The following is a 46561-nucleotide window of genomic DNA, read 5'->3' as shown; positions in this document are numbered from 1 at the left end:
CCCCCCCCCCCCCCCCCCCCCCCCCCCCCCCCCCCCCCCCCCCCCCCCCCCCCCCCGGCCCACCCACCCACCCACCCCTTCAGCTCGCCTGAATCCCCGCCCCCCGGATCAGCCCCTGCCAAATGGTGCTGTCCGCCGCCAGCTGCGCCGCGAACTCCGCCTCGCTCGTCGGCCGCGGCGTCAGCCCGCGCTGCGCGAACGCCGCCACCACCTCCGGCTCCGCCAGCACCGCCCGGATCGCATCGCCCAGCACCGTGCGGATCGGCGCCGGCGTCGCCTTCGGCACCACGATCCCGTCCCAGTTCAGCACCTCGTACCCGTCCAGCCCCGTCTCGATCATCGTCGGCACGCTCGGCAGCCCCTCGGCGCGCGCCGTCGTGGTCACCGCCAGCGCCCGCAGCGTCCCCGCCGCGACATGCGTCGCCACGTTGCCCAGCGGCGAGAAGGAGAAATCCTGCTCCCCCGCCAGCAGCCCCAGCATCTGCGGCCCGCCGCCGCGGTACGGCACCGCGACCGTCCGGATGCCCGCCAGGTCGTCCAGCCGGATGCCGCACAGATGCCCCGGGGACCCGACGCCGCCGGTGCCATAGACCAGCGTCTCCGGCCGCGCCTTCGCCGCCGCCACGATATCCGCCACGCTCCGGTACGGCCGCGCCGCCTGCACCACCAGCACGTTGGTCGCGTTGAACACCAGCGACAGCGGCGCCAGGTCGTCGATCGGATGGAACGGCATCTGCCGCACCAGCGCCGGGTTCACCGCTAGCGTGCCGATATTGGCCGAGACCATCGTGCTGCCATCAGGCGCCGACCGCGCCGCCGCCTCCACCGCGATGTTGCCGCCCGCCCCCGCCCGGTTCTCCACCACCACCGGCTGCCCGAGCCGTGCCGCGAGCCGCGGCTGGATGATGCGAACCGCGGCATCCGAGGCACCACCCGGCGGAAATCCGAGCAGCAGCCGCACCGGCCGATCCGGCGCCCATCCCTGCGCCCGCGCGAGGCGGGGCGCGGCCAGCGGCGCGGCGGCAAGGGCGGCAAGCAGGTGGCGGCGGTTCATGGCGGCGGCTCCCGTCGATGGATGCCGCCCGCGCAAGCAACATCCGGACCACCCCTTGCCATCCACCCGCCCCGCCGCTTCAACCCGCGCCCCTCCCCCCTCCGGTGCCCCCTCCCATGCGCCCCACCATCGGAATCGACTTCGGCACCACCAACAGCGTGGTCGCCTCCCTGCAGCCGGATGGCCAGGTCCGCGTCCTGCGCCACGCGACCGACGACGTCTTCCGCAGTGTCCTGTGCTTCTGGAATGGCGCCGAGGGCCGCGTCCGCCACGCCGCCGGACCCGCCGCCATCGAGGCCTATCTCGACGACCCGCTCGACGCCCGCCTCATCATGTCGATGAAAAGCTACCTGGCACAGCGCAGCTTCGCCGAGACCCGTATCCTCGGCCAATCCTATGCGCTGGAGCCGCTGGTGGCGCTGTTCCTCCGCGCCCTGCTCGCCCCTTTCGCCGACGACCTCGCCGGCGCCCACGTCGTCGTCGGCCGCCCGGTGCGCTTCGTCGGCGGCAGCGCCGACGAGGCCCTCGGCGAGCGCCGCCTGCGCGCCGGCTTCGCCCTCGCCGGCCACGCGGAGGTGCAGGTGGCGCTGGAGCCCGCCGCCGCCGGCCACCGCTTCGCGGCCACGCTGGACCGCCCGGCGGTGGTGCTGGTGGCCGATTTCGGCGGCGGCACCAGCGACTTCTCCCTGCTCCGCTTCGACCCTGGCCCGCCGCGCCGCGTCACCGCCCTCGGCCAGGCCGGCGTCGGCGTCGCCGGCGACGCCTTCGACTACCGCATCATCGACCGCGTGATCTCCCCCCTGCTCGGCAAGGGCGGCAGCTACCGCGTCACCGGCACCGAGCTTCCCATCCCGCCCGCCTGGTATTCCAGTTTTGCGCGGTGGCACCTGCTGTCCCTGATGCGCGCGCCCAAGACGCTTCGCGACATCGAGGCCGTTTCCCGCACCGCCGACCACCCGGAACAGCTCCGCGCCCTGGTCGCCCTGGTGAAGGACGAGGCCGGCTACGCCCTGTACCGCGCCGTCTCCACCGCCAAGGCCGCCCTGTCCGCCGCCGAGACCACGGTGCTGGATTTCCGCCACGGCGATTTCGAGGTCGCGGCCGAGATCGCCCGCGCCGATTTCGAATTCTGGATCGCCCCCGAACTCGCCCAGATCCGCACCGCCGTCGACGCCGCCCTGGCCGACGCCGCACTGGCACCCGCCCAGGTGGACCGCGTCTTCCTCACCGGCGGGTCCTCGCTGGTCCCGGCGGTGCGGCGGATTTTCGCGGAGCGATTCGGGGAGGATCGGGTCGTGGCGGGCGGGGAGTTCGTGTCAGTGGCGGAGGGACTGGCGCTGATAGGTCGTGAGGCCGAAGCCAACGTGGCTCAGGGCGCGGAATAGGGCGCCGTTCGACGCAAGGCACCGCGGCGGAGAGTGGCTGCATTGAAGGCTTTCAAACTTCCAGGACCTGCATCGAGCTCCGTCCACTCAGCTGAGGACACCTTTGGGCGGGAAGCGCCCGGTCTCGCGCCCGGAGGGCGGCGCGGCACCTGCGCTTGCCGTCTGCGGACTACGCCGCGAACGAGGCCCCCCGCGGCAGGAACACGATGCTGGCGCGCAGACCGTCCCGGGCGAAATCGAGCGTCACCCGGGACTCGGCGCCCAGATCATGCGCCAGCGCGCGTTCCAGCAACCGTGTGCCGAAACCGCGGCGCACAGGCAGGCCGGCCAGCGGCGGCCCGCCCTGTTCGCGCCATTCCACGGCGGCAACGCCGTCCGCTGGCACCCGGCAGCCGACCTCGACACGCCCGCTGGGCACCGAAAGGGCGCCGTGCTTGGTGGCGTTGGTCGCCAATTCGTGCAGCGCCATGACCAGGGCCTGCACCTGTCCCGGCGCCAGAAGCGGCAGGTCGCTTCGGCACCCCACCCTGATGCGAGCCGCCTCTCCCTCCTCCGTCCCGTCGAGCCACGGGGCGAGGCCGGCCCGCACCACCTCCTCCAGCGCTGCCCCCTCCCAGGAGAAGGTGGTCAGCAGGTCGTGCGCCCGCGCCAGCGTCTGGAGCCGGCCGACGAAGGCGGCCGTGAACTCCTCCGCGCCGGCGCCAGCGGGACCCCGTGCGGTCTGCAGCGCCAGCGACTGCACGGTCGCAAGGGCATTCTTCGCGCGGTGGTTCAACTCCGCGACGACCAGCCTGAGGCGTCGCTCGCTCTCCTGCAAGGCGAGGTTGGCCTCCTGCGCGGCGCCGGCCCGCTCGGCGAGGGAGTGCTGCGCCGCCTCGATGGATGTCCGGAGCGCCTCGATCTCCTGGATGCCCGAGCGCGGCACGGCGGCGGCGCTGCCGCCCGTCGCTCCGTTCGCCGTCACCGCCTCCGCGTGCCGCGCGAGGGCGGCGAGCGGGCGCGTGACCCGCCGCGCCAGGACCAGGGTCAGCGCGGTGCCAAGCAGCAGCGCCGCGCCGCCGCCCAGCGCGAGGCGCCAGAGCGGCGCCTGCCAGCTGGCCCGGTAGGCGGCTGCAGGGGCGGCAACCACGACGGTCCAGTTCGGCGCGGCGCGGAGGCGGTGGAAGCCAAAGACAGCGTCCTCGCCGGCGATGGACGGTCCAGCGACGAGGCCGCTGTTCCGGCCGGCAGTCTCTGCGACGAACCAGGGAGGCGTCTGCAGCCCGACCTAGGCTGCATGGTCTTGCGAGCGGGCGACGACCACGTTGGCGCTGTCCACCAGCGTGACGAACTCTTCCGCCCCTACGCCCTGCGCCCGCAACAGGTCGGCGAGGCGTTCGGGTTCGATGCGCGCAGCCAGCACGAAGCGGACGTCCCCGTCGCGCTCGACCGGAACCGCGACGCCAACCACGGGCCGGCCCGCGACAGCCCCGATGACGACGTCGCTGACGAAGGGCGCCCGCGTGACTGCCGCGGTGCGGAAATCTGCTGCCGTGGTGCCCGTGGTGGGCGTGCCCGGCGGCAGGGCGGTATTGACGCGCTGCTGCATGCTGGCGGGATCCAGCAGGATCACATTGCTGTCGAGTCGGGCCGCGATGCGGCGCGCGAAGGCTTCGAAGGAGGGTAGGTCGGGGACGGGTCCGTCGAGACTCGCTGAGGCGGCGAGCGTCTCGATCGTTGCGACGTGCTTCTCGATCGTCGCATCCAGCGCGAGCGCGAGGGCGCGCGCCGTATCCTGCAGGCGCTTCTCGGACACCAAGCGAAAGCTCTGCACCGCCTGCAGCGCGACCGCAGTCGCGAGTCCCAAGGTGGGCAGCAGGAGGATGAGGGCGAGGGTAACGAGATAGGCAGGAAGTCGAAACGGCCGCCGTGCCGCCACAGGGGCGTTCTGAGCCATCTTACACTCCCGATCCGACTGGACAGGAAGCCGTACGACGGCCCATGTCACTCCGGTTTTATTCTAAACATTCTTTCGACCGCCGCGAAAGCCCAGGAGGAAAGACGGTCAGTGGAACGGCTACTTTACGACAGCTCACGGTGATTGCGGCTGCTCCGCGCCGTCAGGACTGGACTGGAAAGGACCGCTCCGGGTCGAAGCCGGCGCTCGCCAGCCGCGACCTCCCCCTCAATACAACCCCGCCGCCAGCCGCCCCGGCGCCGCCGCGTCATACGCCTCCGCGTCGAACGCCCCCTGCATCGCCGAGGCCAGGAACTGCCCCGCCGTCGGAACCCCCGCCGGCCGCGCCGTCTCGCCCCAGATGCGCGACCGCATCAGCGCCCGCGCGCATTGGAAGAACACCTCCTCCACCGCCACAAGCAGCACCGTCGCCGGCGCCCGTCCCTGCTGCGCCATCGCCGCGCACAGCGCCGGGTCGGCGCTGATCGTGGCCCGGCCACTCACCCGCAGCGTCTCCCCCACGCCGGGGATCAGGAACAGCAGCGCCACCTGCGGATCGCCGAGGATATCCCGCAGCGCGTCCAGCCGGTTGTTCCCCCGCCGGTCCGGCAGCGCCACCTCCGTGCCCGACAGCACGGAAACGAACCCCGGCGCATCCCCCCGTGGCGTTCCGTTCACCCGCCCATCCGCCCCGCGCGTCGACAGCACGCAGAACGGGCTGCGCGCGATGAAGTCGCGGCTCGGCACATCCAGGTCCCGACGCACCTTCTGCAGGGAAGCCGGCACCGCCGCCCCATACAGCGCCTCCAGCTGCGCCAGGCTCGTCACCGCATGCGCGTCCCGCATCCCGAAATCTCCTATCGCCGCAGCGACGGCGCCGGCTGCCCGTCCAGCACCACATTCACCACGGCCGGCTTGCCGCTGTCGAAGGCGCGTTGCAGCGCCGGCGCGAGCTCCCGCGCCGCCGTGACATTCTCGCCATGCCCGCCGAGCGCCGCCGCCACCAGGTCATACCGCGTTCCCGGTGCCAGCTCGCAGCCATGCGCGCGGTTGGCGCCGTAGTCCCGCACCTGGATCTGGAACTCGGCGTTCCAGCGGCTGTCATTGCCCACCACTGCCACGAAGGGCAGCCCGTGCCGCGCCGCGGTGTCCAGCTCCGCCATGTGGAAGCCGAAGCTGCCATCGCCCATCAGCGCGAGCGTCGGCGCAGCCCGCGCCGCCCGCGCCCCGATGGCGAAGGGGATGCCCACGCCGATCGCCCCCGCCACGCCGTTCACGATGCGCGTCCCCGCCCGCACCATCGCCATGCCCCACTGCCCGATCTCGCCGCCATCACAGACGAAGGTCGCATCCCGCGCCGCCACCGCCTCGTTCACCGCATGCCCGAGCGTCGCCGACCGGATCGGCCCCTCCGGCGCACCCGCCAGCGCCGCCCACTCCGCCGGCCGCCAGGCCACCGCCTCCCGCACCCGATCCGCCCAGCCGGCCTGCGCCGCGACCGGCCGCATCACGCTGGCCAGCGCCGCCACCGCTTCCGTCGCATCCGCCACCGCCGCCAGCACCAGCCGGTCGCCGACCAGCCTTTGCGCCCGCGCCACCACCGCGCCCTCCGGCTCCAGCACGATCCAGCGGCACCCCGCCGCCACCGCCGGAGCGCGCCCGAACTTCAGCGTGAAGTCCAGCGGCTTGCCGACCAGCACGATCAGGTCGGCCTCCGCCAGCACCTCCGGAAACGCCCCGAGCGACGGGTCGGCCAGCCCGCGCGGCGACTGCATCGGCACCACCGGCAGCCCGCTCGCCGCCTCCAGCGCCGCCATCCCCAGCATGCCGGCGGGTGTACACAGCGCCGGCGGCGCCACCAGCAACGGCCGCGCCGCCGCCGCCACCGCCTGCGCCACCACCAGCGCGCTCGGCGCCCCCAGCCGCATCGGCCGCCGCATGAACGCAGCAGCTTCCGGCGCCGGCGCCTCCTCCACCTCCGCCTCCAGCACATCCGTCGGCAGGCTGAGATGCACCGGCCCCGGCCGCCCGCCGAGCGCGATGGCAAAGGCCCGCGCCACATCCGCGGCCAGCCCCTGCGGAGTCTGCGCCGCCCAGGCCGCCTTGCTCACCGGCGCCGCCATCGCCGCCTGCGGCAGTTCCTGGAACGCGCCATTGCCGAGATCCGCCAGCGGCGCATGCCCCGACAGCAGCAGCACCGGCACTTCCCCGGCGAGTGCGGAGCACAGCGCCGCCGTGGCGTTCGCATGCCCCTGCCCGCCGGTCACCATGGTGACGCCCACCTGGCCGGTCAGCCGCGCCCAGGCATCCGCCATGTGCACCGCCGCCGCCTCGTGCCGCGTGTGCACCAGCTCGATGCCGGAGCCCACCAGCGCGTCGAACACCTCCATGATGTGGTTGCCCGACAGGGTGAAGATGCGTGTCACCCCCGCCGCCCGCAGCCCCTGCACCAGAACATCCGCGCCGCGCCGTGCCATGCCTCGTCCACTCCCGTTTGCTTGGCCCGGACAGGACCATGCAGCCGGCGTCGAGACAAGACACGGACGCCGGCATGGGGGGCTTCCCCGGAACTGCCCGCCGGGCTTCCCTGGCCGGCATGATCCCCCCGGAATACGTCGTCCTGCTGGCCGGCTGCTTCGTCGCCGCCTTTGCCTCCGGCATGGCCGGCTTCGCCTTCAACCTGATCGCGGCCGGCATCCTGTTCCACTGGCTGCCGCCGCAGCAGACGGCGCCGGTGCTGGTGGTCGGTTCGCTGCTGATCCAGCTCGGCACACTCGGCGCGGTGTGGCCGGCGATGCGTTGGCAGGTGCTGCGCCCCTACATCCTGGGCGGCCTGCTTGGCATCCCGGTCGGCGTCGTGGTGCTGGCCTGGTCGGAGCCCGGCGCCATCTCCGCCGGCGTCGGCCTGCTGCTGGTGGCCTATGCCAGCTGGTCGCTCACCGCCATGGCCCTGAGGCGCAGCCTGCCCGCGCTGCGCGCCGGCCCCGGCGCCGATGCCGGCATCGGCTTCGCCAGCGGCATCCTCGGTGGCATCGGTGGCTTTCCCGGCGCGCTGCCCACCATCTGGGCAGACCTCAAGGGCCTCCGCCCGGACGAGGCCCGCGCCATCTTCCAGCCCTTCATCGTGGTGATGCAGGCCGCCGCCGCCCTCGGCCTGCTGGCCGGTGGCTTCTTCGACCGCGACAGCGCGCGGATGCTGCTGGTCTCCCTGCCCGCGCTGCTGCTCGGCGCCTGGCTCGGCGTGAAGGCCTATCGCCGCATCTCCGCCAGGGGCTTCCGGCTGGTCCTGCTCACCCTGCTGCTGCTATCCGGCATTTCCCTGCTGTTCTGAGGCATCGCCATGCACCTCCTCCTGCTCCTCCTGCTCCTCGCCGCCCCCGCCGCGGCGCAACCCGCCCCACCACCCCCGGCGGAGGACTGCGGCTGCGGCGTCCCCACCTCCCCCCGCGGCCCACGCTGAGCTTGCAATTCCGCGCCGCGCCGCCACCTCGCCAGTCGCGGGCCTGCACCCGCCGTGGTACGCCGCCCCGGGCACCGCGCCTGATCGGACCACCAGGCACATGCCCTCCCCCTTCGTGCTCACCCCGCAGCAGCTCTCCCGCCTGATCGGCCTGCCCGACGGCCCCGTGCTGGTCGATGTCCGGGACCCTGGCGACCGGGCCGAGGACCCGCGCCTGCTGCCCGCCAGCCAGGTGCTGGACCACCAGGATGTCGCTGCCTGGGCGCCCGCCTTCCGCGACCGCGACGTCATCGTCATCTGCCAGAAGGGCCTGAAGCTGTCGGAGGGCGTAGCCGCCTGGCTGCGCCACGAAGGCTCCGTGGCGCAGGTGCTGGAAGGCGGCTTCGCCGCCTGGCGCGCCGCCCGCATGCCGCTGCTGGAACCCGCCGCCATCCCGCCGCGGGACCCCCAGGGCCGCACCGTCTGGGTCACCCGCGCCCGCCCCAAGGTGGACCGCATCGCCTGCCCCTGGCTGATCCGCCGCTTCGTCGACCCCTCCGCCATGTTCCTGTTCGTCGCCGCCTCCCAGGTCGAACTCGTCGCCGAACGCTTCAACGCCACCCCCTTCGACATCGAGGGCGTGTTCTGGACCCATCGCGGCGATGGCTGCACCTTCGACACGATGCTGGAGGAATTCGGCCTCCGCACGCCCACGCTCGAACGCCTGGCGATGATCATCCGCGGCGCCGAGACCTCCCGCGCCGACCTCGCCCCGCAATCCGCCGGCCTGCTCGCCGCCTCGCTTGGCCTGTCCCGCCTGCACCGCGACGACCTCGCCCAGCTCGAAGCCGGCCTCGCGCTGTACGACGCCTTCCACCTCTGGTGCCGCGACGCGACCGAGGAAGTCCACGACTGGCCCAACCAGGGCTACGCCTGAGCCAGGGGGTTTCCCCTCCCGCTCCCCGATGCCATCAAGGACCTTGAACAGGGCCGGCAGGATTCGGGAACCAGCATGGACGACCGGCCAACCACCCCCTTCCCCACACCCTTCCCCCCCCTGGGCGAGGCGTTCCGCGTCTGGCTCCGCATCGGCCTGCTGTCCTTCGGCGGCCCCGCAGCCCAGATCGCGCTGATGCACCGGGAGGTGGTCGAACAGCACCGCTGGGTCTCCGACGCCCGTTTCCTGCACGCGCTGAACTTCTGTATGCTGCTGCCGGGGCCGGAGGCGCAGCAGCTGGCCACCTATCTCGGCTGGCTGATGCATGGCGTGCGCGGCGGGCTGATGGCCGGCCTGCTGTTCATCCTGCCCGGCGCCGCCGTGATGCTGGCGCTGTCCATGCTCTACGTCACGCTCGGCACCGTGCCGCTGGTCGCCGCGCTGTTCTTCGGCCTGAAATGCGCCGTGCTGGTGGTGGTGGTGGAAGCCCTGCTGCGCGTCGCCAAGCGCGCCCTGCACGGCGCCGTGTCCTGGGCGCTGGCCGCGGCCGCCTTCCTCGCCCTGTATGCCTTCGACCTGCGCTTCCCCGTCGTCGTGCTCACCGCCGCCCTCATCGGCTACGCCCTGCCGCAGCACTTCACCGGCGGCGGCCATGGCGCCGCGAAGGACGGCCCGCCCGCGCTTCTGGACGCGCTGATCGCGCAGGACCCGGAGCGCATTCCCCGCATGGCCCGCATGGCCCGCCGCGCCGGCCTCGTCGCGCTGGTGCTCTGGGCCTGGCCGGTGGCGCTGCTCGCCGGCACCGTGCCCTGGGGCGACATCGCCTGGTTCTTCTCCGTCATGGCCGTCGTCACCTTCGGCGGCGCCTATGCCGTGCTCGCCTATGTCGCGCAGCAGGCGGTCGAGACCTATGGCTGGCTGACGGCGGCCGACATGCTGGCCGGCCTCGGCCTCGCCGAGACCACCCCGGGTCCGCTGATCCTGGTGCTGCAATTCGTGGGCTTCCTCGCCGGCTCCGCCCAGGGGCTCTGGGCCGGGGTGCTGGCCTCCCTGCTGGCGCTCTGGGTCACCTTCGCCCCCTGCTTCGCCTGGATCTTCCTCGGCGCCCCCTTCGTGGAGCGTCTGCACGCCGAACCCCGGCTCAAGGCGGCCCTGGCCGGCGTCACCGCCGCCGTGGTCGGCGTCATCGCCAACCTCGCCTTGTGGTTCGCCCTGCGCGTCCTGTTCGCCCGCGTCGAGACCACCAACCTCGGCCCGCTCCGCCTCGACCTGCCGGTGGCCGAGACCCTGCAACCGGACGCCATGCTGCTCAGCATGCTCGCCGCCGCCTGCCTGTTCGCGGCGAAACTCGGCCTGCTCCGCACCCTCGCCGTCACGGCCCTCGCCGGCTTCCTGATGCGCGCGCTGCTGGGATAGAGCGTGATCGCCGCAGGCTGGAACGGCCGGAGGCGTGAACCACGCGAACAGACAAAGGGCTGGCGTCCGGCTTAAACACTATGACAATCAGTCCACACTAGGCTGCGGCCCTCAACCTCCGAGGGTCGAGACCATGCCACTGCCTACGCCCCGCCTCCTGCCGGGGCTGAAGCCGCGCCTGATCCTGCTGGCCCTCATGCCGGCCGTTCTCGCGGTGACCCTGGTCGCCGGCAGCGGCATCATGGATGCCCTGCAGCGGGAAGCGGCGCGCGCGGAACAGGCGCTGGATCGCGCCGAGCGACAGGCGGCGCTGCGCCTCGCCGGCCAGGAAAACCGCATGCTCGGCCATGCCAGCACCATCGCCCAACGCAGCGACCTGGCCGCCGCGGTGCGCACCGGCGACGCCGCGGCCTTGCAGGCCCTGCTGGTGCCGTCGCTGGCCGCGCTGCGCGCGGTGGACCCGGTCGTGGACGTGCTGGAAGTCACCGATCAGCAGGGCCGCATCCTGATGCGCGGCCACAATCCCGGGCAGGCGGGCGATGACAAATCCGGGCTCGCCGACGTCGCGCGCGCCCTCCAGGGCTCGGCCTTGTCCGGCCTCACCCTCTCGCCCGGCAGCGGCCACCTGGCGATGGGCGCCGTGGTCCCGCTCCGCCAGGGCGGCCCCGACACAGCCGTGGTCGGCACCCTGCGCGTCGCCAGCCGCATCGGCCCCCCGGCCGCCACCGAACTCGCCCAGGTCGCGAACACGGATGTGCTGCTGTTCAGCGGCGACCGGCTGACCGGCGCCACCCTGCCGAACCTCGCCGCCGGCGATCTCGCGCCGCTGCTGGCACCGACCCCACCAAGCCTCGCGACCCTCGGCCCCCATGGCCGGTTCAACCTGCGCACCATCCCGCTGACAGGTCTGGACCGGCAGCCGGCCGGCCGCGTGGTGGTGGCGGACAACACCGCGGCGGCGGCGGCGGCGCAGCGGGCGCAACTGCTCCGGGATCTCGGCATCGGCGCCCTGGTGCTGCTGCTGACCGTGCCGCTCGTTCTCTTCGCCGCCCGCTCCCTCGCCGTGCCGCTGGCCGGCCTGGCGGAGGCGATGCGGCGGATGTCGGGCGGCGACCTGCTCGTGGCGGTACCCGGCCAGGGCCGCACCGACGAGATCGGCGCCATGGCCGCGGCGCTCGAGGTGTTCCGTGCCCATGCCGAACAGACGCGGCAACTGGAAAGCGCCGCCGCCGCCGAACGGACGCGGCGCGAACATCAGGCGAAGGAGATGGAACGCCAGACCCGCGATTTCGGCGGCGCGCTGTCCGGCGTCATGCGCGGCCTGTCCGCGGCAGCGAACCGCATGGGCGTCGCCTCCCGCGACATGGCCGCGACCGCGGAACAGACCGAACAGCGGGCGCGGCAGACCGCGGCGCATGCCGATTCCTCGGTCACCGACCTCGGCTCGGTCGCCGCGGCGGTGGAGGAACTCACCGCCAGCGTCGGCGAGATCGCGCGCCAGGCCGGCGGCGCCGCCAGCGCCGCGCACAGCCTGGCCGGCCGGGCGGAACGCGCCGACGCCACCATGGTGAAGCTGGCCGAGGCCGCCGCCACCATCAGCGACGTCGCCCGCCTGATCGGCGACATCGCCGGCCAGACCAACCTCCTGGCGCTCAACGCGACCATCGAGGCCGCCCGCGCCGGCGAAGCCGGCAAGGGCTTCGCCGTGGTGGCGAACGAGGTGAAGGCCCTGGCGGCGCAGACCGCCAAGGCCACCGGCGAGATCAGCGGCCAGATCCAGGCGATCCAGGCCGCCGCCGGCGAGGCGGTGGACACGGTGCGCGGCATGGCGAACGAGGTGCAGGACATGGGCGCCACAGCCGCCGCCATCGCCGCCGCCGTCGAACAGCAGGGCGCCGCGACGCGCGACATCGCCGGCAACGTCAGCACGGTGCTCGACACCTCCCGCCGCACCGTCGCCGCGATGGAGGAAGCCGCCGCCGCGGCCCGCCAGGCGCGGGAGTCCAGCACCTCGGTCCAGGACGCCGCCAACGAGGTCAGCGCCGAAACCGCGACGCTGGACGCGGAGGTCGACGCTTTCATGGCGGCGCTGCGCGACACCACCGGCGACCGCCGCCAGTACGAACGGGTGCCGGGCGACGGCCGCCGCCTGCGCCTGCACCCGCCCGGCGGCCAGCCCTTCGCCGGCCAGTTGCGCGACGTCTCGCTCGGTGGCGTCGCCCTGGAAGCCGAGGGATCCATGCCGCCGGGCCTGCGGAGCGGCCTCGGCCTGCAACTGGAACTGCAGGCGGGCGTCATCGTCGAGGCTCGCATCGCGCGGTTGGACTGGCCGACCCTCGGCCTGGTGGTGCGGCAGGAGGCGGCGAATACCCGCCACCTGCAGCACCTGCTGGACCAGCTCGCCACCCGCAAGGCCGCCGCGTGACCCCACCCGCCCGCCGCGTCAGCCGGCGGGGCCCAGCGCCTCGGCCGCCAGGATACCGAGCAGCCGCCCGGCCCGCGCGCCGGGCGCGAACACCGCCAGCGCGCCCTCCGGGTATTCGGCCTGCGCCAGCCCGCGCCCGAGCACCATCCCCATCGGCACGATGTGCCCCACCAGCACATCCGTGCGCCCCGGCGCGGAGGGCCGGCCGCTGCGTTCCCGCAGCCAGGCGATGTTGGCCGCCAGCATCGCGGGGTCCGGCGTGTAGTCATCCGCCGTCAACCGCGGCTCCACCACCGCCCGCGCGCCGAAGGCCAGCTCCGCCGTATCCCGCGCCCGGAACACCGGGCTGGCCAGCACCTCCCCCAGCGGCACGCCCAGCGCCGCCATCGCCCGGCCAAGCGCCCGCGCCTGCGCCCGTCCCGCATCGCTCAGGTTGCGCTGCGCCGCCCGGTCCGACAGGTCGCCCCGGTCCACCTGCCTCCGATCCGTGATGGCATGCCGCAACACCACCACCACGCCACCCTCCCGCAGCGCCCGGATCAGCGCCGCCGCCTCCGCGCCCTGTGCCGTCGCCGCCTCGGCCTGCCCAGCCCCGAGCCCCGCCAGCGCCAGGCCGGCCAGCCCGCGCCGCGTCCACCCCACGCTCAACCGCCGCCCACAACCGCGACCGCGCTGTAGGGATTGATCCGGGTCGTGCCGCGAACCAGCCGCACCTCCCGACGCAGCCAGATTCCCGTCGCCAGATCCCACCACAGCGTCTCCACCCGGTAATGCCGGTTCGTGAACATGCCATCGACGGCCCGGCTGAACACCAGCGCCGCATGCGGCCGCCCGGCCACCGGCACCGCCTCCTCCCGCAGCAGGCGCCAGCTTTCCTGCCACATCCCGTCGCTGGCCGCGACGGTCAGCCGCGCCTCCCGCCCCGTCGCCGCCGGCCAGAACGGCGCCAGCGCCTCCCGGAAGGCTGCCTCATGCGGCGAAGGCAGGGTCAGGAAGTTCAGCAGCCGCCGCTCCACGCCACCGCGCACCCCGACCAGGCAGACCAGGGGGTCCGCCGGATCGGCGCCCCGGAACCCCAGCGCCGTGCCATCGTCGTAGCGCACCTGCGCGCCCGCCGAAGGGCAGCGAAAGCCCCTTGGCGACGACGGCCCGACTGGCCCCGGCACCGCCGGCCGCACCACCCCCGCCATCCCGGCAGGTGCCTCGGCCGGCGCCTCGGCGGGCGGCGGCGCCTGGACCAGCGGCCGCCCCGGCGCCGCGGCGCGCAGCACCACCGGCTCCAGCAGGCTGCTGTTCTCCCACGGCGTCTGCCGCCCCGCGGTTGCCTGCCGCACCTCGCTCCGCACCCGCCGCAGCGTGATCTGCAGGTCGACGCCCGGCTGCTCGATATGGCGCAGCAGCGCCGCGGTGAAGGGGCTGTTCCCCGTGCGCCCATCCTCCGCCACCGCCCCTGGCGAGGTGGAAAACGCGATCAGCGTGCCGACATCCTGCGCCTGCACCGGCGCCAGCCCGCGCCCCAGGCTGCGCGTGCCGCCCAGCCCGCGCATCTGCACCGCCAGCGGATTGTCCCGGCAGGCATCGAGGATGACGATCCGCGTCCGCGCCCGGTCCATCTGCCGCAGCACGGTATCCAGCCCGACCAGCTCGAACGCCACCTCCCGCGCATCCGCCAGCCGCGCATCCGTCGGCACCAGCCAGTTCTCGCCGCCGAGTTGCAGCCCGTGCCCGGCGAAGAACAGCAGCGCGATATCCGCCCCCTCCGCCGCGCGCCCGAAGCGGCCGAGCGCCTGTTCCAGCCGCGCCCGCGTCGCATCCGTCACCAGGTCGACGCTGAAGCCGAGCCGCCGCAGCGCCGCCGCCATCCCGCTCGCGTCGTGCGCCGGGTTCTCCAGCCGCGCCGCCGCGGCATAGCTGCCATTGCCCACCACCAGCGCCACCCGCTGCGCCAGCGCCGGCTGGACCGCGCCGAGGACCATCGCCAGCACCAGCACGGCCAGAACCCTTCGCCCCATCGCCCTGCTCCCGCCTTTTTCCGGCGAGGCTACAGGCGAGGCACCCGCTCAGCCCAAGGTAAACGCCTCATGTACCGCCGTCTTGATGCCGCCCCCCACCACCGGGCCGCCGCCGGCCACGTAGATGAAGTCGCCGATCGTCACCGCCCCCATGCCATGCCGCGGCGTCGGCATCGGCGCATGGTGCTGCCAGGTGTCGCCCACGGGGTCGTAGCTCTCCATCTGGCCATGCACCTTGCCGGTCAGCGTGCGGCCCTCGAACCAGCCGGATTCCCCGCCCATGGCGAAGAACCGCCCGCGATACAGCACCAGCCCGTGGCCTGACCGCGGCGTGGGCAGCGGCGCACGCTCCACCCAGGTGTCCTGCGCCGGCAGGTACACGTGGTGCAGGCCGGTGTTGTATTCGAAGGTGTTGAAGCGCCCGCCGATGATGTGGATGACCCCGTTGTGCGCCAGCACGCCCGCATGGTCGCGCGCGCCCGGCAGCGCCTTGCGCATCTCCCATGTGTCGGCCTGCGGATCGTACACCTCGTGCCACCCCACCGAGGCGCGCTCCCGCTCCGGCTCCGACGCGCCGCCGATGTGGTGGATCCTGCCGTCGATCACCGCCAGCGCGCCCGCCCCGCGCGGCCGCGGCATCGGCGCCAGCCGCTCCCAGCGGTCGCCGGCCACGTCATAGGCGAAGGCCAGCGTATCCGCCCCGCGGTTCTGGTTGCTGAACCCGCCGAAGGCGTACACGCGCCCCGCCGCCGCCACCACGCCCACATGATTCGCCCCACGCGGCAGCCGCGCCGCCTCCCGCCAGCTGTCGGATGTCGGGTCATAGATGTGGTGCCAGGTGTTGTTCACCTGCTGCTCGGCATAGCCGCCGACGACATGCAGCCTGCCGTCCCACTCCGCCGCCCAGGCCATCTCCGTGCGCGGCAGCGGCAGCGGCGCCCGCTGCACCCAGCGCCCGGGCGCGCCCGCCGGGGCCGGGCTGTCCACGAAGCGCTGCGCGTACTGCGCCGGCGTCAACTGCACCGGCCCGCTGCCGCGCAGCGGCGCCATCCGGTCCTGCGGGATCGCCAGCCCATGATGCGGCGCCGGCGCCGCCGGCTGCGCCCGCGCCGCCCCGGCCCCACCCAGCAATGCCATGGCACCGCCCAGCATCATCCTGCGATCCATCCCGACCTCCATCCCGCGTCGGGCGAAGCATAATCAGGTCCATGGCCGCGCGAAGCCCAATTCCAGCCCGGGATTTCGATGCCATCCTGCATCAATCCGACGAACCCCCGGCGGTGGGCGGCGTTGATTCCATCGAGACGACCCGACCCCAGGAGACACCGCCCATGATCCGCGCCACCCGAATGGCCGCCCTCGCCGCCCCGCTGGCCCTGCTCGCCGCCTGCTCCGACCCGAACGACCGCAACCAGCGCGCGCTGGCCGGCGGCGCGCTCGGCGCCGGCGCCGGCGCCCTGGTCGGCTCCGTCACCGGCAGTGCCGGCCGCGGCGCGCTGATCGGCGGCGCCCTCGGCGCCGTCGGCGGCGCCCTCACCCCGGCCCCGGCGCCCGAGCGCATCCCGCCCGACCCCTACGTCGCCGCCCCGGTCGATCCCGCCTATGGCGGCTGGTACGACCAGTACGGCCGCTGGCACCAGGGCCCGCCCCCCGCTGGCTACCGCCCCAACTACCGCTGACCCTCAAAGCCCTCTCCCCCCAAGGGGGGGAGAGGGTTGGGTGAGGGGGGGCCGTGGAAGTAAACAGGCCCCCTCACGCCACCCCCCGCGCCGGCAGCGCCTCGAAGCACAACCCCCGCGCCAGCAGCCCCGTCACCAGCTCCTCGAAGATCCCGGCGAACGGCTCCCGCCGGCTGCGCACGCCCCAATGCATCACCAGCACCTCCCCCGGCGCGATATTCGCCAGGTTGCGCCGCAGCAGCGCCGCGTTCGGATGCGCCCCGCTGTCCAGCTCATCCCCGAGGAAGCCGTTCCGCGTCCAGCCCTGGTGCCGCAGCCCGCAGGCCGCCGCCAGCGCCACCGCATTGCGCGTGGTGATCCCGCCCGGCGCCCGCCACAGCGGCAGCACCCGTGCCTCGGGGGAAAACCGCCGCAGCGCATCCACCGGCCGCTGCAACTCCGCGCACATCCCCGCCTGGTCCAGCACCACCTGTCCCTGCCCGCGCCGCGACCGGAAGGTGGTCCGCCCCGGCCCCGGATCGCCGGCAAAATACCAGTGCCGCCAGGTATGCGAGGCGAAGCTGTGCCCCTCCGCCACCCGCGCCCGCCAGAACGGCGCCCAGCTGTCGGACAGGCTGGTGTCGCCACGGAAGGTCGGCTCATCCGCGATGAACAGCGTTGCCGTCACCGCATGGCGCCGCAGCACCGCCGCGATCGCCTCCGCCTCCCGGCTCCAGCCGGTATCGATCGTCAGGTACACCGGCCCGCGGCACCCAGGCGGTGCCACCTGCGCCAAAGCCGGGCTGGCCAGCAGCCCAGCCCCCGCCGCCAGCAGCCCCCGCCGCCTCACGGCGCGCGCCGCAGCGCCGCCGGCAGCACCGGCCTGGGCGGAATCGGCGCCGGCACCAGCCCCGCCGGCACCGGCGGCGCCGCGGCCGGCCGCCCCGGCATCGGCGCGAACAGCGGCCGCGTGCCCGACATCGCCCCCATCCCCGCCAGCGCGAAATCGGCGCCCTGCGCCAGGGATTTGAAGAAGATGCCATGCGGCGAACGCCCGACCCGCGCCGTCTCCCAGGTCTCCCCCGCCGGGTCGAGCACGGCAATGCTGCGGCTCCAGCGCAGCGTCATCCAGACGCGGCCCTGCGGGTCGAAGCTCAGGCAATCCGGCCCGCCCGGGATGTTCCACACCCGGCGCACCGCCAGCGTCTCCGGGTCGATCTCCGCCACCCGGCTGTCCACCCGGCTGGTGGCGTACAGCGCCCGCCCGTTCGGCGCCGGGTAGATGGTGTGCGCCCCGCGCCCGAGCGTGAAGGCCGGCTTCACCTCCCGCGTCGCCGGGTCCAGCGTCACGAAATGCGTGCTGCCCATGATGCCCATGATCAGCCGGCCGCGATGCCAGATGATCCCCGCCGGCTCCGGCCCCACCGGCTGCACCCAGGCCTGCGTCATGTCCGTCAGGTCGAAGGCCGCGACGGCCCCGTCGCCCTGGATCGTCACATAGACCATCCGGCTGTCCGGGCTGAACGCCACATGGCTCGGCTTATCGCCCGGCCGGAAGCGCTGCACCAGCTCCAGCGTCCGCGCATCCAGCACGTCCACCTGGCCACGGCGCAGGCTCGCGATCACCAGGAAGCGGCCATCCGGGCTGAATTCCAGGTGGTAGGGGTTCGAGATCGCCGCCCGGCGCTGCACCTCGCCGGTCGCCGGGTCCAGGAACAGCACCTCGTTCCCGCCCGAATCCGCCACCACCAGCTGCGATCCATCCGGCGTCAGCACCAGGTGATGCGGCTCCCGCAGCACCGGGATGCGCAGCTTCTCCGCCCGCGTCGCCGCATCGAGCACCGAGATCGACGCATCCGCCGAATTCAGCACATAGACCAGGTCCGCCCGCACCGGCGCGGCCCCGCACAGCAGCGCGACAAGAACGGGAAGGCAGCGCCAGGCCAAGGGGGAATATCCGGCTAAGGGATGGTCCCGCAAATTCGCCGCTGGACCTGCGAAAGTCCAGCGACCCGCCGGCATCATTCGGCCGGCTGGAACACCATCGCGACACCGTTCATGCAGTACCGCTCCCCGGTGGGCGCCGGCCCATCCGGGAACACGTGCCCGAGGTGCCCGCCGCACTGCGCGCAATGCACCTCCGTCCGCGTCATGAAGAAGCTGCGGTCGGTGGTGGTGGCGATGCCGCCGGGCAGCGGCTTGAAGAAGCTCGGCCAGCCGGTGCCACTTTCGAACTTCGTGGCATTGTCGAACAGCTCATGCCCGCAGGCGGCGCAGGCGAAGGTGCCCGGCCGCTTCTCGGTCAGCAGCCGGCTCGTCCCCGGCCGCTCCGTGCCATGCTGGCGCAGCACCTTGAAGGCCTCCGGCGAAAGCTCGGCCCGCCACTCCGCCTCCGACTTCTGCACCGGGTAGGTGTCGGCGGGCTTGTCCTTGCTGAACAGCGACATCTCTCTTGCTCCTCAGGCTGCCTGTGCCTTCAGGCGGGCGGCGAACTGCTTGCGGAACTTGGCGACCTTCGGCGCCACCACCACGCGGCAATAGCCCGACCACGGGTTGCGCGCGAAGTAGTCCTGGTGCTCGGCCTCGCCCGGCCAGTACTCGGTCGCCGGCACCAGCTCCGTCACCAGCCGGCCGCCCCAGATGCCGGCGGCCTCGATCTCCGCCATCACCGCCTTGGCGGTCTCCGCCTGCTCGGGCGAATGCGTCATGATGATGCTGCGATACTGCGGCCCCACATCGTTGCCCTGGCGGTCCTTGGTCGTCGGGTCGTGCAGCGTGAAGAACATCCGCAGCAGGTCGGCGTAGCTCAGCACCTCCGGGTCGAAGTCGACGCGCACCACCTCGGCATGCCCGGTCTGCTTGCCGCAGACCTGCTCATAGGTCGGGTTCGGCACATGCCCGCCGGCATAGCCGCTTTCCACCCGCGTCACGCCGTGGACGTGCCGCAGCGCGCCCTCGATGCACCAGAAGCAGCCGCCACCCAGCGTCGCGGTCTCGGTCGTCATGGTCGTGTCTCTCCGGCTTTGGGACGGTATGTGGGGGCTTCGCCGGCCAAATGGAGGGGGTTCCGCTGCGCCGCCGGCACGGGCACCCTGCACCGCATGACCCAGACCGACCCCCGCCTCGCCGACTCCGTCGCCTATGCCGAGGCCCATGAATCCCCCTTCCCGCGCGACCTGCTGGCGCATCTCGAATCCGGCCATTTCGACCCGCCGCCGCACAACGCCGTGCTCGGCCCGGTCTTCCCGCGCGGCGCCCCCAACGGCCTGGTCCTGCATCGCGGCCAGCGCGTCGCCGCATGGGGCGACACGCGCCAGGCGGACATGACCTTCAGCGCCGCCAAATCCTACCTCTCCCTCCTCGCCGGCATTGCCCATGCCGATGGCCTGCTGCCCGACCTGGACGAGCCGGTCCGCGCCCGCGTGCGCGACGGCGGCTTCGAATCCGACCAGAACAGCGAGATCACCTGGCGCCACCTGCTGACCAACACCTCCGAATGGGAGGGCGAGTTGTTCGGCAAGTCCGACCGCATCGACCGCGGTCGCGACCTGGCGCGGGAGGCCGCCGCGCGGAAGGGCATGGACCGCCCCCTCGCCCGCCCCGGCACCTACTGGGAATACAACGACGTCCGCGTGAACCGCCTGTCGCTGTCCCTGCTGCACCTGTTCCGCCGCCCGCTGCCGGAGGTGTTCGCGGAGCGCATCCTGGACCCGATCGGCGGCAGCCGCGACTGGGTCTGGTATCCCTACGACAATGCCTGGGTCGAGATCGACGGCCGCCGCCTGCCCTCCGTCCCCGGTGGCACCCATTGGGGCGCCGGCCTGCGCATCCACGCCGAGGACCAGGCCCGCATCGGCCAGCTCGTCCTGCAGAACGGCGCTTGGGAGGGAAGGCAGGTCGTCCCCGCCGAGTGGATCCGCCAATCCCTCGCCCCCTGCCCGCTCAACCCCTCCTACGGCTTCCTCTGGTGGCTGAACGGCGCCAACCGCTGGCCCGGCGCCCCGGCTGATTCCGTCTTCGCCATGGGCGCCGGCGGCAACGTCACCTGGATCTGGCCCGCCGGCCAGGTCGTCGCCGTGCTGCGCTGGGTGGACCCGGAAGCGGTCGGACCCTTCTGCGCCAAGGTGGCGGCGGCGCTGGGCTGAGGCCAACCCCCACCGGCGCGCCGCCCCCCGCCCCGCCATCCTGCCGCCACAAGAAACGCCCGAGGACCCCTCCATGCGCCGCCGCCACATCCTGGCCGCCCTCGCCGCCCCCGCTTTGGTCCCCGCCGCGGCGCGCGCCCAGGGCACCTACCCCACCCGCAGCATCACCCTCGTCGTCCCCTGGGCGCCCGGCGGCTCCAACGACGTCGTCGCCCGCCTCGCAGCCCCCCTGCTCGGCGAGCGGCTCGGCCAGTCCGTGGTGGTCGAGAACCGCGCCGGCGGCGGCGGCTCCATCGGCATGGGCCAGGTCGTCCGCGCCCGGCCGGATGGCTACACGCTGCTGGTCTCCTCCGCCTCGAACCACGTCTTCCACGCCCTGGTCTCGCCCGACCTCGGCTACGACGTGCGCGAAGCCCTGCCCGGCATCGCCATGATGGTGGACGTGCCCAACGTCCTCGCCGTGAACCCCGCGCTCGGCGTCTCCAGCGTCCCCGAACTGCTGGCCAAGATCCGCGCGACGTCGGGCGGCCTGTCCTTCGGCTCCTCCGGCATCGCCAGCTCCAACCACCTGGCCGGGGAGCTGTTCCGCATGATGACCAAGGTGGACCTGACCCACGTGCCCTATCGCGGCGGCGGCCCGGTGGCGACGGATCTCTCCGCCGGCGTCATCCCGATGGCCTTCATGAACCTGCCCACCGTCATCGGCCCCGCCGATGCCGGCCGCATCCGCATCATCGGCGTCGGCACGGAGGAACGCGTGCGCTTCCGCCCGGACATCCCGACCATCGCCGAACAGGGCCTGCCCGGCTATTCGGTCCGCAGCTGGACCGGCCTGTTCGCCCCGCGCGGCACCCCGCGCCCGATCATCGACCGCCTGGCGGAGGCGATGCGCCAGGCGCTCGACAACGCCACCGTCAAGACCCGCCTGACCGACCTCGCCAGCGAGCCGATCTGGATGGCACCCGACGCCACCGATGCCTTCGTCCGCGCCGAGTTCGACCGCTGGGGGCCCGTGGTGCGCGCCGCCAACGTCACCACCGGCTGAACGGCTTGCACGTCTGGCCGAAGGCCGGCTTGCACCAATCCCGTTTCGCCTTCAGATATCGACGACCAGCGGAGGACAGTTGGACATGAGGGACGGCACCGGTTTCGTCGAGCTTGCGCGCATCTGGCGCGGCCCGCTGGTGGAAAGCGTGCATCGCGGCACCGTCGTGGTGGCCGATTTCGAGGGCCGGCTGGTCGGCAGCTGGGGCGATGCCGGGCTGACGACCTTCCCGCGCTCCTCGCTCAAGCCGTTCCAGGCGATGGCGCTGGTCGAAAGCGGCGCCGCGGACGCCTTCGGCCTGACCGACGAGCACATCGCCCTGGCCTGCGCCTCGCACAGCGCGGAGCCGTTCCAGGTCGCCCTGGTGAATGACTGGCTCGGCCGCCTGGGCCTCGACGAATCCGCCCTGGTCTGCGCCCCGGCCCTGCCGCGCGGCGAGGCCGACATGGGCAACGCCTTCGCCGGCGGTGGCCCGCGCCGCATCTACCACAACTGCTCCGGCAAGCATTGCGGCTTCCTGACGGTCGCGAAGCACATGGGCGCCGGCCTGGACTACGCCGACCCGTCGCACCCGGCGCAGAAGCTGTATCTCTCGATCCTGTCCGAATACCTCGGCCAGGACGCGGCCAAGCTGCCGATGGGCCGCGACCAGTGCGGCCTGCCCGCCGTGGCGCTGCCGATGCGCAGCCTCGCCCGCGCCGCCGCCCGCCTCGCGCTGGGCTATTCCGGCGACGCCAACCGCCGCGCCGCCGCCCGCCGCATCCTTGGCGCCATGGCCGCGCACCCCGACCACCTGCAGGGCACGGACACCGCCACCGCCCGCGTGGTCCGCGCCACGAACGGCCGCGTCGTGCTGAAGGGCGGCGCGGAGGGTTTCCTGATGGCGATGGTCCCGGAACGGGGCTTCGGCATCTGCATCAAGACCGCCGATGGTTCGCCGCGCGCCAACTTCGCCGTCCTCGCCCGCGTCCTCGGCCACTACGGCGTGCTGGAGACGGAGCAGGCCGAGGCCCTCATCCCCGAGCTCTGCCCCCCGATCACCGACAGCACCGGCGCCCTGGTCGGCGGCACCGAGATCGTCTTCGAAAAGCCCGTCCCCACCACCCCCACCAAGGCCAGCCTCGGCTTCTGGTTCGGCGGCGTGAAGGAAGCCTTCTTCTGAAAAAGCACTCTCCCCCCAACGGGGGGAGAGGGTTGGGTGAGGGGGGGCCCTCCCCGTCATTTCGGCGCCCCCCGAAGCATCACACCCCCCAGCGCGCTACACCGGCCCCCATGATCGCCGTCATCTTCGAAGTCTGGCCCGCCAACGGCGAACGCCAGCCCTACCTCGACCTCGCCGCCGCGCTCCGTCCGGAGCTCGAGACCCTCGACGGCTTCCTCTCCATCGAGCGCTTCCAGTCCTTCGCCGACCCGGACAAGCTCCTCTCCCTGTCCTTCTGGCGCGACGAGGCCGCCATCCAGGCCTGGCGCCAGCGCGAGACCCACCGCGCCAGCCAGGCCAGGGGCCGCGCCGGCGTCTTCCAGGACTACCGCCTGCGCGTCGCCGGTGTGCTGCGCGACTACGGGATGCAGGACCGCGCCCAGGCCCCCGCCGACAGCCGCGCCACCCACGGCTGAACTCAGCCGGTCGCGAAGATCGCCTTCCTCGCCGCCAGCCGGAAGATCCGCGTCGGCCGCTCCACCCCCACCAGCCGGTGCACGATCAGGATCACGCTGCGCCCCGCCGTCGCCTCGTCCAAGGTCTCCAGGAAGGCGCGCTCCGTCTCGGGGTCCAGCCCCGCCGCCGGCTCGTCCAGGATCAGCACCGGCGCCTCCGACAGCAGCGCGCGGGCCAGCACCAGCCGCCGCGCCTGCCCGCCGGAAAAGCGCACCCCCGCCTCGCCGCAGCGCGTCGCCAGCCCATCCGGCAGCGCCCGCACCACCTCCCCGATGCCAGCCCGGTCCAGCGCCTGCCACAGCGCCGCTTCCTCCGCCTCCGGCCGGCCGATCCGCAGATTGGCCTCGATGCTGTCGTCGAACAGCCGCGCATCCTGCGTCAGGCAGGCGATCCGCCCGCGCACCGCATCCGCCGGCAGCGTCGCCAGATCGACCCCGCCGAGCGTGATCCGCCCCGCCTGCGGCGCCGCCAGCTTCAGCAGCAGCGAGGCGAGCGTGGATTTCCCGATCCCCGAAGGCCCGAGCAGCGCGATCCGCGCCCCCTCCGGCACCTCCAGGTCCAGCCCATCGAACACCGGCGCCCGGTCCGCCGCCCACTTGAAGTGCAGCCCCTCGATCCGGATCGCGTGCCCGCGCGGCGTCGCCACCGGCGCCTGCGGTTCCGCCACCGGCGGCGCCTGGTCCGCCGCCTCGAACAGCCGCCGCGCGCTCGCCCCCGCCGCCGCCAGCGCCGCCCCGGCCCGCGGCATCAGCCCCAGCGCCTCGCCCGCCGCCGTGGCCAGGAACAGCCCGAGCACCGCCGCCGCGACCCCGGCCTGCCCGGACGCCAACCCATAGCCCAGCGCGCCGAGCATCGCCGCCTGGCTCAGCAGCGCCCCCGCCGCGCCGCCCCAGGCGCCGCGCCGCGCCAGCGCCCGCTGCGCCGAGGCCAGCGCCGAGCCCTCCTGCGCCACCCGCGCCGAGGCCCGTGCCTCCGCCCCCGCCGCCAGCGTATCCTCGATGCCCGTGAGCGGATCGACCACCGCCGCCCGCAGCGCCCCCTGGCTTTCCGCCACGCGCTGCCCGGCGGACGCCGCGCCCGGCGCCAGAATCGGCGGCAGCAGCAGCGCCGCGGCCAGCGGCAGCGCCACCAGCGCCGCCAACGCCGGGTCGATCGCCCCAAGCACCAGCGCGATCGCCAGCACCGCCGCCACCCCCGCCACCCCCGGCACCACCGCGCCGAGATAAACCCGGTCCAGCGCATCGATATCCGACACCAGCCGCCCGAGCAGATCCCCCGCCCGCCGGAAGCCGAGCCCCGCCGGCAGCCGCTCCGCCAGCCGCCGGAAGAACCAGATCCGCGTATCCGCCAGCGCCCGGAAGGTCGCCGCATGCGTCACCAGGCGTTCCAGGTAGCGGAACAGCGGCCGCAGCAGCACCACCGGCCGCAGCCAGATCAGCGCCGCCGCGCCACCCGCGAAAAGGGTGCCTTGCGCCACCCCCTCCGCCACGCCCCGCCCCGCCAACCCGAGCAACGCCAGCCCCGCCAGCGCCGCCGCCACGGCCATCGCCGCCCCCGCCGCCAGCCACCAATATCGCCCGCGCCAAAGCCCCAGGACCCGCAGCAAATCCCGCGCCATCCCAAAGCCCTCTCCCCCTTCAGGGGGTTTGACGCATTGCGTCAAAGGTTGGGTGAGGGGGCCGGCGCCGACCTCCCTCATTCCCCCGCCAGCCTTCCCGCCACGCCCTGCTGCCCCACGGCCCGCCCGGCCTCGATCTCCAGCACCCGCCCCAGCGCCCGCTGCGCCGCCCGGCTATGGCTCGCGATGATCGCGGTCCGCCCCGAACACAGCCGCCGCAGGCTGTCCAGCACCTCCGCCTCCGTCCCCGGGTCCAGATGCGCCGTCGGCTCGTCCAGCAGCACCAGCGGCGCATCCCGCAGGAAAGCCCGCGCGATCGCCACCCGCTGCGCCTGCCCACCGGACAGCCCGAAGCCGCCCTCGCCCACCAGCGTATCCAGCCCCTGCGGCAGGCCCTTCGCGAAATCCACCACCCGCGCCGCCACCGCCGCCGCCTCGACCTCCGCCGCCGAGGCCCCCGGCCGCGCCAGCGCGATGTTCTCCCGGATGCTGGCGCGGAACAGATGCGCCCGCTGCCCGACATAGGACGACAGCCGCCGCAACTCCGCCGGCGCCAGCCTGGTCGCATCCCGCCCGTTCAGCGAGATCCGCCCGCCATCCGGCCGCCGGAACCCCATCAGCAGCCGCAGCACGGAGGATTTCCCCGCCCCCGACTGCCCCGCCAGCACCAGCGTCTCCCCCGCCATCACCCGGAAGCTCAGCCCATCCAGCGCGGGCGCGCGGGTCGGGTCGTAGCTGAGGCGCACATCCTGGAACGCCACCGTCAGCCTGCGCGGCATTTCCTCCAGCACCAACCCGCCCGCCGGCTCCGCCTCCAGCAGCGGCGCCAGTTCCGCCGCCGCGCCGCGCGCCGAAAGCCGCTCGTGATAGGCCTGGGAGAAGGCCCGCAGCGGCGTGAACAGCGCCGGCACCAGCAACAGGCAAAAAATCGCACCCGCCGGGTCGGGATGGTTGGCGCCCAATATAGCCCCGTGCCGGATCGCCAGGCACGCGATCGCCCCCGCCGCCAGCGCCTCCATCGACGCCGAGGACAGGAACGCCACCCGCAGCACCCGCATGGTCCGCGCCCGCAGGTCCTGCGCCGCCACGCCCAGCGCCTCGGCTTCCGCCTCCTGCCGCCGGAACAGCACCAGCGTCGGCAGCCCGCGCATCCGGTCCAGGAACCGCCCCGAAAGCTGGTCGAGCGCCGCGAATTGCCGCCGGCTGGCCTGCGCGGCGCCGATCCCGGTCAGCGCCATCGCCACCGGTACCAGCAGCGCCGCGACCAGCAAAATCGCCCCGCTCGTCGCATCCACCGTGAAGGCCGCCAGCACCACCAGCGCCGGCCCGATCATCGCCAGCATCGCCGCCGGCAGCCAGCGCGTGAGAAACCCCTCCAGCGCCTCGATCCGGTCCACCACCAGCGCCGCGCGCTCGCCCACCGGCCGCTGGTCCCCGGCGCCGCCGGCCAGCAGCCGTTCGAACGCCGCGCCGCGCAGCCGGGCCTTCGCCGCCTCCCCCGCCGCGATCAGCGCGCGTTCCTGCGCAACGCCAAGCCCCGCCGAGACCAGCGCCAGCGCCGCCACCGCCGCCAGGCTGCCCCAGCCGGCCTCGCCATATCCCAGAAGCCGCGCGATCAGCGTCGCGATCAGCCAGGCCTGCGCGATGCCGATGGCGACCTGCGCCGCGCCCAGCCCCACGGGCAGGCCCAGCCGCCGGCGTGCCGCCCGCGCCTCGCGCTGCAGCAGCGCGGACGCCGCATCCCCCCCTTGTCTCGCCCTTGGCATGTCACCTCGTAAGATACGCCAGCCGCACGCTTTGGTCACCCCGCCGTGACCAATGGACTTGCCCTGTGGCGCGAAATCCCCACCCTGCCCTCACCGCCGCCGGAGACCGCCGCATGCTGCCCACCCATGGTCGCTACGCCTACACGCCCTGGCGCGGCCGCACGCCCTATGCCTGGCCCAACGGCGCGCGGCTCGCCGTCTATCTCGGCGTCAACCTGGAACACTTCGCCTTCGGCGAGGGCCTCGGCGCCGAACTGGCCGCCGGCGGGCCTCAGCCGGATGTCCTGAACTTCGCCTGGCGCGACTACGGCAACCGCATCGGCGCCTGGCGCCTGCTGGACCTGCTGGACGAACTCTCGCTCCCCGCCACCGTCCTGCTGAACAGCGCGATGTATGACTACGCGCCGGCGCTAATCGCCGCCCACCGCGCCCGCGGCGACGAGATGGCCGGCCACGGCCGCACCAATTCCGAACGCCAGTCCATCCTGCCCGAATCGGCCGAGGCCGCCCTCATCGCCGAATCGACCGCCGCGATCCTGCGCGCGGAGGGCACCGCCCCGCGCGGCTGGCTCAGCCCCTGGATCGCCGAAAGCCGCACCACGCCGGACCTGCTGGCCGAGTCCGGCTACCGCTACTCCATGAACTGGTGCGCCGACGACGCCCCGATCTGGATGACCACCCGCGCCGGCCCCCTGCTCGCCATGCCCTACCCGCAGGAGGTCAACGACATCCCCGCCATCGTCGGCCGCAAGGACTCGTCCGAGCTGTTCGCCAACACCATCCTGGACGATTTCCACGAACGCCTGCACCAGGTGGCGGACGGCCTGCCGCAGGTCATGGGGATCGCGCTGCACCCCTACATCATCGGCCAGCCGCACCGCCTGCGCCACCTGCGCCGGGCGCTCACCGAGATCGCCCGGCACCGCGACGCCATCTGGATCACCACCGCCGGCGCCATCTTCGACCACGTCGCCACCCTGCCCCCCGGCACCATCCCCGGCTCGGAGTTTTGCGAATGACCCGCCTCCTCGCCCTCGCACTGCTGCTGGTGGTCTCGGCCTGCAGCACTGCGCCCACCGCGCCGCCGCCCGCCACCGTCGCCCAGGTCGACCTCGCCCGCTACGCCGGCACCTGGTTCGAGATCGCCCGCTTCCCGAACAGCTTCCAGGACGCCCCCGGCCAGGTCTGCATCGCCACCACCGCCACCTACGCCGCGCGCCCGGATGGCCAGATCGCCGTCACCAACCGCTGCGAGGACGCTGCCGGCCGGCCCAACATCGCCACCGGCAGCGCCTACGCCGTGGCGGGCACCGGCAATGCGAAGCTGCGCGTCAGCTTCTTCTGGCCCTTCTACGGCGACTACTGGGTACTCGGCCTCGACCCCGACTACCGCTGGGCCCTGGTCGGCGCCCCCAACCGCGACTACCTCTGGATCCTGTCCCGCACCCGCACGATGACGGAAGCGGACACCGCCGCCGCCACGGCGATCGCAGCGCGCGAGGGTTTCGACATCACGCGCCTGCGCCGCACGCCTCAGCCCAGCTCGAACGTCGCCACGCCGTAAAGCTGCCCGGCCCGGATCTCCGGCGCCGGCCCGGTGTACATCCGCGCCGTCTCGAACACCGGCCGCAGCCCGACCCGCTCCGCCAGCCGCACCGCCTCCCGGTGCGGCTCCGGCACGTCGAGGAACACCGGCCCGCCCGGCACCCGCGCCAGCAGCCCCGCCAGCAGCGCCTCCGCCACCGCCGGCGACGCCGCCACCAGCGGCCCCACCTTATGTCCCTCCCGCGCCGGCCGGATCACGCCGAACCCGTCCACCACACCCGAAGTCACATGCGCCAGCGCCACATGCCCCGGCGCCGTCAGCCAAGCGCGCAGAAAGGCCTCCCGCGCCGCCGGAAACACGCCGCGGTCCAAGCCCGCCAACGCCGCGAAGGGCACCTCCCCCGCCGCCACCAGCCCCGCCGCCGGCACCGCCAGCGCGGCGGGCACGCCGCCGAACCGGATGTTGTTCCACGCCAGCACGAACCCCGATTTCCGGTAGTTGTCCTGCTGCGCCACCACCCCATCCAGCCCGACCAGCCGCCCGGCCAGCCGCGCCATCGCCGCCCGCCACACCGCCATCCCATGCCCCTGCCCGCGCCGGTCCGGCCGCGCGATGTAGAAGCCGATGAAGCCGAAATCCGCGCCGTAGCGCGTCGCCGAAATCACCGAGGACAGCGCGCCCTCCTGCTCCACCGCCAGGAACAGCCCCGCATCCTGCGCCAGGAAACACGGCAAATCGGACAGCCCCGGATTCCACCCCTCCGCCGCCGCCCACTCCACCGCCGTCGCCGCCCGCGCCGCATCCAGCGTGACGATCCTCATCTCAGTGCATCACGTCCCCGCCATTCGGCGACAGCGTCGCACCCACGAAGAAATCCCCGCCCGGCGAGGACGCCAGCAGCAGCGCCGCATGCGCGATCTCCTCCGGCTGCCCGACCCGCCCCAGCGGCAGCTTCGCCCCCGTCCGCTCCGCCCACCCCTCGCCGAGCTGCGCCGTCAGGTCGCTCACCACCGGCCCCGGCGCGATCGCGTTCACCAATATGCCCTTCGGCGCCCCCTCATGGGCCAGCGCCCGCGTGAAGCCGATCAGCGCCGCCTTCGCCATGCAGTACGGCACGATGTTCGCCGCCCCCTTCAGCCCGAGCTGACTCGCCGTGGTGATGATCCGCCCGCGCCCGCGCGCCGCCATCCCCTCCCACACCGCCTGCGCCGCGAAGAAGCTCGCCTTCACATGCACGTCCATGACCCGGTCGAACATCGCCTCCGTCACCGCCTCGATCGGCCCGCGCAGGTTCAGCCCGGCATTGTTCACCAGCACGTCGCACGGCCCCAGCGCCGCCTCCGCCCCCACGATGAAGTTTCGCAAACCCGGCAGGTCGCCCACGTCGAGGTCCACCGCATGCACCCGCCGCCCCATCGCGGTGATCTGCGCCGAGACCTCCGCCGCACCCGCCTCGTCGTGCAGATGGCAGAAGGCAATATCCGCCCCTTCCCCGGCGAACAGCAGCGCGATGGCGCGCCCGATCCCGCGGCTGCCGCCGGTGATGATCGCCACCTGCCCCGCCAACGCACTGGTCATGCCAACAGCCTCCGCATCGCCGCGCCAAATGCATCGCGGATCGCCCCGGCGACCGATACCCCATGCCCGCTCCCACCGCCGCCGGCAAGACACCGCCCAGGCGCCGCCCCGCGCCCCTTGCGGCGACCCGATTCCAGGCGATGCTGCCGCACCCATCGAAAGCTGCCGCATGCCCGACACGCACGCCAACATCACCCTCGCCGAGATGCAGGCTCGCGTGCACCAGGGCGTCCCCCTCGCCGCCGCCTGGGAGATCGAGGTCCTGTCCTTCGGCGCCGGCCTCGCCCTGCTGCGCCTGCCCTTCCGCGCCGACCTGCTGCGCCCCGGCGGCACCGTCTCCGGCCCCGCCCTCATGGGCCTCGCCGACGTCGCCATGTGGGTCGCGCTGCTCTCGCTCAGCGATGGCCAGGACGAGAGCCTGACGGCCAGCCTCGCCATCACCTTCCTCCGCCCGCCGCCGCCCCGCCCCGTCCTGGCCGAGGCCTGCGTCATCAAGCGCGGCCGCAGCCTGTCCTACGGCGAGATCACGCTCCGCGCGGAGGGTGCCGCCGAGCCCTGCGCCCACGTCACCACAAGCTGGGCCGCCAGGCCCCTACCAAGATGACAACCCCTTCACATTACACGCCCGCAATCCCATATCCTGTCCAACGGAACTGGAGGAACGCAAGATGCGGGCGCGCGACCTGATGACCCCCGACCCGATCAGCTTTCCACCGGAAACCCCGATCCAGGTCGTCGCCCGTGCCTTCGCCGAGCGCGGCATCTCCGGCGCCCCGGTCGTCGATGCCGAGGGCCGCCTGGTCGGCATGGTGACGGAGGGCGACCTGCTGCGCCGCCTCGCCGCGCCGGCGGACAAGCCCGAATCCTGGATCGCCACCCTGCTGGCCCCCGCCGCCAGGCAGGCCGACCGCTTCGCCCGCACCCATGGCCGCACCGCCGCCGACGTCATGACCCGCGGCGCCGTCTCGGCCGAGGAAGACATGCCGATCGAGAAGCTGGCGCAGGCCATGGAGCAGCGGAACATCCGCCGCATCCCCGTGGTGCGCGGCGACAGGCTGGTGGGAATCGTCTCCCGCGCCGACCTGATCCGCGCGCTTCTGCAACCGGCCGAGGATCTCGCCGCCGACGCACCGGATGAACGCATCCGCCGCGACCTGGTCGCCGCCATGAAGACCCAGCCCTGGATCGATGCCTTCTACATCTTCCCCGAGGTCAAGGACGGCGTCGTCTATTTCCACGGCTTCTGCCGCAACGAGTCCGTCCGGCGCGCCCTGCACGTCCTGGCGGAGACCCTGCCGGGCGTCCGCGACGTGAAGGTGATGGTGGAACGCCCGCCGCTGCCCGTCATCGGCGCCTGATCCGCGCCGGACGGGCGAAGAACACGCTCCGGCGAGTCAAAAGGTATTCGGCGCTTTCGCCTTGAAGTCGCCGAAAATCGAGACCAGGATTTTCAATTGAGGCCCGGGCCCCTCTGGCGGCGCACCCCCGGCATTCCGCGATGTCGGGCCTCCAACCTGAAACCGCCGCGCCCCCGCGCGGCGCGAAGGAAAAAAGGTGGGTGTCATGGATGGCTCTGGCTTCAGCGTGTCGGATGGATCGCTCAAGGGTCGGCTCGCCGAACGCCTGCGGGAATTGGACCTCCAGATCACGGCCGAGCGCCTGCGCGCCACGCCGGACGAGGCGCTGATCCGCCGCCTCAGCCGGGAAAAGCTGCTGGCCCGCGACCGTGTCGCCGCCCTCGGCGGCTGCGCCATGCCCCGCTGGGCCCGGGACTCTCCTAATCCCTAAACACGACGCCCGGTGAACAGCACCGCCGCCAGCATCGCCACCACCGCCAGCACCACCCCGGCGAGCTTCGCCCAGCCGAGCGGCTCGCCCAGGATCAGCACCGAAAGCAGCACCGCCGCCACCGGCACCATCGCTGTCAGGCAGGCGGTGCGCGTCGCGCCCATCAACTCCCCGGCCCGCGCATACAGCGTCGTCGCGATGGCGGTGGACATCACCCCCTGTCCCACCGCCTGCAGCATGTTCGACTGCCAGGGCATGTCCGGCACCACGCCGCCGCCCAGCAGCAGCCAGGGCGGCAGCAGCACCGCCGCCGACAGCACGCTCATCGCCGCATTGCCCGCCAGGGCCGGTATCCGCCAGCGCCGCAGCAGCAGCGTGAACGCCGCCCACACCGTGCCCGCAGCCACCAGGATGATGTCGCCGCGCCAGGCCCCCGGATGCGCCCCGCCGATGCCGTCCCAGCCGATCAGCAGCACGCCGCAGGCAATGAATCCCAGCGCCACCGCCCGCCCGCGCGTCGGCCGCTCCCCCAGCAGCGGCACCGCCAGCACCGCGCCCATCACCGCCGCGGTGATCGGCGCGATGGTCCCGCCATGGCTCGCCGGCGCATAGACCAGGCCCCAGCCGAACAGCAGCGCATTCAGCGCGCCCCCCGTCGCCACCAGCCCCATCAGCTTCGGCAGCCCGATCCCGGCCAGCACGTGCCGCGCCCGCCAGGCAAACGGCGCCAGCACCAGCGCCGCCGCGCCGTAGCGCAGCGTCGCAAGATCCAGCGGCGAATACCCCGCAACCGTCCCGCTGCGCGCCACCACCGCCTGGCCACCCCAGGTGATCGCCGCGACGAGACCGAACAGCAGCCCGATGACCAGGTTGCGGGAAGCCGGCGTCAAGCGCGCGGCAATGCGGAGGTGCGGATCACGGACCGCAGCCTACCCGGTCCGGCTGGGCTTTCCCAGGCACGCTGTCAAACCGGACTTCGCCCGGCACGCTGTCAGGCCGCGTGAACCTCGTTCACATCCTGCCCGAAGCGGTCGAAGCCGACGCCGTAGCAATGGATGGAGATCGCCGTGCGGCAGGACAGGTTGGCCAGCCGGTGGATCAGTGTCGGATCGGCCGGCCCATGGCTGCCCTCCCCCGGCCGCAGCAACTGCGTGGCCCGCGGCTGCGGCACATCCCCCGCCGCCGCCGCCGGGGTGTAGTACGTCTCCGTCAGCACGCCCTGATGCACGCCCAGCGCGCACCAGGTCCGGTGCCCATGCACCGGCGACATCTGCCCCGGCCGCCAGACCAGCGCCACAACCGCATAGCCCTCCCCGGCCCGCAGCAGGTGCCGCACATACCGGTCCGGACAGCACGGGCAATCCAGCCCCGCCAGCAACCCTGGGTCCGCCGCAAACGCCTGGATCGCCCCCGCCACCGCCCCCGGCCGCTTCGCATCCGGCTGCCGCACCGCGGCATCGATGCCGGCGAGCATGGTCTCCAGCTTCGGGCGGGCGCGCATGTAGGTCATCGGCGGGTTCTTCCTCGATGACCGAAAGACTACACTCTGATTTTTCTCTCCTGCAAGCAGGAAGTAGATCGCGATTCTCCAAACACCCTCCTCCGCAGCGTGTTCATCCCACAACATCCCGCGCCGCCCGCCGCACCGCAGCGACGAAGCGCTGCACCACCGCCGAGCCATCGCTCCGCCGCGTCGCCAGGTTCAGCAGCGCGTGCGGCCGGTCGGACGGATCGAGCGCCCGGTAGATCACGCCTTCCATCGTCATCCGCTGCAGGGAGGAGGGAACGCAGGAAATCCCAAGCCCTGCCGCCACCATGCTCAGGGTCGAGGTGATCCGCGGTGCCAATTGCGTCGAGGCGCCGATCGATCCGACCAGCGGATCGAAGCCTGCCCCCCTGCAGGCGGCGATCGTCGCATCATACATGCCGGTTCCCGGCGGCCCGTAGAGGATGAAGCTCTCCTGCGCCAGGCGCCGCAGCGGGATCGGCGCCTCCGCCCGCGCCAGCGCATGCGTGTCCGGCAGCGCCACCACCATCGGCTCCGCCAGAAGTGGCGTCACCAGCAGATCCTCGGCGCCCGCCGCCGCCGTCCGAATGAAGGCGACGTCCAACTGATTGCCGCGCAGCCGCCCGATCTGCTCGTTGCTGAGGCATTCCTCCAGCGTCAGCACGACCATCGGATTGGCGTCGCGGAAGGCGCGGACGCTGCGCGGCACCAGCGGGTGGAACGGCGCGGTGGAGGTCACCCCGATGCAGAGCCGGCCCTGCTCGCCCCGCGCGGCCCGGCGCGCATTCTCCATCGCCCGGTCCATCTGCGTCAGCGTCATCCGCGCCTGCTCCAGGAAGGCCCGGCCTGCATCGGTCAGTTCGACGCCGCGCGCCTTGCGCCGGAACAGCAGCACGTCGAGTTCCCGCTCCATCGCCTTGATCTGCAGGCTCAGCGGCGGCTGCTGCAGGCCGAGCCGCTCGGCCGCGCGGGTGATGTGCCCTTCCTCCGCGACCGCCACGAAGTAGCGGAGGTGCCTGAGTTCCACTGCCATATCTCCCGCATATGGATTTCGCGTCGAACATATCATGGCTCGCCGGGCCAGCCGGGCCTACTGATGCGCGGCGCGCGTCATCCGCCCCTCGTCAAGGAGCACCCCGATGCAGCTTCCCCGCCGCCAGGTCCTGCGCTGGTCCGCCGCCGCCCTGCCGCTCGCAGCAGCGGCGCAGCCGTTTGCCAGAGCGGCGCAGCCGCCCGCGCCCGGACCCCAGGCCTACCCCTCCCGTCCGGTGCGGGTCATCGTGCCCTTCGCGCCCGGAGGTCCGAACGACCTGGCCGCCCGGATCATAGCCCAGAAGCTGTCGGACCAGCTCGGCAAGCCCTTCCACGTCGACAACATCGGCGGCGCCGGCGGCAACATCGGCATGGGCCAGGCTGCCCGCGCCGCGCCGGATGGCCACACGCTTCTTGTCGCCGCGCCCAACCTCGTCATCAACCCCAGCCTGTTCGGCCAGGTCCCCTACGATGTCGCGCGCGACTTCGCCCCGGTGACCATCGCCGTCGCGGCGCCCACGCTGCTCGCCGTGCATCCCTCCCTCCCGGTCCGGGACGTCGCCGGCCTCATCGCGCTGATCCGCGCCAATCCGCGCACCCACAGCTATGCCTCCCCCGGCATCGGCACGCCGCCGCATCTGGTGGGGGAGATGTTTCGCCTCTCGCTCGGCCTCGACCTGGTCCATGCTCCGTTCACCAGCGGCGGCCTCGCCATCGGCTCCGCGGTCGCCGGCCACACCCCGGTCTCCTTCGGCGCGCTGCCGCCCGCCGTGCCGCATGTCCGGGATGGCCGCCTGCGCGCGCTTGCCATCACCAGCGGCCGCCGCGCGGAGGCGCTGCCCGGCATCCCCACCATGGCGGAGGCCGGCCACCCCGATGTCGCCGCCGACATCTGGACCGCCGTGCTGGTACCCACCGGCACGCCGGACGCGATCGTCACGCTGCTGCATGCCGAGATCGGGAAGCTGCTCGCCCTGCCGGATGTGCAGGCGCGCCTCGCAGGCCTCGGCTTCGACAGGCTCGCCCTGCCGCCGGCCGAAAGCGCCGCGCAGTTCCAGGCCGAGGGCACGAAATGGGCCCGGTTGATCCGTGACGCCGGCATCCGCGCGCAATAGGCTGCGCCGCATGCCGGACCAACCCGAGGCGATCACCGAACAGGGCCGCCGCGTCGCCACCCACTGGTCGCGCCTGGCCGTGACGCCGGAGGGTGCGCGCCGTGCGCTCGAGGCGCGCGGCATCGACCCGGCCGCGGCCAGGCCGGAGGATCTGCACGCCGTCGACATGATCCACATGGGCGGCCTCACCGCCACCGATACGCTGGCGGAGCTTGCCGGCATCGGTCCCGGCCAGCTTGTGCTCGATGCCGGCAGCGGCGTCGGCGGTCCGGCCCGCCGCCTCGCCAGCCGCTTCGGCGCCCGCGTCACCGGCGTCGAACTCAGCGAGACGCTGCACCGGACCGCCATCGACCTCACCCGCCTCGTCGGACTTGAGGAGAAGGTCCGCCTGTTGCAGGGCAGCATCCTGTCGCTGCCCTTCGACGACGCAAGCTTCGACGCGGTGATCCTGCAGCACGTCGCCATGCAGATCTCCGAGAAGGGCCGGCTTTTCAGCGAGCTTGCACGGGTGATCCGGCCCGGTGGCTGCCTCGCCCTGCACGAGATCTTCGCCGGTTCCCCTTCCTCCGGCCCGGGTGAGCTTCACTACCCGCTGCCCTGGGCGACCGACCCCGGCATGTCCGCGCTCGAAACCCTGCCCGAATGCCGGTCCCGCCTCGCAGCCCTCGGCCTCGCCCCCGGGGACTTCCTGGACCAGAGCGAGGCCGGCCGGCGCTTCCACGCCGCCAGCATCGCCGCCTATGACCGTGCCGAGGGGCCGGGTTCGCTGGGCCTCAGCGCCCAGGCCATGCAGGCGCGCCGCGCCGCCTCCGTCGCCACGGAGCGCAACCTCGCCGAAGGCCTGCTTCGGGTCGGCATGATGGTGGCGCGGCGATAGGTCACCCGCCGAGCCTTTCCAGCACCGCATCCCCCATCGCCGCCGTCCCCAGCACCACCTCCCCCGGCAGCGCGATATCCGCCGTCCGCGCCCCCGCCCCCAGCGCCGCGCCCACCGCCGCCTCCACCTCCCGCGCCGCATCCTCCGCCCCGGCACTCCAGCGCAGCAGCAGCGCGACGGACAGGATCGCCGCCAGCGGGTTCGCCACGCCCTTCCCCGCGATATCCGGCGCCGAGCCATGCACCGGCTCATACAGCGCCCGCCGCCGCCCATCCGGCGCCGGCGCGGACAGCGAGGCACTCGGCAGCAGCCCCAGGCTGCCCGCCAGCGCCGCCGCGCCATCGGACAGCAGGTCGCCGAACAGGTTGTCCGTCAGCACCACGTCGAAGCGCTGCGGATCGCGCCCGAGCATCAGCGCGCAGGTATCGGCCAGCATGTGGTCCAGCGTGATGTCGCGGAACTCGTCCTGGTGCAGCGCCGTCACCACCTCCCGCCACAGCGCGCCCGCCTCCATCACATTCGCCTTGTCCACGCTGGTCAGCCGCCCCCGCCGGCCACGCGCCAGCGCGAAGGCGAAGCGCGCGGCGCGGATGATCTGGTCCTCGGTGTAGACATGCGTGTTGACGCCGCGCCGGGCGCCATCCGCATGCCGCTCGATCCCGCGCGGCTCGCCGTAATAGACGCCGCCCGAAAGCTCCCGCACGAACACCAGGTCGACCCCCGCCAGGATGCGCGGCTTGAACGGGGAGACCTCGTCCAATGCCCGTTCCGCCCGCACCGGCCGCAGATTCGCGAACAGCCCGAGCCGCCGCCGCAGCGCCAGCAGGCTGCCCCGCGCCCGTTCCTCCGGGGAGACAGCCCCGCGCCCCAGGCTGTCCGCCGCCCCGAACAACACCGCATCGGTCCGCGCCAGCACCGCCTCGGTCTCCGCCGGCAGCAGCCGCCCGGTCGCCCGCCACACGGCATTGCCGTAGGGCATCTCCTCGATCACCAGGTCCAGCCCGTGCCGTGCCTGCATGTGCCGCAGCACCCGCAGCGCCTGGCCCGTCACCTCCGGCCCGATGCCATCGCCCCCGAGCGCCAGGATATGCACGGGTCGGGTCTCGGTCATGGCAGGCTTCCTCGGGTCTTGGCGTGCCCTGAATCCGGCCCGAACCGCAACTGGTCAAGCCGCCGAAACGCCCCCTTGCTTAACCCCGCCGCGCGCCCGCATTCTCCGCCCCCGGAACAGCCGGCCGGAAAGGCGCGGCAGATAAGGGAGGGGACCCGATGACGACCTTGATCACCCGCCGCCTGGCGCTCGCCGCCGCGGCCGGCGCACTGGCCAGCCCGCACGTCGCGCGCGCCCAGACGCAGTACAAATCAGAATACAAGCTTTCCGTCGTCGGCAACCGCACCATCCCGCTGGCCGATGGCGCCTTCAAATGGGCCGAGCTCGTCACCGAGCGCTCCGGCGGCCGCATCAACGTCAAGGTCTATCCCGGCAGCCAGCTCGTCGGCGGCGACCAGACCCGCGAACTCGTCGCCATGCGCCAGGGCGTCATCGACTTCGCCGTGTTCTCCACCATCAACATCTCGCCGCAGATCCGCGAGATGAACCTGTTCTCCCTGCCCTTCCTGCTGCAGGACAGCCGCGGCTTCGACGCCATCGTCAAGGGCCCGATCGGGGCGGAGCTGTTCCGCACCCTGGAATCCCGCGACGTGCAGCCGCTCGCCTGGGGCGAGAACGGCTTTCGCGAAATCTCCAACAGCAAGCGCGCCATCCGCACGCCGGAGGATCTGCGCGGCATGAAGATCCGCTTCGCCGCCGGCGCCATCTTCTCCGAGATCTACACCGCCCTCGGCGCCAACCCGGTGCAGATGTCCTTCGCCGACCTTCAGCCCGCGCTCTCCACCGGCGCCGTCGATGGCCAGGAGAACCCGGTCAACCTGTTCCTCGGCTTCCGCATGGACACGCTGGCGCAGCGCCACCTCACCATCTGGAACTACGTGGCGGACGCCGGCATCTTCCTGCTGACCAAGCCGGTGCTCGCCAGCTTCTCGCCGGCCGACCGCGAGCTGGTCCGCGCCTGCGCCCAGGAAGCCGCGGACATCCAGATCGCCGCCAGCCGGAAGGGCCTCGGCGCCGGCGGCGACCGCTCCTCGCTCGATGAACTGGCGCGCCGCAACGTCACCGTCACCATCCTGTCGGACGCCGAGAAGCAGGCCTTCGCCCGCGCCACCCGCGGCGTCTACGACAAATACGCCCAGACCGTCGGCGCCGACCTCGTCCGCCGCGCCGAAGCCGCCATCGGCACCGCCCGCGCCTGAAGCATCAAGCCCTCTCCCCCTTGGGGGAGAGGGTTGGGTGAGGGGGACCCACAACCACCCCACGCTCCGCATCCCGGGACCGCCCCATGACCGAACACGCCGACATCCAGGCCCCCGGCCTGCAACTGGGGGAGGCGCCGCCGCGCATCCCGGTGACGATCGAGGGCGCCATCGGCGCCGCCATCATGGGCGCCCTCGCCCTCATCACCTTCGCCAACGTCGTGGTCCGCTACTTCACCAACGTCTCCTTCGCCTTCACCGAGGAATACTCGGTCGCCCTGATGGTGGTGATGGCCTTCGTCGGCGCCGCCGCCGCCTTCGGCAACGACCGCCACATCCGCATGACCTTCTTCACGGAGAAGCTGCCGCTCCGCACCGCCCGCCTCGTCGAGCAGTTCGTCCTGCTGGTCAGCCTCGGCATCTTCGCCGCCATCGCCTGGCTCGGCGCCTGGTACACCTGGGACGAATACCGCTTCGAGGTGCTGTCCCCCGGCCTCGGCGTGCCGTCCTGGTATTACACCGTCTGGATGCCGCTGCTGTCGGCCGTGATCTGCCTGCGCATCGCCGGCCGCATGTGGCGCGTGGCGCGGGCCTGATCCGATGGTCCTCGAAGGCTCGCTCATCCTGCTCGGCGTCTTCTTCCTGCTGCTGTTCATGGGCGTGCCGATCGGCGTCTCGCTCGGCCTGGCGGGCTTCCTGGTCATCGCGGTGGAGGGTCTCGGCGTCATGGCCCTGCCCACCAACATCTGGACCGGCATCGCCAAATACCCGCTGCTGGCGCTGCCGATGTTCGTGCTCGCCGGCATGGTGTTCGAACGCGCCGGCGTCGCCGCGCGCCTGGTCGTCTTCGCCCAGGCCCTGGTCGGGCCGCGCCGCGGTGCGCTGGCCATCGTCGCCGTGCTGGTCTGCCTGGTGCTCGGCGGCATCAGCGGATCGGGTGCGGCGGATTCCGCCGCCGTCGCCGCGGTGATGCTGCCGGCGATGATCAAGCAGGGCTACCCGCGCGCCTATTCCGCCAGCCTGATCGCCGCCGCCGGTTCCACCGCCGTGCTGATCCCGCCCTCCATCCCCTTCATCGTCTATGCCGTGCTGGTGCCGGGCGTGTCCGTGCCCGCGCTGTTCCTCGGCGGCGTCATCCCTGGCCTGCTCGCCGGCCTGGCGCTGCTGGTGCCCGCCATCATCCTGGCCCGCCTGCACGGCTTCGGCCTGCCCCCGGCCGACGAGGTCCGCCCGCCGCTCTGGGGCTCCTTCAAGGACGCCATCTGGGGCCTGCTCGCGCCCATCGTCATCCTGGGCGGCCTCCGCTCCGGCGCCTTTACCCCGACGGAGGCCGCCGTCGTCGCCGTCTTCTACGGCCTGTTCGTCGGCCTGTTCATCTACCGCGTCCTGAGCATCCGGGACCTCTACGCCGTGCTGCGCGACAGCGCCGAGATCTCCGCCGTGGTGCTGATGATCGTGGCGCTGGCCAGCATCTTCGCCCACGCCGGCAGCACCGTCGGCGCCTTCGACGCGCTGGCCCGGACGCTCGTCGGCATCACCGGCAACGAGACGCTGATGCTGCTGATGATCACCGCGCTGGTCCTCGTCGCCGGCATGCTGATCGACGCCATCTCCATCTTCCTGGTCTTCCTGCCCATCCTGCTGCCGATCGCGCGCGCCTTCGACTGGGACCTGACCTGGTTCGGCATCCTGCTGACCATGAACGTCGCCATCGGCGCCTTCACGCCACCCATGGCGGTGAACCTCATGGTCACCTGCAAGGTCGCCGGCGCCTCGATGGAATCGACCATCCCCTGGGTGATCTGGTTCGTCCTGGCGATGCTCTGCGCCCTGCTGCTGGTCGCCTTCTTCCCGGAACTCGCGCTGTTCCTGCCGCGCCTGTTCGGCGACCTGTAGCGATCCTCAGCCCGCCGCCCGCAGGCGCCTGTCATGCAGCGCCGACAGCTCCGCCCGCCGGCGCTCGAGATCCGGCTTCGCCCAGTCCGCCGCCAGGCCGAGGGCCCGGTCGAACAGGCGCAGCCCGAGGCCGGGACGCCCGCGCCGGGCGCAATGCGTGGCCAGGTTGGCGAGATAGACCGGGGATCGGCCGCGATCCGGCCGCTCGAAGCGCGGCGGCGGAATCCGCCCACCCTCAGGAACCCGAGGACCAGCGGCTGCAGCAGGTCCATCTCCGCCAGCGCCATCGACACGGGATGGTCTCCGCGCGGCAGCCACACCATCCGCGCATCGGGAAAGGCCGGCAGCACCTCGCGGTCGACATACATCTGGTCCTCGCGCATCAGCGGATCATAGATCACGACCATCGTGCCGCTGCCGCGTGGCGCATCCGCCAGGTGGATGTGGCGCAGTGGCACCCTGCCGCGCCACTCCAGGCCCCGGGACCCCGGCAGGTCCGGATGGATCGACACCATCGGCGACAGCGCCAGCGCCGAGGCGTCCAGCGTCCCGGCATACATCAGCGCCGCGAAAGCCCCCATGCTGACCCCGTAGATCACCACGCGACCATAGCCCGCGGCCGTCGACGCCACGGCGGCGCGGAACGCCTCCGGCACCAGGTCCTGGTACCAAAGCTCCGCCCGCTTCTGCACCGTCACCAGGTCGAAGCCCGATTTCAGCAGGAAGTGCTGGCCGAAGCCGGGCTCGTCCGGATCATTGTGGTACATCTCAGCGAAGGTCACCACCAGCACGTCGCCGCTACGGGCGGCGGCGCGGTGATGGCGGATGACGGAGTGGCCGTTGTCCAGCAGCAGCGTGGTCATGCGGTGCATCGCGGACACCCCCGGCCAGGTCCTGCTACAGGCTCATGTCCAGCGCCGGCTTCGCATCCGCCGGCAGCGGGCTCTCATACGGCTTGCCGCCCGTCCGCTTCGCATGGTCCGCCTTGGCCTCCGCGATGATCGAGGGATTCTTCAGCGCATCCACCGCCGTCCCCGCCATCACCTTCGCCACATGCACCATGCCCTTGTGCGCCGCCGGCAGCTTGCCCTGGCCCGTCAACTGCCAGCTATGCCCCGGCGTGCCGATCGCATAGGTCGCCCCCCGCGCCTGCACCGTCGGCACCTTCCAGGACACGTCGCCGACATCCGTGCTGCCGATCATCGGCACGCCTTTTGCCCCGTCCGGCACCACCTGCTCGCACAGCACCTCGCCCTCGCGTGGCTCCACGCCCACGCGCCGCCAGGCGGACAGCACATCCTCCGCCGTCATCGTCGCCTGGAACTCGGCGGCCTTCGCCCGGTCCGCATCATCCCATTCCGGCGCCCCCAGCCGCGCCAGGTTGGCGTGCATCGCGCGCTCGAGCGGCGTGTTCCCCATCAGGTTCGACACGGCGGAGACCACCCGCGTCGTCACGCTGCATTCCGTCATCAGCGCCGCGCCATCCGCGATCTTCCGCACCCGCACCACCAGTGCGTTCAGCTCGGTCACGTTGCGGGCGCGGATCAGGTAGCGCACCTTCGCCGTCGGCTGCACCACGTTCGGCGCGATGCCACCCGCATCCAGATACGCATAATGCACCCGCGCGTCGGAGGGCATGTGCTCGCGCATGTAGTTCACGCCGACATTCATCAGCTCCACCGCATCCAGCGCGGACCGCCCGAGATGCGGCGCCGCCGCGGCATGGCTCGCCCGCCCGACGAAGGAAAAGTCGATGCGCGTATTCGCCAGCGAAATCGCGTCATCCACCCCAGCGAAGGCCGCCGGGTGCCAGGTGATGGCGATGTCCACATCGTCGAAGGCGCCGTCGCGCACCATGAACCCCTTGGCCGCGCCGCCTTCCTCCGCCGGGCAGCCATAATACCGCACGCGGCCGGGCAGCCCGTTCGCCTTCAGCCAGTCCTTCACCGCCGCCGCCGCCATCAGGCTCGCCGAGCCCAGCAGGTTGTGGCCGCAGCCATGCCCGCGCGTCTCCCCCGGCACCGGCCGCGGCTCCGCCACGCCCGCTTCCTGCGACAGCCCCGGCAGCGCGTCATACTCGCCGAGGATCGCGATCACCGGCCCGCCCTCCCCGGCCTCCCCCATCACCGCCGTCGGGATGCCGGCGACATTGGTGGTCACCTTGAAACCCTCGGCCTCCAGCATCGCCTTGTGCTCGGCGCTGCTGCGATGCTCGTCGTAGCAGAGCTCCGGCATCCCCCAGATCCTGTCCGCCAGCGCGACATAGGGCTCCCGCCGCCCATCGATGAGCTGCCAGATCTGTTCCGCATTCTGCATCTTCGACATCCCTTGCGTCATGCCGCCAGTATCGGGCCGAGCCCTGTACGCACGCAACCGCCCCACCTGCTATGGCCCCACCTGCTATGATATGTTGCCAAACCGGCCCGAAAGGCGAGCGCCATGCCCGAACTCAACCTGCCCACCCTGGTGCTCCTGGTCGTCCTGGTGCTCGCCGTCATCACCGTGGCGCAGGGCGTCCGCACCATCCCGCAGGGCCAGGTCTGGACGGTGGAGCGCTTCGGCGCCTTCACCCGGCTGCTGTCACCCGGCCTCAACCTCATCATCCCCTACGTCGACCGCATCGGCCACCGGTTGAACGTGCAGGAGGTGGTGCTGGACATCCCGGAGCAGTCCGTCATCACCAAGGACAACGCCACGGTCGCGGTGGACGGCATCGTCTACTACCGCGTCATGGACCCGGCGAAGGCCGCCTACGCGGTGCAGGACCTGACCCAGGCGCTGGTCGCCATGGCGATGACCAACATCCGCGCCGTGATCGGCGAGATGGACCTCGACCAGACCCTGTCCTCCCGCGACCGCATCAACACCTCCCTCCTCACCATCCTGGATGGCGCGACGGACCCCTGGGGCGCCAAGGTCAGCCGCGTCGAGATCCGCAAGATCGAACCGCCCGAGACCCTGATCCGCGCCATGAACCTGCAGATGACGGCGGAACGCGAACGCCGCGCCGCCGTCGCCAAGGCGGAAGGCGACAAGCAATCCCTGGTGCTCCAGGCCGAGGGCCGCCGCGACGCCGCGCTGCGCGACGCCGAGGCGCGGGAGGCCCTCGCCCAGGCCGAGGCCAACGCCACCCGCATGGTGGCCGAAGCCGCCGCCGGCGCCGGCGCCGACGCCCTGCGCTACTTCATCGCCCAGCAATACGTGAAGGCGTTCGAGGCGATGGCCGCCAACCCCTCCTCCCGCCTGGTCATCGTGCCGATGGAAAGCGCGGCGCTGGCCGGCGGCATCACCCAGGCCATGGAACTGCTGCGCGGCACCCAGCCCACGCCAGGCACCCCGCCGCCACCCGCCCCCGGCGGCGGCCTTATCCCGGGAGGCAGCCCGTGGAACCGGGCCTGATCTGGATCCTCGCCGGGCTGCTGGCGCTCGGCGCGGAACTCGTCCTGCCGGGCGTCTACCTGGTCTGGGCCGGGCTCGCCGCCATCGGCACCGGGCTTGTGATCCTGGTGGCAGGTCCCGCTTTCGCCTGGGACGTCGCCCTGTTCCTGGTGCTGCTGGCCGCCGGCGTCGCCCTGTCCCTGCGCCACCGCCGCGGCGGCCCCACCCGCCGTGTCAACGCCCCCGAAGCCGGCCTCGCCGGCCGCCGCGCCACCATCCTCCCCACCCCCGATGGCGCGCTCCGCGTGCGGCTCGGCGACAGCGAATGGCCCGCCCGCCTGCCACGCGGCGTGCCCGGCGTCGTCCCCGGCACCGCCGTGCGGGTGGAGGCGGTGGATGGCCTGGTGCTGGTCGTCCGTCCGATCGAAACCGAGGCCCAATCCGCCGCCCCTCCCTGACCCAACCAAGCTTTCACTTGGCGGCACGTTGCCAAGCGCCCGCATCGCCGCCATCTTGCGGCGCACCATAACGGCACCGCGATTTCGCCCGCGGCGCCGCACCCCCGCCTGCGAGGAAGCATGCCATGACCGTCACGGCCAACGGGTCCGTCACCTTCACCCTGGACGGCTCCAATCGCAGTACCAGCCTGCCCATCCTCAAGGGCGTGCTCGGCCCGGATGTCGTCGACATCCGCAAGCTCTACGCCGATCTCGGCGTCTTCACCTTCGACCCGGGCTATGGCGAGACCGCCAGCTGCGAAAGCCAGATCACCTACATCGACGGTGATGAGGGCGTGCTGCTGTACCGCGGCTACCCGATCGACCAGCTGGCGGAGAAGTCCGACTTCATCGAGGTCTGCTACCTGCTGATGAACGGCAACCTGCCAAACGCCAAGGAACTCGCGGAATTCCGCAAGGGCGTCACCTACCACACCATGGTGCATGAGCAGATCCGGCGCTTCTACGACGGCTTCCGCCGCGACGCGCACCCGATGGCGATCATGTGCGGCGTGGTCGGCGCGCTCGCCGCCTTCTACCACGACAACCTCGACATCAACGACGCCCACCAGCGCGAGATCGCCGCCTTCCGGCTGATCGCCAAGGTGCCGACCATCGCGGCGATGGCCTACAAGTACAGCCTCGGCCAGCCCTTCGTGTACCCGCGCAACGACCTGTCCTACGCCGCCAACTTCCTGCACATGCTGAACAGCGTCCCGGCCGAGCCCTACAACGTCTCGCCGACGCTCGCCAAGGCGATGGACCGCATCCTGGTCCTGCATGCGGACCACGAGCAGAACGCCTCCACCTCCACGGTGCGCCTGGCCGGCTCCACCGGCGCCAACCCCTTCGCCTGCATCGCCGCCGGCATCGCCGCCCTCTGGGGCCCGGCGCATGGCGGCGCGAACGAGGCGGTGCTGAAGATGCTGGCCGAGATCGGCCACGTCGACAACATCCCCGCCTTCATCGAGAAGGTGAAGGACAAGAACTCCGGCGTGAAGCTGATGGGCTTCGGGCACCGCGTGTACAAGAACTTCGACCCGCGCGCGAAGATCATGCAGGAATCCTGCCATGAGGTCCTGTCCGAGCTCGGCATCAAGGACGAGCCGCTGCTGGACATGGCGATGGCGCTCGAGAAGGTGGCGCTGGAGGACGATTACTTCGTCTCCCGCAAGCTCTACCCGAACGTGGATTTCTATTCCGGCATCATCCTCAAGGCGATGGGCATCCCCACCAGCATGTTCACGGTGATCTTCGCCGTGGCCCGCACCGTCGGCTGGGTCAGCCAGTGGAAGGAAATGGTCGAGGACCCGGCGCAGCGCATCGGCCGCCCGCGCCAGATCTACACCGGCCCGGCGCAGCGCGACTACGTCGCGGTCCCCGAGCGCGGCTGAAGCATGGCCCCGATCCCGGATCCACCCGCCATCGGGGTGGGTCCGGGCCCAGCCAGGACCGTCCCACCACCTCCAGCGCCTGCCAGCCCCGCCCTGCGGGGCTTTTTTTTCGCCGCGGCGCCGCGGACGCAGCCGCCGCCGGTCCGGTCGTTGCGGAATCGATAAATCCACAGCCGGCAATTGCGGCGCCTCGCCAAGCAATTGAAACCCTGTGGAAAATTCCGCCCGCGCAATTGTCCGCCAACTTCGCGCCCCGCGCTCAAAGCACCGCCCCCCTGCGTTGCCGCGCTGCAAAGGCATCCGTTCTGCAACCCGGAGTCGCAAATTCTTAAGATTCCCGGGGATTTCGCCTTGAACTCGCAAGCAGTTCAGGGAATCTATCTACGTAGGGTTGATATTCACAGGGGACAGAAACCAAATGAGCGAAACTCTCCGCCTGGGCTCCGGCAAGGAGCTTGATGAACTCGTGCGCACACGCCTGCGGTGCTGTCCGCAGCGGCCACCCGGCATCACCCGCACACCGAAGCAGCCCGGCACCTGGCTGCGCGGACGCCCGGGCGAGCCCTCGCTCGTCGCCCAGCCCTTCCTCAAGCTGCCGGGCACCAACACCTACCGCACCATCCCGGACGGCCTCTGGCTGCATTTCAGCCCGGACCCGCTGGACCGCTACGCCGACATCCTGTGCATCGAGGCCTGCGGCACCATCGCCAACCTGCAGGACAAGCGGGCCCGCTTCGCCCCCTCCACCTGCTCGCTGCTGGTGGTCTGCCCGGTCCGCTGGATGCTGGACCGCGTCGACCCCGAGGACAGCACCCCCCGCTGGCGCCTGATCCACCTGCTGCGGCAGGCACCGGTCGAACCCCTGGTCCTGCCGGTGCGCGACGTGCGGGTGCTGTATGGCCTCAAGTCCCGCCACTACCTCGGCTTCGCGAAGTCGCAGATGCCGCAGCCGCACGAATACTTCTGCCCGATGGACGCGCTGACCGCGAAGGACGGGCACGAGGCACCGGAACTCCAGGGCCTGATCGGCCGCGCCAGCGCCGCCGCCAACTTCATGACCCCTCCCTGATCGCCGACCGCACCCCGGCGGTGGGGGGGGGGGGGGGGGGGGGGGGAAGAAAAAGGAGGAGGTTTGCGAAAAGGGGGGAAG

46 protein-coding genes are annotated in these 46561 nt (G+C 72.5%); 24 read left to right on the top strand and 22 right to left on the bottom strand.

The window, feature by feature from the left end:
* Positions 1-79: 79 nt before the first annotated feature.
* Positions 80-1054 carry a Bug family tripartite tricarboxylate transporter substrate binding protein gene (locus ACFHPP_RS24625; RefSeq protein WP_437165887.1) on the bottom strand — a complete coding sequence of 325 codons (975 nt, stop codon included), beginning with the start codon at positions 1052-1054 and terminating at the stop codon, positions 80-82.
* 116 nt (positions 1055-1170) lie between these two features.
* On the opposite strand from ACFHPP_RS24625, the gene ACFHPP_RS24620 reads away from it, so the two are divergent.
* On the top strand, positions 1171-2439 hold the full coding sequence (locus tag ACFHPP_RS24620) for an Hsp70 family protein (RefSeq protein ID WP_437165886.1): 1269 nt from the start codon (positions 1171-1173) through the stop codon (positions 2437-2439).
* 169 nt (positions 2440-2608) lie between these two features.
* Here ACFHPP_RS24620 and ACFHPP_RS24615 read toward each other — a convergent pair whose 3' ends face one another.
* The 4 genes from ACFHPP_RS24615 to ACFHPP_RS24600 all read right to left on the bottom strand — a co-directional run bounded on the left by ACFHPP_RS24615 (position 2609) and on the right by ACFHPP_RS24600 (position 6852).
* Positions 2609-3568, bottom strand: coding sequence for a sensor histidine kinase (locus tag ACFHPP_RS24615; protein ID WP_437165885.1), 960 nt, complete (start codon positions 3566-3568; stop codon positions 2609-2611).
* A 138-nt stretch (positions 3569-3706) separates the two neighbouring features.
* Positions 3707-4375 carry a cache domain-containing protein gene (locus ACFHPP_RS24610; RefSeq protein ID WP_437165884.1) on the bottom strand — a complete coding sequence of 223 codons (669 nt, stop codon included), beginning with the start codon at positions 4373-4375 and terminating at the stop codon, positions 3707-3709.
* Between the two features lie 228 nt (positions 4376-4603).
* Positions 4604-5221: a pyridoxamine 5'-phosphate oxidase family protein gene (locus ACFHPP_RS24605; RefSeq protein ID WP_437165883.1), complete on the bottom strand. Its 618-nt coding sequence runs from the start codon at positions 5219-5221 to the stop codon at positions 4604-4606.
* An 11-nt stretch (positions 5222-5232) separates the two neighbouring features.
* Positions 5233-6852, bottom strand: a complete 1620-nt coding sequence (locus ACFHPP_RS24600) for a thiamine pyrophosphate-binding protein (RefSeq protein ID WP_437165882.1) — start codon at positions 6850-6852, stop codon at positions 5233-5235.
* Positions 6853-6926: 74 nt separating this feature from the next.
* Here ACFHPP_RS24600 and ACFHPP_RS24595 point away from each other — a divergent pair, with 74 nt between their 5' ends.
* From ACFHPP_RS24595 to ACFHPP_RS24580, 4 genes are all read left to right on the top strand, one after another.
* A complete protein-coding gene (locus ACFHPP_RS24595; RefSeq protein ID WP_437165881.1) occupies positions 6927-7706 on the top strand; it encodes a sulfite exporter TauE/SafE family protein in 780 nt (259 codons plus the stop codon).
* 229 nt (positions 7707-7935) lie between these two features.
* Positions 7936-8751, top strand: a complete 816-nt coding sequence (locus ACFHPP_RS24590; protein WP_437165880.1) for a chromate resistance protein ChrB domain-containing protein — start codon at positions 7936-7938, stop codon at positions 8749-8751.
* A 75-nt stretch (positions 8752-8826) separates the two neighbouring features.
* On the top strand, positions 8827-10167 hold the full coding sequence (gene chrA, locus ACFHPP_RS24585) for a chromate efflux transporter (protein ID WP_437165879.1): 1341 nt from the start codon (positions 8827-8829) through the stop codon (positions 10165-10167).
* 133 nt (positions 10168-10300) lie between these two features.
* Positions 10301-12592, top strand: a complete 2292-nt coding sequence (locus ACFHPP_RS24580; RefSeq protein ID WP_437165878.1) for a methyl-accepting chemotaxis protein — start codon at positions 10301-10303, stop codon at positions 12590-12592.
* An 18-nt stretch (positions 12593-12610) separates the two neighbouring features.
* On the opposite strand, the gene ACFHPP_RS24575 is transcribed toward ACFHPP_RS24580, so the two are convergent.
* The 3 genes from ACFHPP_RS24575 to ACFHPP_RS24565 are packed head-to-tail and all read right to left on the bottom strand — an operon-like array spanning position 12611 to position 15771.
* Positions 12611-13234, bottom strand: a complete 624-nt coding sequence (locus ACFHPP_RS24575) for a histidine phosphatase family protein (protein WP_437165877.1) — start codon at positions 13232-13234, stop codon at positions 12611-12613.
* Between the two features lie 2 nt (positions 13235-13236).
* Positions 13237-14604, bottom strand: coding sequence for a caspase family protein (locus ACFHPP_RS24570; protein ID WP_437165876.1), 1368 nt, complete (start codon positions 14602-14604; stop codon positions 13237-13239).
* 48 nt (positions 14605-14652) lie between these two features.
* Positions 14653-15771, bottom strand: a complete 1119-nt coding sequence (locus tag ACFHPP_RS24565; RefSeq protein ID WP_437165875.1) for a Kelch repeat-containing protein — start codon at positions 15769-15771, stop codon at positions 14653-14655.
* Between the two features lie 164 nt (positions 15772-15935).
* Here ACFHPP_RS24565 and ACFHPP_RS24560 point away from each other — a divergent pair, with 164 nt between their 5' ends.
* Positions 15936-16283, top strand: coding sequence for a YMGG-like glycine zipper-containing protein (locus ACFHPP_RS24560; RefSeq protein ID WP_437165874.1), 348 nt, complete (start codon positions 15936-15938; stop codon positions 16281-16283).
* Positions 16284-16356: 73 nt separating this feature from the next.
* Here the strand turns inward: ACFHPP_RS24560 and ACFHPP_RS24555 are convergent, their stop codons facing one another.
* The 4 genes from ACFHPP_RS24555 to msrA form a co-directional block, all read right to left on the bottom strand.
* Positions 16357-17112 (bottom strand): polysaccharide deacetylase family protein, encoded by a 756-nt coding sequence (locus ACFHPP_RS24555; protein WP_437165873.1) that lies wholly within the window; start codon positions 17110-17112, stop codon positions 16357-16359.
* Entirely contained in the window at positions 17109-18209 is a 1101-nt protein-coding gene (locus tag ACFHPP_RS24550; protein WP_437165872.1) for a beta-propeller fold lactonase family protein, read from the bottom strand. Before ACFHPP_RS24550 ends, ACFHPP_RS24555 begins: the two co-directional genes overlap by 4 nt.
* 74 nt (positions 18210-18283) lie before the next feature.
* A complete protein-coding gene (gene msrB / locus ACFHPP_RS24545) occupies positions 18284-18709 on the bottom strand; it encodes a peptide-methionine (R)-S-oxide reductase MsrB (protein ID WP_437165871.1) in 426 nt (141 codons plus the stop codon).
* A 12-nt stretch (positions 18710-18721) separates the two neighbouring features.
* Positions 18722-19267: a peptide-methionine (S)-S-oxide reductase MsrA gene (gene msrA / locus ACFHPP_RS24540; RefSeq protein ID WP_437165870.1), complete on the bottom strand. Its 546-nt coding sequence runs from the start codon at positions 19265-19267 to the stop codon at positions 18722-18724.
* 96 nt (positions 19268-19363) lie between these two features.
* Here msrA and ACFHPP_RS24535 point away from each other — a divergent pair, with 96 nt between their 5' ends.
* The 4 genes from ACFHPP_RS24535 to ACFHPP_RS24520 all read left to right on the top strand — a co-directional run bounded on the left by ACFHPP_RS24535 (position 19364) and on the right by ACFHPP_RS24520 (position 23069).
* On the top strand, positions 19364-20407 hold the full coding sequence (locus ACFHPP_RS24535; protein WP_437165869.1) for a serine hydrolase domain-containing protein: 1044 nt from the start codon (positions 19364-19366) through the stop codon (positions 20405-20407).
* A gap of 73 nt (positions 20408-20480) precedes the next feature.
* Positions 20481-21452, top strand: a complete 972-nt coding sequence (locus tag ACFHPP_RS24530) for a Bug family tripartite tricarboxylate transporter substrate binding protein (RefSeq protein ID WP_437165868.1) — start codon at positions 20481-20483, stop codon at positions 21450-21452.
* An 85-nt stretch (positions 21453-21537) separates the two neighbouring features.
* Positions 21538-22614 (top strand): asparaginase, encoded by a 1077-nt coding sequence (locus tag ACFHPP_RS24525; RefSeq protein ID WP_437165867.1) that lies wholly within the window; start codon positions 21538-21540, stop codon positions 22612-22614.
* 110 nt (positions 22615-22724) lie between these two features.
* Positions 22725-23069, top strand: coding sequence for an antibiotic biosynthesis monooxygenase family protein (locus ACFHPP_RS24520; RefSeq protein WP_437165866.1), 345 nt, complete (start codon positions 22725-22727; stop codon positions 23067-23069).
* Between the two features lie 2 nt (positions 23070-23071).
* Here ACFHPP_RS24520 and cydC read toward each other — a convergent pair whose 3' ends face one another.
* Together cydC and cydD are read right to left on the bottom strand one after the other, a co-directional pair.
* Entirely contained in the window at positions 23072-24727 is a 1656-nt protein-coding gene (gene cydC, locus ACFHPP_RS24515; RefSeq protein ID WP_437165865.1) for a thiol reductant ABC exporter subunit CydC, read from the bottom strand.
* Between the two features lie 77 nt (positions 24728-24804).
* Positions 24805-26493, bottom strand: a complete 1689-nt coding sequence (gene cydD, locus ACFHPP_RS24510; RefSeq protein ID WP_437165864.1) for a thiol reductant ABC exporter subunit CydD — start codon at positions 26491-26493, stop codon at positions 24805-24807.
* A 113-nt stretch (positions 26494-26606) separates the two neighbouring features.
* Between cydD and ACFHPP_RS24505 the strand changes: the two genes are divergently transcribed.
* Both ACFHPP_RS24505 and ACFHPP_RS24500 read left to right on the top strand, forming a co-directional pair.
* On the top strand, positions 26607-27512 hold the full coding sequence (locus ACFHPP_RS24505) for a polysaccharide deacetylase family protein (protein ID WP_437165863.1): 906 nt from the start codon (positions 26607-26609) through the stop codon (positions 27510-27512).
* Positions 27509-28057 carry a lipocalin family protein gene (locus ACFHPP_RS24500; protein ID WP_437165862.1) on the top strand — a complete coding sequence of 183 codons (549 nt, stop codon included), beginning with the start codon at positions 27509-27511 and terminating at the stop codon, positions 28055-28057. The genes ACFHPP_RS24505 and ACFHPP_RS24500 overlap by 4 nt, the downstream gene beginning before the upstream one ends.
* Here the strand turns inward: ACFHPP_RS24500 and ACFHPP_RS24495 are convergent.
* A complete protein-coding gene (locus ACFHPP_RS24495) occupies positions 28027-28860 on the bottom strand; it encodes a GNAT family N-acetyltransferase (protein WP_437165861.1) in 834 nt (277 codons plus the stop codon). The two genes, ACFHPP_RS24500 and ACFHPP_RS24495, sit on opposite strands and share 31 nt — an antisense overlap.
* Position 28861: 1 nt before the next feature.
* Positions 28862-29617: an SDR family NAD(P)-dependent oxidoreductase gene (locus ACFHPP_RS24490; protein ID WP_437165860.1), complete on the bottom strand. Its 756-nt coding sequence runs from the start codon at positions 29615-29617 to the stop codon at positions 28862-28864.
* A 169-nt stretch (positions 29618-29786) separates the two neighbouring features.
* Here ACFHPP_RS24490 and ACFHPP_RS24485 point away from each other — a divergent pair, with 169 nt between their 5' ends.
* The 3 genes from ACFHPP_RS24485 to ACFHPP_RS24475 all read left to right on the top strand — a co-directional run bounded on the left by ACFHPP_RS24485 (position 29787) and on the right by ACFHPP_RS24475 (position 31405).
* The gene (locus ACFHPP_RS24485) at positions 29787-30221 is read left to right on the top strand and encodes a PaaI family thioesterase (RefSeq protein WP_437165859.1); all 435 of its coding nucleotides are present in this window, start codon (positions 29787-29789) and stop codon (positions 30219-30221) included.
* A 64-nt stretch (positions 30222-30285) separates the two neighbouring features.
* Positions 30286-30975, top strand: a complete 690-nt coding sequence (locus ACFHPP_RS24480) for a CBS domain-containing protein (RefSeq protein ID WP_437165858.1) — start codon at positions 30286-30288, stop codon at positions 30973-30975.
* Positions 30976-31180: 205 nt separating this feature from the next.
* Positions 31181-31405: a hypothetical protein gene (locus tag ACFHPP_RS24475; protein ID WP_437165857.1), complete on the top strand. Its 225-nt coding sequence runs from the start codon at positions 31181-31183 to the stop codon at positions 31403-31405.
* Here the strand turns inward: ACFHPP_RS24475 and ACFHPP_RS24470 are convergent.
* The 3 genes from ACFHPP_RS24470 to ACFHPP_RS24460 form a co-directional block, all read right to left on the bottom strand.
* On the bottom strand, positions 31402-32295 hold the full coding sequence (locus ACFHPP_RS24470; protein ID WP_437165856.1) for a DMT family transporter: 894 nt from the start codon (positions 32293-32295) through the stop codon (positions 31402-31404). The two genes, ACFHPP_RS24475 and ACFHPP_RS24470, sit on opposite strands and share 4 nt — an antisense overlap.
* 101 nt (positions 32296-32396) lie before the next feature.
* Positions 32397-32915, bottom strand: coding sequence for a cysteine dioxygenase (locus ACFHPP_RS24465; protein WP_437165855.1), 519 nt, complete (start codon positions 32913-32915; stop codon positions 32397-32399).
* A gap of 103 nt (positions 32916-33018) precedes the next feature.
* Positions 33019-33939, bottom strand: a complete 921-nt coding sequence (locus ACFHPP_RS24460; protein ID WP_437165854.1) for a LysR family transcriptional regulator — start codon at positions 33937-33939, stop codon at positions 33019-33021.
* A gap of 112 nt (positions 33940-34051) precedes the next feature.
* Here ACFHPP_RS24460 and ACFHPP_RS24455 point away from each other — a divergent pair, with 112 nt between their 5' ends.
* A complete protein-coding gene (locus ACFHPP_RS24455) occupies positions 34052-35059 on the top strand; it encodes a tripartite tricarboxylate transporter substrate-binding protein (protein WP_437165853.1) in 1008 nt (335 codons plus the stop codon).
* A gap of 10 nt (positions 35060-35069) precedes the next feature.
* Positions 35070-35936 (top strand): class I SAM-dependent methyltransferase, encoded by an 867-nt coding sequence (locus ACFHPP_RS24450; protein ID WP_437165852.1) that lies wholly within the window; start codon positions 35070-35072, stop codon positions 35934-35936.
* 1 nt (position 35937) lies between these two features.
* Here the strand turns inward: ACFHPP_RS24450 and leuB are convergent, their stop codons facing one another.
* Positions 35938-37047 carry a 3-isopropylmalate dehydrogenase gene (gene leuB, locus ACFHPP_RS24445; RefSeq protein WP_437165851.1) on the bottom strand — a complete coding sequence of 370 codons (1110 nt, stop codon included), beginning with the start codon at positions 37045-37047 and terminating at the stop codon, positions 35938-35940.
* 158 nt (positions 37048-37205) lie between these two features.
* Here leuB and dctP point away from each other — a divergent pair, with 158 nt between their 5' ends.
* The 3 genes from dctP to ACFHPP_RS24430 all read left to right on the top strand — a co-directional run bounded on the left by dctP (position 37206) and on the right by ACFHPP_RS24430 (position 40142).
* The gene (dctP, locus tag ACFHPP_RS24440) at positions 37206-38246 is read left to right on the top strand and encodes a TRAP transporter substrate-binding protein DctP (RefSeq protein ID WP_437165850.1); all 1041 of its coding nucleotides are present in this window, start codon (positions 37206-37208) and stop codon (positions 38244-38246) included.
* A gap of 86 nt (positions 38247-38332) precedes the next feature.
* Complete coding sequence (locus tag ACFHPP_RS24435; protein ID WP_437165849.1) at positions 38333-38842, top strand: TRAP transporter small permease; 510 nt, start codon at positions 38333-38335, stop codon at positions 38840-38842.
* Between the two features lie 4 nt (positions 38843-38846).
* On the top strand, positions 38847-40142 hold the full coding sequence (locus ACFHPP_RS24430; protein ID WP_437165848.1) for a TRAP transporter large permease: 1296 nt from the start codon (positions 38847-38849) through the stop codon (positions 40140-40142).
* 6 nt (positions 40143-40148) lie between these two features.
* Here ACFHPP_RS24430 and ACFHPP_RS24425 read toward each other — a convergent pair whose 3' ends face one another.
* Together ACFHPP_RS24425 and ACFHPP_RS24420 are read right to left on the bottom strand one after the other, a co-directional pair.
* On the bottom strand, positions 40149-40460 hold the full coding sequence (locus tag ACFHPP_RS24425) for a hypothetical protein (RefSeq protein ID WP_437165847.1): 312 nt from the start codon (positions 40458-40460) through the stop codon (positions 40149-40151).
* A 579-nt stretch (positions 40461-41039) separates the two neighbouring features.
* Positions 41040-42458, bottom strand: a complete 1419-nt coding sequence (locus tag ACFHPP_RS24420) for a M20 family metallopeptidase (protein ID WP_437165846.1) — start codon at positions 42456-42458, stop codon at positions 41040-41042.
* A 123-nt stretch (positions 42459-42581) separates the two neighbouring features.
* Here ACFHPP_RS24420 and ACFHPP_RS24415 point away from each other — a divergent pair, with 123 nt between their 5' ends.
* The 4 genes from ACFHPP_RS24415 to ACFHPP_RS24400 all read left to right on the top strand — a co-directional run bounded on the left by ACFHPP_RS24415 (position 42582) and on the right by ACFHPP_RS24400 (position 46480).
* A complete protein-coding gene (locus ACFHPP_RS24415; protein ID WP_437165845.1) occupies positions 42582-43541 on the top strand; it encodes an SPFH domain-containing protein in 960 nt (319 codons plus the stop codon).
* Entirely contained in the window at positions 43526-43978 is a 453-nt protein-coding gene (locus ACFHPP_RS24410; RefSeq protein ID WP_437165844.1) for an NfeD family protein, read from the top strand. Before ACFHPP_RS24415 ends, ACFHPP_RS24410 begins: the two co-directional genes overlap by 16 nt.
* A 125-nt stretch (positions 43979-44103) precedes the next feature.
* Positions 44104-45411 carry a citrate synthase gene (gene gltA / locus ACFHPP_RS24405; protein WP_437165843.1) on the top strand — a complete coding sequence of 436 codons (1308 nt, stop codon included), beginning with the start codon at positions 44104-44106 and terminating at the stop codon, positions 45409-45411.
* 418 nt (positions 45412-45829) lie between these two features.
* The gene (locus ACFHPP_RS24400; protein WP_437165842.1) at positions 45830-46480 is read left to right on the top strand and encodes a hypothetical protein; all 651 of its coding nucleotides are present in this window, start codon (positions 45830-45832) and stop codon (positions 46478-46480) included.
* The last annotated feature ends 81 nt before the right edge of the window (positions 46481-46561 follow it).

Source organism: Falsiroseomonas sp. E2-1-a20 (assembly GCF_051433195.1).
In the GTDB taxonomy this organism is placed as follows: Bacteria; Pseudomonadota; Alphaproteobacteria; order Acetobacterales; family Acetobacteraceae; genus Falsiroseomonas.
The sequence above is the reverse complement of the archived record's forward strand: the minus strand, read 5'-3'. Positions and strand labels throughout refer to the sequence as shown.

Excerpts from the sequence above, each read along its gene's own strand:
- ACFHPP_RS24565 (WP_437165875.1), bottom strand. The coding sequence starts at position 15,771 with ATGGATCGCAGGATGATGCTGGGCGGTGCCATGGCATTGCTGGGTGGG.
- ACFHPP_RS24530 (WP_437165868.1), top strand. The coding sequence starts at position 20,481 with ATGCGCCGCCGCCACATCCTGGCCGCCCTCGCCGCCCCCGCTTTGGTC.
- ACFHPP_RS24455 (WP_437165853.1), top strand. The coding sequence starts at position 34,052 with ATGCAGCTTCCCCGCCGCCAGGTCCTGCGCTGGTCCGCCGCCGCCCTG.
- ACFHPP_RS24505 (WP_437165863.1), top strand. The coding sequence starts at position 26,607 with ATGCTGCCCACCCATGGTCGCTACGCCTACACGCCCTGGCGCGGCCGC.
- ACFHPP_RS24625 (WP_437165887.1), bottom strand. The coding sequence starts at position 1,054 with ATGAACCGCCGCCACCTGCTTGCCGCCCTTGCCGCCGCGCCGCTGGCC.
- ACFHPP_RS24420 (WP_437165846.1), bottom strand. The coding sequence starts at position 42,458 with ATGCAGAATGCGGAACAGATCTGGCAGCTCATCGATGGGCGGCGGGAG.
- msrA (WP_437165870.1), bottom strand. The coding sequence starts at position 19,267 with ATGACGACCGAGACCGCGACGCTGGGTGGCGGCTGCTTCTGGTGCATC.
- ACFHPP_RS24605 (WP_437165883.1), bottom strand. The coding sequence starts at position 5,221 with ATGCGGGACGCGCATGCGGTGACGAGCCTGGCGCAGCTGGAGGCGCTG.
- gltA (WP_437165843.1), top strand. The coding sequence starts at position 44,104 with ATGACCGTCACGGCCAACGGGTCCGTCACCTTCACCCTGGACGGCTCC.
- ACFHPP_RS24520 (WP_437165866.1), top strand. The coding sequence starts at position 22,725 with ATGATCGCCGTCATCTTCGAAGTCTGGCCCGCCAACGGCGAACGCCAG.
- dctP (WP_437165850.1), top strand. The coding sequence starts at position 37,206 with ATGACGACCTTGATCACCCGCCGCCTGGCGCTCGCCGCCGCGGCCGGC.
- ACFHPP_RS24435 (WP_437165849.1), top strand. The coding sequence starts at position 38,333 with ATGACCGAACACGCCGACATCCAGGCCCCCGGCCTGCAACTGGGGGAG.
- ACFHPP_RS24600 (WP_437165882.1), bottom strand. The coding sequence starts at position 6,852 with ATGGCACGGCGCGGCGCGGATGTTCTGGTGCAGGGGCTGCGGGCGGCG.
- ACFHPP_RS24570 (WP_437165876.1), bottom strand. The coding sequence starts at position 14,604 with ATGGGGCGAAGGGTTCTGGCCGTGCTGGTGCTGGCGATGGTCCTCGGC.
- ACFHPP_RS24535 (WP_437165869.1), top strand. The coding sequence starts at position 19,364 with ATGACCCAGACCGACCCCCGCCTCGCCGACTCCGTCGCCTATGCCGAG.
- ACFHPP_RS24580 (WP_437165878.1), top strand. The coding sequence starts at position 10,301 with ATGCCACTGCCTACGCCCCGCCTCCTGCCGGGGCTGAAGCCGCGCCTG.
- ACFHPP_RS24490 (WP_437165860.1), bottom strand. The coding sequence starts at position 29,617 with ATGACCAGTGCGTTGGCGGGGCAGGTGGCGATCATCACCGGCGGCAGC.
- ACFHPP_RS24475 (WP_437165857.1), top strand. The coding sequence starts at position 31,181 with ATGGATGGCTCTGGCTTCAGCGTGTCGGATGGATCGCTCAAGGGTCGG.
- ACFHPP_RS24610 (WP_437165884.1), bottom strand. The coding sequence starts at position 4,375 with ATGGCTCAGAACGCCCCTGTGGCGGCACGGCGGCCGTTTCGACTTCCT.
- leuB (WP_437165851.1), bottom strand. The coding sequence starts at position 37,047 with ATGACCGAGACCCGACCCGTGCATATCCTGGCGCTCGGGGGCGATGGC.
- ACFHPP_RS24620 (WP_437165886.1), top strand. The coding sequence starts at position 1,171 with ATGCGCCCCACCATCGGAATCGACTTCGGCACCACCAACAGCGTGGTC.
- ACFHPP_RS24495 (WP_437165861.1), bottom strand. The coding sequence starts at position 28,860 with ATGAGGATCGTCACGCTGGATGCGGCGCGGGCGGCGACGGCGGTGGAG.
- ACFHPP_RS24465 (WP_437165855.1), bottom strand. The coding sequence starts at position 32,915 with ATGACCTACATGCGCGCCCGCCCGAAGCTGGAGACCATGCTCGCCGGC.
- ACFHPP_RS24595 (WP_437165881.1), top strand. The coding sequence starts at position 6,927 with ATGGGGGGCTTCCCCGGAACTGCCCGCCGGGCTTCCCTGGCCGGCATG.
- ACFHPP_RS24430 (WP_437165848.1), top strand. The coding sequence starts at position 38,847 with ATGGTCCTCGAAGGCTCGCTCATCCTGCTCGGCGTCTTCTTCCTGCTG.
- ACFHPP_RS24525 (WP_437165867.1), top strand. The coding sequence starts at position 21,538 with ATGAGGGACGGCACCGGTTTCGTCGAGCTTGCGCGCATCTGGCGCGGC.
- ACFHPP_RS24560 (WP_437165874.1), top strand. The coding sequence starts at position 15,936 with ATGATCCGCGCCACCCGAATGGCCGCCCTCGCCGCCCCGCTGGCCCTG.
- ACFHPP_RS24500 (WP_437165862.1), top strand. The coding sequence starts at position 27,509 with ATGACCCGCCTCCTCGCCCTCGCACTGCTGCTGGTGGTCTCGGCCTGC.
- ACFHPP_RS24450 (WP_437165852.1), top strand. The coding sequence starts at position 35,070 with ATGCCGGACCAACCCGAGGCGATCACCGAACAGGGCCGCCGCGTCGCC.
- ACFHPP_RS24480 (WP_437165858.1), top strand. The coding sequence starts at position 30,286 with ATGCGGGCGCGCGACCTGATGACCCCCGACCCGATCAGCTTTCCACCG.
- cydD (WP_437165864.1), bottom strand. The coding sequence starts at position 26,493 with ATGCCAAGGGCGAGACAAGGGGGGGATGCGGCGTCCGCGCTGCTGCAG.
- ACFHPP_RS24415 (WP_437165845.1), top strand. The coding sequence starts at position 42,582 with ATGCCCGAACTCAACCTGCCCACCCTGGTGCTCCTGGTCGTCCTGGTG.
- ACFHPP_RS24590 (WP_437165880.1), top strand. The coding sequence starts at position 7,936 with ATGCCCTCCCCCTTCGTGCTCACCCCGCAGCAGCTCTCCCGCCTGATC.
- chrA (WP_437165879.1), top strand. The coding sequence starts at position 8,827 with ATGGACGACCGGCCAACCACCCCCTTCCCCACACCCTTCCCCCCCCTG.
- msrB (WP_437165871.1), bottom strand. The coding sequence starts at position 18,709 with ATGTCGCTGTTCAGCAAGGACAAGCCCGCCGACACCTACCCGGTGCAG.
- cydC (WP_437165865.1), bottom strand. The coding sequence starts at position 24,727 with ATGGCGCGGGATTTGCTGCGGGTCCTGGGGCTTTGGCGCGGGCGATAT.
- ACFHPP_RS24400 (WP_437165842.1), top strand. The coding sequence starts at position 45,830 with ATGAGCGAAACTCTCCGCCTGGGCTCCGGCAAGGAGCTTGATGAACTC.
- ACFHPP_RS24485 (WP_437165859.1), top strand. The coding sequence starts at position 29,787 with ATGCCCGACACGCACGCCAACATCACCCTCGCCGAGATGCAGGCTCGC.